Annotated in this window: 42 protein-coding genes and 1 riboswitch (1 of these 43 running past the window's edge); of the genes, 28 read left to right on the plus strand and 14 right to left on the minus strand. The window is 71.6% G+C overall.

The genetic code is table 11. From position 1 onward, the window contains the following. From ABD332_RS53310 to ABD332_RS53320, 3 genes are all read right to left on the minus strand, one after another. Positions 1 to 2,827: multifunctional oxoglutarate decarboxylase/oxoglutarate dehydrogenase thiamine pyrophosphate-binding subunit/dihydrolipoyllysine-residue succinyltransferase subunit (locus ABD332_RS53310; RefSeq protein WP_344513649.1), on the minus strand; the 2,827-nt coding region annotated here is incomplete at its 3' end. A 205-nt stretch (positions 2,828 to 3,032) separates the two neighbouring features. Beyond that, positions 3,033 to 3,959, minus strand: coding sequence for an ABC transporter permease subunit (locus ABD332_RS53315; protein ID WP_344513651.1), 927 nt, complete (start codon positions 3,957 to 3,959; stop codon positions 3,033 to 3,035). Further along, a complete protein-coding gene (locus ABD332_RS53320) occupies positions 3,956 to 4,867 on the minus strand; it encodes an ABC transporter ATP-binding protein (protein ID WP_344513653.1) in 912 nt (303 codons plus the stop codon). The genes ABD332_RS53315 and ABD332_RS53320 overlap by 4 nt, the downstream gene beginning before the upstream one ends. Positions 4,868 to 4,999: 132 nt before the next feature. Between ABD332_RS53320 and ABD332_RS53325 the strand changes: the two genes are divergently transcribed. Beyond that, on the plus strand, positions 5,000 to 9,040 hold the full coding sequence (locus tag ABD332_RS53325; protein ID WP_344513654.1) for a beta strand repeat-containing protein: 4,041 nt from the start codon (positions 5,000 to 5,002) through the stop codon (positions 9,038 to 9,040). Positions 9,041 to 9,052: 12 nt separating this feature from the next. Here ABD332_RS53325 and ABD332_RS53330 read toward each other — a convergent pair whose 3' ends face one another. Continuing rightward, a complete protein-coding gene (locus ABD332_RS53330; protein WP_344513655.1) occupies positions 9,053 to 9,457 on the minus strand; it encodes a DUF3052 domain-containing protein in 405 nt (134 codons plus the stop codon). A gap of 92 nt (positions 9,458 to 9,549) precedes the next feature. Between ABD332_RS53330 and ABD332_RS53335 the strand changes: the two genes are divergently transcribed. The 7 genes from ABD332_RS53335 (at position 9,550) to ABD332_RS53365 (ending at position 16,665) form a co-directional block, all read left to right on the plus strand. Beyond that, positions 9,550 to 10,299, plus strand: a complete 750-nt coding sequence (locus tag ABD332_RS53335) for a GNAT family N-acetyltransferase (RefSeq protein WP_344513657.1) — start codon at positions 9,550 to 9,552, stop codon at positions 10,297 to 10,299. Between the two features lie 5 nt (positions 10,300 to 10,304). After that, complete coding sequence (locus ABD332_RS53340) at positions 10,305 to 11,099, plus strand: lysophospholipid acyltransferase family protein (protein WP_344513659.1); 795 nt, start codon at positions 10,305 to 10,307, stop codon at positions 11,097 to 11,099. Between the two features lie 56 nt (positions 11,100 to 11,155). Beyond that, positions 11,156 to 11,968: a DUF4097 family beta strand repeat-containing protein gene (locus ABD332_RS53345; RefSeq protein ID WP_344513661.1), complete on the plus strand. Its 813-nt coding sequence runs from the start codon at positions 11,156 to 11,158 to the stop codon at positions 11,966 to 11,968. Beyond that, positions 11,968 to 12,618, plus strand: coding sequence for a PadR family transcriptional regulator (locus tag ABD332_RS53350; protein ID WP_344513663.1), 651 nt, complete (start codon positions 11,968 to 11,970; stop codon positions 12,616 to 12,618). Before ABD332_RS53345 ends, ABD332_RS53350 begins: the two co-directional genes overlap by 1 nt. 82 nt (positions 12,619 to 12,700) lie before the next feature. Next, the gene (locus ABD332_RS53355; RefSeq protein WP_344513665.1) at positions 12,701 to 13,441 is read left to right on the plus strand and encodes a response regulator transcription factor; all 741 of its coding nucleotides are present in this window, start codon (positions 12,701 to 12,703) and stop codon (positions 13,439 to 13,441) included. Between the two features lie 9 nt (positions 13,442 to 13,450). Next, complete coding sequence (locus ABD332_RS53360; RefSeq protein WP_344513667.1) at positions 13,451 to 14,914, plus strand: sensor histidine kinase; 1,464 nt, start codon at positions 13,451 to 13,453, stop codon at positions 14,912 to 14,914. Then, positions 14,911 to 16,665 (plus strand): S1C family serine protease, encoded by a 1,755-nt coding sequence (locus ABD332_RS53365; protein WP_344513669.1) that lies wholly within the window; start codon positions 14,911 to 14,913, stop codon positions 16,663 to 16,665. Before ABD332_RS53360 ends, ABD332_RS53365 begins: the two co-directional genes overlap by 4 nt. A gap of 76 nt (positions 16,666 to 16,741) precedes the next feature. On the opposite strand, the gene glpK is transcribed toward ABD332_RS53365, so the two are convergent. After that, positions 16,742 to 18,214: a glycerol kinase GlpK gene (gene glpK / locus ABD332_RS53370; RefSeq protein WP_344513671.1), complete on the minus strand. Its 1,473-nt coding sequence runs from the start codon at positions 18,212 to 18,214 to the stop codon at positions 16,742 to 16,744. Positions 18,215 to 18,322: 108 nt separating this feature from the next. On the opposite strand from glpK, the gene ABD332_RS53375 reads away from it, so the two are divergent. The 5 genes from ABD332_RS53375 to ABD332_RS53395 all read left to right on the plus strand — a co-directional run bounded on the left by ABD332_RS53375 (position 18,323) and on the right by ABD332_RS53395 (position 25,163). After that, positions 18,323 to 21,697, plus strand: a complete 3,375-nt coding sequence (locus ABD332_RS53375) for a cyclic nucleotide-binding protein (RefSeq protein WP_344513673.1) — start codon at positions 18,323 to 18,325, stop codon at positions 21,695 to 21,697. A 12-nt stretch (positions 21,698 to 21,709) separates the two neighbouring features. Further along, the gene (locus tag ABD332_RS53380; protein WP_033358663.1) at positions 21,710 to 21,925 is read left to right on the plus strand and encodes a hypothetical protein; all 216 of its coding nucleotides are present in this window, start codon (positions 21,710 to 21,712) and stop codon (positions 21,923 to 21,925) included. A 38-nt stretch (positions 21,926 to 21,963) separates the two neighbouring features. Then, the gene (locus tag ABD332_RS53385; RefSeq protein WP_344513676.1) at positions 21,964 to 23,352 is read left to right on the plus strand and encodes a hypothetical protein; all 1,389 of its coding nucleotides are present in this window, start codon (positions 21,964 to 21,966) and stop codon (positions 23,350 to 23,352) included. Between the two features lie 64 nt (positions 23,353 to 23,416). After that, complete coding sequence (locus ABD332_RS53390) at positions 23,417 to 24,703, plus strand: CehA/McbA family metallohydrolase (RefSeq protein WP_344513678.1); 1,287 nt, start codon at positions 23,417 to 23,419, stop codon at positions 24,701 to 24,703. 82 nt (positions 24,704 to 24,785) lie between these two features. Further along, positions 24,786 to 25,163 carry a hypothetical protein gene (locus tag ABD332_RS53395; RefSeq protein WP_344513679.1) on the plus strand — a complete coding sequence of 126 codons (378 nt, stop codon included), beginning with the start codon at positions 24,786 to 24,788 and terminating at the stop codon, positions 25,161 to 25,163. Here the strand turns inward: ABD332_RS53395 and ABD332_RS53400 are convergent. From ABD332_RS53400 to ABD332_RS53410, 3 genes are all read right to left on the minus strand, one after another. Beyond that, on the minus strand, positions 25,160 to 27,271 hold the full coding sequence (locus ABD332_RS53400; RefSeq protein ID WP_344513680.1) for a putative bifunctional diguanylate cyclase/phosphodiesterase: 2,112 nt from the start codon (positions 27,269 to 27,271) through the stop codon (positions 25,160 to 25,162). The genes ABD332_RS53395 and ABD332_RS53400 overlap by 4 nt on opposite strands. A gap of 14 nt (positions 27,272 to 27,285) precedes the next feature. Further along, complete coding sequence (locus tag ABD332_RS53405; RefSeq protein WP_344513681.1) at positions 27,286 to 28,080, minus strand: SAM-dependent methyltransferase; 795 nt, start codon at positions 28,078 to 28,080, stop codon at positions 27,286 to 27,288. A gap of 124 nt (positions 28,081 to 28,204) precedes the next feature. Continuing rightward, on the minus strand, positions 28,205 to 30,055 hold the full coding sequence (locus ABD332_RS53410; RefSeq protein WP_344513682.1) for a bifunctional metallophosphatase/5'-nucleotidase: 1,851 nt from the start codon (positions 30,053 to 30,055) through the stop codon (positions 28,205 to 28,207). 208 nt (positions 30,056 to 30,263) lie between these two features. On the opposite strand from ABD332_RS53410, the gene ABD332_RS53415 reads away from it, so the two are divergent. From ABD332_RS53415 to ABD332_RS53425, 3 genes are all read left to right on the plus strand, one after another. After that, the gene (locus ABD332_RS53415) at positions 30,264 to 31,172 is read left to right on the plus strand and encodes a glycoside hydrolase family 16 protein (RefSeq protein WP_344513683.1); all 909 of its coding nucleotides are present in this window, start codon (positions 30,264 to 30,266) and stop codon (positions 31,170 to 31,172) included. A 173-nt stretch (positions 31,173 to 31,345) separates the two neighbouring features. Continuing rightward, positions 31,346 to 32,329 carry an NAD-dependent epimerase/dehydratase family protein gene (locus tag ABD332_RS53420; RefSeq protein ID WP_344513685.1) on the plus strand — a complete coding sequence of 328 codons (984 nt, stop codon included), beginning with the start codon at positions 31,346 to 31,348 and terminating at the stop codon, positions 32,327 to 32,329. Positions 32,330 to 32,745: 416 nt separating this feature from the next. Beyond that, on the plus strand, positions 32,746 to 33,669 hold the full coding sequence (locus ABD332_RS53425; RefSeq protein WP_344513770.1) for a sigma-70 family RNA polymerase sigma factor: 924 nt from the start codon (positions 32,746 to 32,748) through the stop codon (positions 33,667 to 33,669). Positions 33,670 to 34,363: 694 nt separating this feature from the next. On the opposite strand, the gene ABD332_RS53430 is transcribed toward ABD332_RS53425, so the two are convergent. Together ABD332_RS53430 and ABD332_RS53435 are read right to left on the minus strand one after the other, a co-directional pair. Then, complete coding sequence (locus ABD332_RS53430) at positions 34,364 to 35,110, minus strand: methyltransferase domain-containing protein (RefSeq protein WP_344513687.1); 747 nt, start codon at positions 35,108 to 35,110, stop codon at positions 34,364 to 34,366. 45 nt (positions 35,111 to 35,155) lie between these two features. Beyond that, positions 35,156 to 36,139 carry a C40 family peptidase gene (locus ABD332_RS53435; protein ID WP_344513689.1) on the minus strand — a complete coding sequence of 328 codons (984 nt, stop codon included), beginning with the start codon at positions 36,137 to 36,139 and terminating at the stop codon, positions 35,156 to 35,158. Between the two features lie 7 nt (positions 36,140 to 36,146). Next, a riboswitch (cyclic di-AMP (ydaO/yuaA leader) is annotated at positions 36,147 to 36,292 on the minus strand. Between the two features lie 291 nt (positions 36,293 to 36,583). Between ABD332_RS53435 and ABD332_RS53440 the strand changes: the two genes are divergently transcribed. The 7 genes from ABD332_RS53440 (at position 36,584) to ABD332_RS53470 (ending at position 47,155) form a co-directional block, all read left to right on the plus strand. Next, entirely contained in the window at positions 36,584 to 37,357 is a 774-nt protein-coding gene (locus tag ABD332_RS53440; RefSeq protein ID WP_344513691.1) for an ABC transporter ATP-binding protein, read from the plus strand. A gap of 16 nt (positions 37,358 to 37,373) precedes the next feature. After that, positions 37,374 to 38,138: an ABC transporter ATP-binding protein gene (locus ABD332_RS53445; protein ID WP_344513693.1), complete on the plus strand. Its 765-nt coding sequence runs from the start codon at positions 37,374 to 37,376 to the stop codon at positions 38,136 to 38,138. Beyond that, positions 38,135 to 39,946, plus strand: a complete 1,812-nt coding sequence (locus ABD332_RS53450) for an AMP-dependent synthetase/ligase (RefSeq protein ID WP_344513695.1) — start codon at positions 38,135 to 38,137, stop codon at positions 39,944 to 39,946. Before ABD332_RS53445 ends, ABD332_RS53450 begins: the two co-directional genes overlap by 4 nt. After that, positions 39,943 to 40,830, plus strand: coding sequence for a branched-chain amino acid ABC transporter permease (locus tag ABD332_RS53455; protein ID WP_344513697.1), 888 nt, complete (start codon positions 39,943 to 39,945; stop codon positions 40,828 to 40,830). The genes ABD332_RS53450 and ABD332_RS53455 overlap by 4 nt, the downstream gene beginning before the upstream one ends. Further along, on the plus strand, positions 40,827 to 41,927 hold the full coding sequence (locus ABD332_RS53460; RefSeq protein ID WP_344513699.1) for a branched-chain amino acid ABC transporter permease: 1,101 nt from the start codon (positions 40,827 to 40,829) through the stop codon (positions 41,925 to 41,927). The genes ABD332_RS53455 and ABD332_RS53460 overlap by 4 nt, the downstream gene beginning before the upstream one ends. Before the next feature lie 22 nt (positions 41,928 to 41,949). Next, positions 41,950 to 43,257 (plus strand): ABC transporter substrate-binding protein, encoded by a 1,308-nt coding sequence (locus ABD332_RS53465; protein ID WP_344513701.1) that lies wholly within the window; start codon positions 41,950 to 41,952, stop codon positions 43,255 to 43,257. Between the two features lie 211 nt (positions 43,258 to 43,468). Then, on the plus strand, positions 43,469 to 47,155 hold the full coding sequence (locus ABD332_RS53470) for a PQQ-dependent sugar dehydrogenase (RefSeq protein WP_344513703.1): 3,687 nt from the start codon (positions 43,469 to 43,471) through the stop codon (positions 47,153 to 47,155). Here ABD332_RS53470 and ABD332_RS53475 read toward each other — a convergent pair whose 3' ends face one another. Both ABD332_RS53475 and ABD332_RS53480 read right to left on the minus strand, forming a co-directional pair. Further along, positions 47,156 to 47,992, minus strand: coding sequence for a DUF5753 domain-containing protein (locus ABD332_RS53475; protein WP_344513705.1), 837 nt, complete (start codon positions 47,990 to 47,992; stop codon positions 47,156 to 47,158). Between the two features lie 76 nt (positions 47,993 to 48,068). Beyond that, positions 48,069 to 48,392 (minus strand): hypothetical protein, encoded by a 324-nt coding sequence (locus tag ABD332_RS53480; protein ID WP_344513707.1) that lies wholly within the window; start codon positions 48,390 to 48,392, stop codon positions 48,069 to 48,071. Between the two features lie 693 nt (positions 48,393 to 49,085). On the opposite strand from ABD332_RS53480, the gene ABD332_RS53485 reads away from it, so the two are divergent. Further along, positions 49,086 to 51,749 carry a putative bifunctional diguanylate cyclase/phosphodiesterase gene (locus tag ABD332_RS53485; protein WP_344513708.1) on the plus strand — a complete coding sequence of 888 codons (2,664 nt, stop codon included), beginning with the start codon at positions 49,086 to 49,088 and terminating at the stop codon, positions 51,747 to 51,749. Positions 51,750 to 52,371: 622 nt separating this feature from the next. Beyond that, positions 52,372 to 52,503: a hypothetical protein gene (locus ABD332_RS53490; protein ID WP_344513710.1), complete on the plus strand. Its 132-nt coding sequence runs from the start codon at positions 52,372 to 52,374 to the stop codon at positions 52,501 to 52,503. Positions 52,504 to 52,740: 237 nt separating this feature from the next. Here the strand turns inward: ABD332_RS53490 and ABD332_RS53495 are convergent, their stop codons facing one another. Continuing rightward, positions 52,741 to 53,388 (minus strand): hypothetical protein, encoded by a 648-nt coding sequence (locus ABD332_RS53495; RefSeq protein ID WP_344513712.1) that lies wholly within the window; start codon positions 53,386 to 53,388, stop codon positions 52,741 to 52,743. A 149-nt stretch (positions 53,389 to 53,537) separates the two neighbouring features. On the opposite strand from ABD332_RS53495, the gene ABD332_RS53500 reads away from it, so the two are divergent. Further along, on the plus strand, positions 53,538 to 54,599 hold the full coding sequence (locus ABD332_RS53500; protein ID WP_344513714.1) for an LLM class flavin-dependent oxidoreductase: 1,062 nt from the start codon (positions 53,538 to 53,540) through the stop codon (positions 54,597 to 54,599). A gap of 906 nt (positions 54,600 to 55,505) precedes the next feature. Here ABD332_RS53500 and ABD332_RS53505 read toward each other — a convergent pair. After that, on the minus strand, positions 55,506 to 56,225 hold the full coding sequence (locus tag ABD332_RS53505; protein ID WP_344513716.1) for a M50 family metallopeptidase: 720 nt from the start codon (positions 56,223 to 56,225) through the stop codon (positions 55,506 to 55,508). A gap of 30 nt (positions 56,226 to 56,255) precedes the next feature. Here ABD332_RS53505 and ABD332_RS53510 point away from each other — a divergent pair, with 30 nt between their 5' ends. Then, positions 56,256 to 56,762: a GNAT family N-acetyltransferase gene (locus ABD332_RS53510; protein WP_344513718.1), complete on the plus strand. Its 507-nt coding sequence runs from the start codon at positions 56,256 to 56,258 to the stop codon at positions 56,760 to 56,762. A 90-nt stretch (positions 56,763 to 56,852) separates the two neighbouring features. After that, positions 56,853 to 57,671, plus strand: partial view of a serine/threonine-protein kinase gene (locus ABD332_RS53515; RefSeq protein ID WP_344513720.1) — the 5' portion only. It continues 771 nt past the right edge of the window; the window shows 819 of its 1,590 coding nt (coding positions 1–819); it begins with the start codon at positions 56,853 to 56,855; its stop codon lies off the right edge, out of view.

Here is a 57,671-nt window from a genome sequence, read left to right on the forward strand (position 1 = left end):
CGATGCCGGCGTGCCGCTGCACGAACGTGCCACGGCGGGAGTCCTGGCCGGAGAGCCGGACCGTGACGCCCTGGTTGACCAGCGCGCCGAACGCGATGACCTCGCCGAAGCCCCAGTCGATGTCGCCGGCGGCGGCCATCTTCGCGCGGCGGTCCAGCAGCTGCTGGACGCGCTTGTGCGGGGTGAATCCGTCGGGGAGCTTGACGTGCGCCTCGCCGATCGCGTGCAGGACCGAGGCGTCGATCGCGGTCTCGACCACCGGCTCCGGCTCGGGCTCGCGCAGGCGGGTGAGGCGCGACGCCGGGTTGGACGACGCGTCGCGGGTCGCCTTGAACACCGTCTCCAGCTGCTCGTGGTAGTCCTTGAGCAGGGCCTCGGCCTCGGTGATCGGGATGTCGCCGCGGCCGATGAGCTCCTCGGTGTAGATCTTCCGCACCGAGCGCTTCTGGTCGATGATCGCGTACATCAGCGGGTTGGTCATCGACGGGTCGTCGCCCTCGTTGTGCCCGCGGCGCCGGTAGCAGACCAGGTCGATGATGACGTCCTTGTTGAACGCCTGGCGGTACTCGAAGGCGAGCCGCGCGACGCGGACCACGGCCTCCGGGTCGTCGCCGTTCACGTGGAAGATCGGCGCCTGGATCATGCGGGCGACGTCGGTGGAGTACAGCGAGGAGCGCGAGTACTCCGGCGCGGTGGTGAAACCGACCTGGTTGTTGACGACGACGTGGACGGTGCCGCCGGTGCGGTAGCCGCGCAGCTGCGACAGGTTGAGCGTCTCGGCGACCACGCCCTGGCCGGCGAACGCGGCGTCGCCGTGGATCAGCAGCGGCAGGACCGTGTAGCCCTCGAGCTTGAGGTCGATCGAGTCCTGCTTGGCCCGCACGATGCCTTCGAGGACCGGGTTGACGGCCTCCAGGTGCGACGGGTTCGCCACCACGGAGACGGTCGTGGCGTGCTCGCCGTCGGGGTGGGTGAACTTGCCGGTCATGCCCAGGTGGTACTTGACGTCGCCGGAGCCGTGTGCGGACTTCAGGTCCAGGTGACCCTCGAACTCGGAGAAGATCTTCTCGTAGGGCTTGCCGACGATGTTGGCCAGCACGTTGAGGCGGCCGCGGTGCGCCATGCCGATGACGACCTCGTCGAGGCCGCCCTCGGCCGAGTTCTGCAGGATCTCGTCGAGCAGCGGGATCAGCGACTCGCCACCCTCGAGGGAGAAGCGGCGCTGGCCGACGTACTTCGTCTGCAGGAACGTCTCGAACGCCTCGGCGGCGTTGAGGCGGTTGAGGATGTGCTTCTGCTCGGCGGTGTCGGGCTTCTCGTACGGCTTCTCGACCCGCTCGGCGACCCAGCGGCGCTCCTCCGGGTCCATGATGTGCATGTACTCGACGCCGACGCGGCGGCAGTAGGAGTCGCGCAGGACGCCGAGGACGGCCCGCAGCTTCATCTTCTGCTTGCCGGCGAACCCGCCGACGGGGAAGACCCGGTCGAGGTCCCACAGCGTCAGCCCGTGCTCGAGGACGTCGAGGTCCGGGTGGCGGCGGATGCGGAACTCCAGCGGGTCGGTGTCGGCCATCAGGTGGCCGCGGACCCGGTAGGCGTGGATGAGCTCGACGACCCGGGCCGCCTTGTCGATCTGGCCCTCGCTGGTGCGGGCGACGTCACGCACCCAGCGGACCGGCTCGTACGGGATCCGCAGCGCCGTGAAGATCTGGTCGTAGAACCCGTGCTCGCCGAGCAGCAGCTCGTGCATGACCTTCAGGAACTCGCCGGACTGCGCGCCCTGGATGATCCTGTGGTCATAGGTGCTGGTCAGCGTCAGGATCTTGCTGATGCCGAGGTCGGCGAGGGTCTCGTCGGACATGCCGGCGTAGGGCGCCGGGTACTCCATCGCGCCGACACCGATGATGGTGCCCTGCCCGGTCATGAGCCGCGGCATGGAGTGCACGGTGCCGATGCCGCCGGGGTTGGTCAGCGAGACCGTGGTGCCGGCGTAGTCGTCCATGGTCAGCTCGTTGCGGCGGGCCCGGCGGACGATCTCCTCGTACGCCGACCAGAACTGGCGGAAGTCCATGGTGTCGGCGGCCTTGATACTCGGCACGACCAGGGACCGCGAGCCGTCGGGCTTGGCGAGGTCGATCGCGATGCCGAGGTTCACGTGCTCCGGCTGGACCAGGTTGGGCTTGCCGTCGATCTCGGCGAAGGAGTTGTTCATCTCCGGGTGCGCGGCGAGCGCCCGGACCATCGCGAACCCGATCAGGTGGGTGAAGCTGACCTTGCCACCCCGGCCGCGGGCCAGGTGGTTGTTGATCACGACGCGGTTGTCGGACAGCAGCTTCGCCGGCACGGCGCGCACGCTCGTGGCGGTCGGCACCTCCAGCGAGGCGTCCATGTTCTGCACGATGCGGGCGGCGACGCCGCGCAGCGGGACGTGCTTCGCGCCACGACTCGGCGGAGCGGCCTCGGCCTTCGCGGGTGCGGCCTTCGGAGCTGCAGGAGCGGCCTTCGGGGCGGCCTTCGGAGCCGCAGGTGCCGCGGGTGCCGCCTTCGCGGGCGCGGGTGCCGCCTTCGCAGGTGCGGGCGCGGCCGGAGCGGTGGGGGCCGGCGCGGTCGTGGTCACGGCCGCCGGCTCAGCCGCCTCGGCGGTCGCCGTCGAGGTGCCCTCGGCGCCGTCCCCGCTCGGCTTGTAGTCGGCGAAGAAGTCGTGCCACGCGGGGTCCACGCTGGCCGGGTCGGCGAGGTACCTCTGATACATGTCCTCGACGATCCACTCGTTCGGGCCGAAACCCGCCAAGGGGTTCTCCTGCGAGTTGGTCGCTTGGGTCGACACGGCTGCTGATCGCCTCTTCCAAACGGAGTAGCTGGGGTCACGGATCCGCGTCAAGGCTACGCGCTGCCTAACGCTCGTTCGTCGCCGACGCCGCCGGAGTGACCATGTCGACGACGGCATGGGTCCATCCCATACAACTGTGGCCGCCATTCGGCGGCCACAACTGTCGTAGATCTGCCTGACAGGACGGATCAGGGGATCGGCGTCACGCGATGTCGCGTTTCCGGGTGATCAGCGTGCCGATGGTGCCGAGGACGACCGCCCACACGATGAGCACGACCGCGCCGGCCCAGCGTGGCGGCAGGTCCACCTCGCCGAGCTGGGTGGCCAGTCCGCCGACGACGTGCGACGACGCCAGCGGCGGGATGTAGACCGCGCTCTCCAGGACCCAGTCCTTCTTGATCACCAGCTCGTGGATCAGGGTGAGGACGATGATCGCGGCCCAGGTGCCGACGGTGTAGAGGCAGGCGGCGGTGATCGTCGCGCCGATCTGGCTGCGGATCAGCACCCCGATGCCGATGCCGAAGACCGCCCACAGCACGTACACCAGCAGGTTCAGGAGTACTGCCTGCTGCGCCGTCCAGTTTCCGAGGCTGTTGGTGAGGCCCTCGGCGCCGAAGTAGAGCACCCCGCCGACGACCGAGATCGCGGTGGTGATGATCCAGAACAGCACGCCCGCCAGACCCGCCGTGATGAGCTTCGCGGTGATGACCTTGGTCCGCTTGGGGGTCGCGAGGAACGTCGCGGTCGCCGTCTGGTGGTAGAACTCGTTCGTGATGATCAGGATCGCCACGAGCATCACCAGCAGCAGGCCGAAGAACTGGCCCGAGGTGTAGATGTTCGCGGCGTACTTGGCGAGCTGGCCGGCCGCGTGCGCCTTGGCGACCCGGGCCGCCTCCTGCTCCTGGTACTGCCGCTGGTCCGCCTCGAACTGGGCACGCTGCTCCTCGGTGAGGTTCGACGGCGGGTCACCCTGCGGGTAGGCGGTGAAGTTGTCGGTCAGCTCCGACTTGGTCTGCTCGATGTTGATCCAGAGCGCCAGGCCGGTGAAGACCAGCGAGATCAGCAGGAAGATCCACCACATGTTCGTGGTGCGCACCTTCAGCAGCTCACTACGAATAAGCCGGATCATCGGATGGCCGCCTTTCCCTGGGTCAGTTCGAGGAACACGTGCTCCAGGTCGGGTCGCTCGTTGACCAGCTCGTGCAGCTCGATCCCCGCCTGCAGGGCCAGCCGGCCGACGGCCGGGGCGTCCAGGCCGGTGACCACGTGGCTGTCGTTGCCGTTGGGCTGGATCGAGGCGCCCGCGGCCCGCACCGCATTGACCAGCTCCGGCAGGTTGGGCGTCCGCACCCGGGTGCGCGGCGCGCTGGAGTTGCCGCCGACGATCTGCTCGACCGGGCCCTGGGTGACGAGGCGGCCGGCGGCGATGATGACGACGTCGTCGGCGAGGATCTCCATCTCCGACAGCAGGTGGCTGGAGACCAGCACGGTGCGGCCCTGCTGGGCCAGGCCCTTCAGCAGCCCGCGCATCCAGCGGATGCCCTCCGGGTCGAGGCCGTTGGCGGGCTCGTCGAGGATCAGCACCTGCGGGTCGCCGAGCATCGCCTGGGCGATGCCGAGCCGCTGCTTCATGCCCAGCGAGTAGCCGCGGAACTTGCGCTTCGCGGCGGGGGTGAGCCCGACCAGCTCCAGCATCTTGTCGACCTGGGTGTCCGGAAGGCCGGCGGCGGCCGCGACGATGCGCAGGTGGTTGCGGGCGGTGCGGCCCTTGTGCGCGGCCGAGGCCTCCAGGATCGCGCCGGCCAGCCGGAGCGGCTCGGCCACGTCGGAGTAGCGCTGGCCGCCGATGGTCGCGGTGCCCGACGTCGGGGTCACCAGGTTGAGGATCATGCGTAGCGTCGTGGTCTTGCCGGCGCCGTTGGGGCCGAGGAACCCGGTGACGCGGCCCGGCTCGACCACGAACGACAGGTGGTCGACGGCCGTGACGTTCTTGTACCGCTTCGTCAGGTCGGAGACCACGATCTGTCCGTTGGACAACGTGCCGCTCCCTCCAAGAGAGTGAAGTCGTCAATATGGCACGGCACGTCCACCCGCCGCCGCCCGCCCCGGCAGGGGATCAACACGAGGAAAACTCGCTCATTACGGACAGTGTCCACGTATACACGATAGGTGGCAATTCGGATCGCGATCGTGGCGCTGCTGCTCCTCCCGGCGATCGTCGCGGGGGCGGCGAAAGACGCCGCGGCCGACATCGTCGACGCGTTCCGCCCCGTGTACTCGGTCAACGACAGCGGGTCGATCGTGCTGCGCGGCAACGCCAACCTGACCTGCGTCGACAGCAACCCGGCCTGCGCGGCGGCGCGGAACGGCACCGGCACCGGCGGCCAGCTCAACAACAACGGCTACAAGATGCGCCACGTGGACGTCGACCAGGACGGGGACGGAGCGGCGACGTTCAACTCCAGCACCGCCGACCTCGCGATCCCGGGCGGCGCGACCGTGCTCTACGCCGGTCTCTTCTGGGGAGGGGACACGGCACCGGGCACGGGCACGCCGGCACCCGACGAGAGCCGTAGGAACACGGTCCGGTTCAGGGTGCCCGGCGGCGCGTACCGGACGATCACCGCGAACCGGCTCACCGACGTCACCACGTTCCCCGGGCACCGGCCGTACCAGGGCTACGCCGACGTGTCGTCGCTGGTCGCGGGCGCCGGCGGCGGCACCTACGCGGTCGCCGACATCCAGGCCGCCACCGGCGTCAACGACCGCTACGCCGCCTGGTCCCTCGCCGTCGTCCTGCACGACCCGGCGCAGCCGGTGCGCAACCTCGTCGTCTACGACGGCTTCGGCTCGGTGCGCGGCATCACCCCCGCCGACGCGACGGTCCGCATCCCGGTCACCGGCTTCCAGACCCCGCCGACCGGGGCCGTCACCACCAGCCTCGGCGCCGTCGCCTACGAGGGCGACGCCGGCAGCGGCGGCGACAGCATCCGCCTCGACGGCACGCCGCTGACCGATGCGCGCAACCCGGCGACGAACTTCTTCAACAGCACCGTCAGCGACCGCGGCGCGACCGTCACCGCCCGTAACCCCGCCGACACCAACCTCCTCGGCTTCGACATCGACCAGGTCGACGCGAGCGGCCTGCTGGCCAACGGCGCGACCAGCGCGACGATCACCCTCGAGACCACCGCGGTCACCGGCGAGACGTTCTACCCGGGCGTGATCACGTTCGCGACCGACCTCTACGCGCCGCGGCTCACCGCGGTCAAGACCGCCACCGACGTCGACGGCGGCGACCTGGAGCGCGGCGACGAGATCCGGTACACGATCGAGGTCGGCAACGACGGGCTCGCCCCCGCCGAGGACGCCCAGCTCGCCGACGCCCTGCCACCCGGGACCACGTTCGTGCCGGGCAGCCTGACGATCGACGGCGCGACCCAGAGCGACCCGGTCGACACCGACCGCGCCGAGTTCAGCGCCGACGTCGTCGTCTTCAGAGTCGGTACGGGCAGCGACGCCACCCACGGAGGCCGCCTGGCGGTCGGCGACAAGGCCGTGGTCGCCTATCGCGTCACGGCGGGCGCCCCCGGCGCCACCGGCGCGGCGAGCATCCGCAACGTCGCCCACGCGGCCGCCACCGGCACGGACACCGGGGTGAAGCTGCGCTCCCCGTCCAACCCGACCACGCAGGACCTGCCCGCGGCGGGCCCGGCCGCCGACCTGGCGGTCACCGCTGCCGGCCCCCAAGTCGCGCAGGGCACCGGCCAGGTCCGGATCCCGGTGACGCTCACCAACACCGGCCCCGCCACCGCCACCGGCGTCACCCTGACCGCGGTCCTGCCGGCGGGCGTGACCGGCGACCCCGCGGGCGCCGGCCCCTGCGCCTGGGCCGGGCAGCCGCCGGCCGGGCAGACGCTCACCTGCCCCGTGGGGACGCTCACCGCCGGTGCCACGTTCACCGTCGACGTCGTGGCGACCGTCACCGCGGCCGCGGGGCACCACACCGAGGTCACCGCGGCAGTCACGTCCTCGACCCCCGACCCGGTGGCCGCGAACGACACCGCGACCGCCGCCGTCGTGCGCAACTCGGCTCCCGCGGCCGTCCCGGACGCGGCGACCGTCGCCGCCGGCGGCACCGTGACGATCCCCGCCGCGGCCAACGACACCGACCCCGACGGTGACACCGTGCGCGCCGGCGGCATCGCCACACCGCCCACCGCCGGCCACGCCGTCGTCGACGCCACCGGCGCGATCCGCTACACGGCCGGCACCGGCGCGGGCACCGACACCTTCACCTACGTCGCCGCCGACGCCAACGGGGGCACCGCGACCGGGACGGTGACCGTGACCGTCACCGCGGGCAGCCCGCCAGGCCCCGGCACCGCCCCCGTCGCGGCGGACGACGCGGTGACCGTGCCGGCCGGCGCCACGTCCGCGACGTTCGACCCGCTCACCAACGACACCGACGCCGACGGCGACCCGCTCACCGTCATCGGGATCGGCACCGGCGGCGGTGCCGGTGGTGGCGGCTCCGGCACGCCCACCGGGGGGACCGTCACGCTCACCGCGGCGGGGCTGCTCGTCTACACGCCGAGGGACGGCTTCCGGGGCGCCGACAGCTTCACGTACACCGTGGGCGACGGCAAGGGAGGGCACTCCACGGCCACCGTGACGGTCGCCGTGGCCGACCGCGCCCCGGTCGCCGGCGCCGACGAGCGCAGCACCCCGGCCGGCACCCCGATCGACGTGGACGTGCTCGCCAACGACACCGACCCGAACGGCGACCCGCTGGCGGTCGGCGCCTGGGACGCCACCACCGCCCGCGGCGGCACCGTCACGCGGAGCGGCGGCCTGCTGCGGTACGCGCCGGCGGCGGGGTTCTCGGGCGACGACACCTTCACGTACACCGTGAGCGACGGGATCGTCACCTCGACCGGCACGGTCACCGTCCACGTCGGCACGGCCGGAGCGCCGGCGCCACGCGCTGACGCCGCGAGCACCCCGACCGGCACCCCGGTGACCGTCGACGTCCTGGCGAACGACGCGGATCCGGCCGCCACCGTCACGGCCGTCACGCCCGGCGCGCACGGCACGACCGCGATCGGCGCCGGCGGGTCCGTCACCTACACGCCGCGGGGCGGCTTCTCCGGCGTCGACACGTTCGGCTACGCGGTCAGCGACGGCCGCGGCGGGCTCGGCACCGCGACCGTCACCGTCACCGTCTTCAACCAGGCGCCGGTGGGCGTGGACGACACGCTGCGCGCGCCGGCCGGGACCGTGGTGGTCGTGCCGGTCCTCGCCAACGACACCGACGCCAATGCCGACACGCTGCGGGCCGTCGCGGCGACCGGGGCCGCGCACGGCACGCTGGCGATCGTCGGCGGCGCCGTGCGGTACACCCCGGCGGCGGGCTACCGGGGCGCCGACGGCTTCACGTACACCCTGAGCGACGGCAACGGGGGCACCAGCACCGCCACGGTGACCCTCGACGTCGCGGGTGGCGCACCGGTCGCCGGCGCCGACGCCGTGGCCGCCGCCGCCCCGGGCGTCGCCGTGACCGTGACCGTGATCGCCAACGACAGCGACCCCGACGGCGACCCGCTCACGGTGACCGCGGCCGGCCCGGCGGGGCACGGCGGCACGGTGCTCAACGGCGACGGGACCGTCACCTACACCGCCGCGGACGGGTTCGAGGGGGTCGACACCTTCACCTACACGCTGCGCGACGCCACCGGGCTGCAGAGCACCGGGACGGTGACGGTGACGGTCGGGCTGCAGAGCACCGGGCCGGTGGTGGTGACCACGCCGATGGTGACCACGCCGGCCGGGAGCGGCGCGCGGACGATCGCCCCGCTGGACAACGTCAAGGACCCCGACGGCGACCCGCTGAAGGTCGTCGGTGTGACCCAGCCGGCGAACGGCACCGCCGTGCTCAACGCTGACGGGACCGTCACGTACACGCCGGACAAGGGCTTCGCCGGCGCGGACGCCTTCACCTACACCGTCACCGACGGCACCGCCACGGTCGCCGGCACCGTCGAGGTGATGGTCGGCCCGGTCGACCTGCCGGTCACCGGCGGCGCGGTGGCGCCGCACGCGATCGCGGGCCTGCTCATGCTGCTCGCCGGCTGGCTCCTGCGGTTCCTGCCGGCGCTGTCCTTCAGCGGCCCGCGACGCGCGGCCCGCGCCCACCGGCGCGGTGCCTGACGGCGCTGTGCCTCAGGTCCGGTCGGCGACCCGGATCACGTGCTTGAGCCCCGACCAGGTGTCGTCGATTGCGCAGACCTTGACGTCCACCCGGCCGTGCGCCAGGGCGAAGTCGCGGACCCCGTTCTCGTCGAGGTCGGTCGCGATGCCGGAGGAGCGCTTCGGCCAGGCGACCCACAGCGCACCGCCAGGTGGCGTCTGCCGGTGCAGCACCGGCCAGCGCCGCCGCAACCTGGCCTGATCAGGGCAGAAGCAGACGATCACGTCGTAGAGGCCGGGCGCGCTGCGGCGGTGCAGCACCACGTCGGAGGGCAGGTCGCGCAGCTCGAACCCGGCCGGCGCCCCGTCGAGCAGCACGCGGTGCCCGGCGCTGACGCCGAGCTTCTTGGGCAGTGGAGTCCCTGAATATCCCGCCATGCCTGACCACGGTAGTCATCGTTCACCCGCCAGCCATGCGGGTAACCAGTCACCGTCAGCCAGCCGCAGGGGTCGACCCTTACACCGAAAGCATGACGATTCTCGCCGTCGCCGCCGACCCGGTCGGTGTCGACGAAACCGATCGCTACACCCTGCTGGTGGCCACGGACGGTGACCAGGTCCGGGCCGCACAACGGCTCCGCCACGACGTCTTCGCCGGCGAACTCGGCGCCAAGCTGCAGTCCGGCACGCCGGGCCTCGACGTGGACGCGTTCGACGAGCACTGCGACCACCTCATCATCCGTGACGAGCGCACCGGCGACGTCGTCGGCACGTACCGGATGCTGCCGCCGGACCGCGCGGTGGCCGCCGGCGGGCTCTACGCCGACACCGAGTTCGACCTCGCGGGCCTGCACCAGCTGCGTGGGGGACTGGTCGAGACCGGCCGCTCCTGCGTGCACCCCGACCACCGCAGCGGCGCCGTGATCAACCTCATGTGGGCCGGCATCGCGCGGTACATGCACCTGCACGGCCACCGCTGGCTCGCCGGGTGCGCGTCGGTGCCGGTCGCCGACGCCGCCGGGATCTGGGACCTCGCCCAGCGCAAGCACCTCGTGCCGCCCGCCTGGCGGGTCCGGCCGCGCAACCCCCTCGCGATGGACGGGCCGGTGCCGGCCAAGATCGAGGTGCCGCCGCTGCTCAAGGGGTACCTGCGGCTCGGCGCCTGGATCGGTGGCGAGCCCGCGTACGACCCCGACTTCGACTGCGCCGACTTCTACGTGCTGCTGTCGCTGGACCGGGTCAACCCGCGGTACATGCGGCACTTCCTCGGTCAGGAGTGAGCGCGATGACCGTCGTCGACTCGCTCTGGCTGCCGCGCTCGACCTGCGACGTGAGCTGCCTGCCGGCCCGCTCGGACGAGCACGTCCCGGTCGCGACGATGGTGAAGCGGATCGTCGTGACCGGGTCGGTCGTGCTGCTCGGGGTGCTCGCGGTGCCGCTCCTGGCCCTCCTGCCGCAGCGGCACCTGATCGCCGTGCAGCGCCGGCTCGCCCGCGCGGTGCTCGCCGGGCTCGGGATCTCGCACCGGGCCGTCGGCCGGGTCCCGCAGTCCGGCGCGCTGCTGGTCGCCAACCACGTCTCGTGGCTCGACGTGGTCGTGATCCTGGCGCACGCGCCGGCCAAGCTCCTCGCCAAGCGCGAGGTGCGCCAGTGGCCGCTGATCGGCCGGCTCGCCGCCACCCTCGGCACCGTCTTCGTCGACCGGTCCCGGCCCAAGTCCCTGCCGGCCACCGTCGGGCGGATCAGCACCGAGATCGCCGCCGGTGGCGTGGTCGCCGTCTTCCCGGAGGGCACCACCTGGTGCGGCCGGATGGGCGGCACCTTCCGCCCGGCGATGTTCCAGGCCGCGGTCGACGCGGCCGCCCCGGTCGTGCCGGTGCGGCTCACGTTCGCCCAGAACGGCACGCCGACGACGGTCGCCGCGTTCATCGGCGACGAGACCCTCGCCACCTCGCTGCGCCGGGTCGTCGCCGCCCGCGGGCTGTCGATCGAGCTGAAGGCGCACGCCAAGCTGTACCCGGAGCCGACCTCCTCCCGCCGCGTCCTCGCCCGCGCCGCGACCTCGGTGGTGGCCGCCTAGAACAGCCGAGACACGACAGTCGCGATGTATCGCGTTTGTCTGCTACCTTCGGTGGCATGACGACGTGGAACATCGCCGAGCCCACGCGGCTCGAGCTCAAGGGGGAGGTCAAGGACCTCCAGGTCACCCTGGTCGGCGGACGGGTCAACGTCGTCGGCGCCGACGGGCCCGCCCGGGTCGAGGTCACCGCGATCGGTGAGCGCCCGGTCACGGTCGCCCTCGACGACGACGGCGTGCTGCGCGTCTCCCACGGGCATCTCCCCAAGTGGCCCGGCTTCCTCTGGTGGCTCTTCCACAGCCGGTTCAAGGTCGACGTCTCCGTCATGGTCCCCGACCGGACCCCGGCCACGCTCCGCGTCGTCTCCGGCTCCGTCATCCTCTCCTCGCTGCGGGCCGGCGCCAAGGTGGACGCGACCAGCGCCCGGGTCACCCTGCTCGGCCTGGACGGCCCCGTCGCCGCCAACGTGATCTCCGGCTCCATCGAGGCGCTCACCCTCGACGGCGAGGTCGACCTGGAGACCGTCTCCGGCGAGATCGTCGTCGCCGACTCCACCGCGCGGAAGGTGCACGCCCGGGCGATCTCCGGCTCGATCACGTGCGACCTCGACAACCCGCCCGTCGACACGGACGTGCGCCTGGAGACCGTCTCCGGCGAGATCACCGCCCGGGTCCGCGAGGACAGTGACCTGCAGGTCCACCTCAGCGCGATCTCCGGACGGGTGGTCAGCGCGTTCCCCGGCCTCGACCAGGTCGGCCGCAGCGCCGTCGCCGGACGGCTCGGCGCCGGCACCGGCCGCCTGACCGCCAACGCGACGTCTGGCACGATCACCCTGTTGTGCCGGCCGGTCGATCTGGACGAGGATTCCTGATGAGTGCGGTGTTCAGTCACGGACGGTTGCGGCTGTACCTGCTGAAGCTGCTCAACGAGGGACCCCGCCACGGGTATGACCTCATCCGGCTCCTGGAGAACCGCTTCCACGGCCTGTATGCGCCCTCCGCCGGCACGATCTACCCGCGCCTGCAGCGGATGGAGGCCGACGGGCTGATCAGCCACACCGCGTCCGGCGGCCGGAAGGTGTACGACATCACCGACGCCGGACGGGCCGAGCTGGTGCAGCGCGCCGCCGAGCTGGAGCGCCTCGAGACCGACATCAACGCCTCCCTCGCCGACCTGTCGACCCTGGCCGACGAGGTCGAGCAGGGCGTCCACGGCTCGGTGCGCGACCTCAAGCGCGAGCTGAAGGAGGCCGGCAAGCAGGCCCGCACCGCGCCCGCGTGGGGCTGGGGCTACCCGCCGCGGCCCGGGGCGACCGGCGCCGCGAGGCCGGGCGGCGCCGGTGCCACCAGGCCGTCGCCCGCGCCCGGCGACGCCGCCGCCGAGCTGGAGGAGAAGGCCGCCCAGCTGCTCGCGGAGGTGCGCCGGCTGGCCCGCGCCAGCCGCGCCAGCCAGGAGACGATGCGTGCCACGCTGGTCGTCCTCGACGGCGCGATCGACCAGGTGCGCCGACTTCTGCGCTAGTTTTGGGTGACGGGGCGGGGTGTCCAGGAATTTCCCAGGCAACCATCAGCCCTGCTCCAGCGGGAGGCGGAAGACTATGCGCATGGGGGTACGAGGCGGCGTTGCACAATCCGGGGGTGCCCCGTCGCCAGGCGTTGCGCAGGCTGAGGCGAGACTGCTCGTGGTCGAGGACGATCCGAACATTCGCGAGCTCCTCTCGGCCAGCCTGCGTTTCGCCGGATTTGCGGTTGACGCGGTGACCACCGGTGCCGAGGCGGTCACCGCGGCCCGCGACGCGAAGCCCGACCTGGTCGTCCTCGACGTGATGCTGCCCGACCTCGACGGTTTCGAGGTCATCCGGCGGCTCCGCGAGGGTGGCGTCCGGCTTCCCGTCGTGTTCCTCACGGCCCGGGACGGCACCGAGGACAAGGTCCGCGGCCTGACGCTCGGCGGCGACGACTATGTCACCAAGCCGTTCAGCCTGGAGGAGCTCACCGCGCGGATCCGCGCCGTGCTGCGCCGCACCGCCGGTGACCCGGGGCCCAACCGGCTGGTCTTCCACGACCTGGAGCTCGACGAGGAGACCCATGAGGTGTCCCGCGCCGGGCAGACGATCGCCCTGTCGCCGACCGAGTTCAAGCTGCTGCGCTACCTGATGCTCAACGCGGGCCGCGTGCTGTCCAAGGCGCAGATCCTCGACTTCGTGTGGAACTACGACTTCCGCGGCGACGACAGCATCGTGGAGTCGTACATCTCCTACCTGCGACGCAAGGTGGACATCGCCGAGCCGCGGCTGATCCACACCCTGCGCGGCGTGGGCTACGTGCTCCGCCTTCCCGTCTGAGGCCTGCCGATGGTGCGGTTCATCGCCGACGTGCCGCTGCGGGTCAAGCTGATCGCCGCGGTCCTCACACTTGTCACCATGGCGCTGCTGGTCATCGGCGTCGCCAGCGCCCTGGTCATGAAGAGCAGCATGTTCGACAAGGTCGACCAGCAGCTGCGGACGATGGCCGAGACCGTCGACCTGAGCCGGCTGGCGCTGACCGACACCAGCCAGGACACGATCCTGCAGAGCAACTACTACATCGCCTGGGTCACGCAGCTGCGCACCGGCAAGCTCGAGACCGGCGTCGTCGGCACCCGCCAGGACGCCGACGCGCCACCCATCCCCGGCACGTGGGAGGACCTCGAGAAGCACCTGGGCGTGCCGTACACGGCGACCACCGCGAAGACGCATGAGCGCTGGCGCATCCTGATCATCCAGCGCCAGGACACGCTGCTGCTCGTCGCGGAGAGCCTCTCGATGGTCGACAGCGCCGTCGACGAGCTCGTCGCCGCGGAGCTGTTCGTCGGCGCCGGCGTCCTCGTCGTGCTCGCCGCCGTCGGCGTCGCCATGGTCCGCGCCAGCCTCCAGCCGCTGCGCGAGATCGAGCGCACCGCCGCCGCGATCGCCGCCGGCGACCTCACCCGCCGGGTGCCCGAAAGCCCGCCGGAGACGGAGATGGGGCACCTCGCCGCCGCGCTCAACGCCATGCTCGCCCAGATCGAGGGCGCCTTCAGGCTGCGCGAGGCGTCCGAGGAGCGCATGCGGCAGTTCATCGCCGACGCCTCCCACGAGCTGCGCACGCCGCTGACCACGATCCGGGGCTTCGCCGAGCTGTACCGGGTGGGCGCCGTCAGCGAGCCGGGGGACACGCTGCGGCGCATCGAGGACGAGGCCTCCCGCATGGGTCTGCTGGTCGAGGACCTGCTCATGCTGGCCCGCCTCGACCAGGAGCGCCCTCTGGCCCTGGCCGACATGGACCTGCGCGTCATCGCCAGCGACGCCGTGGCCGCCGCCCGGGCCGTCGCCCCCGACCGCACCGTCGACCTGGAGATCGAGCGGGACGAGCCGATCGAGGTCAACGGCGACGAGTCCCGCCTGCGCCAGGTCGTCGGCAACCTCATGACCAACGCCCTCACCCACACGCCCGCCGGCACGCCCGTCGCCCTGCGCCTGCGCCGCGACGGCACCGACGCCCTCATCGAGGTCGCCGACCACGGCCCGGGTCTCACCGAGGAGCACGCCGCCCGGGTGTTCGAGCGCTTCTACCGGGTAGACAAGGCGCGCACCCGCAGCAAGGCCAGCGGCTCGCACAGTGGCAGCGGCCTGGGTCTGGCGATCGTGGCCGCCCTCGTCTCCGTGCACCACGGCACCGTCTCGGTCTTCAACACCCCCGGCGGCGGCGCCACCTTCCAGGTCCGGCTCCCTCTCACAGGCGGTTCCCAGGCCGCGATCAGTGGTTTGCAAGCTGCCGTCGCCAAGCTCAAATCATGAGCGAACAGCAGGGATGGGCGCCGGACCCGGCCGACCAGCAGGGTCGGGCGTCGAGCCCGGCCGCACCGCCGGCCACCGAGCCGGCCAGCACCACCACCGGGCCTTCGAGCCCCACGCCGCCCGGCGGCTCGCCGGCTGACGGCACCCCGGCGGACGCCGCCTCGTTCGGCACCACGCAGGACCACCTGATGCGGTCCGAGACGCCCCCCACCTGGCCGACGAACCCGGCCGCCACGGCCGCCGGCGCCGCCGACGTCCAGGACCCGGCCCGGACCTGGCCCACCACCCCGCAGGCCCCGCGGGCCATGCCGGCCGCGCCGGTCACGCCGGCCGCGCCCACCTCCCAGACCGCCGCCCTCGGCCCGCTGCCCGCCGTCCCTGGCTCGCAGCCCGCCGGTCACGACGCCCAGACCGCCGTCCCCGGCTCGCAGCCCGCCGTCCCCGGCTCGCAGCCCGCCGTCCCTGGCTCGCTGCCCGCTGTCCCTGGCTCGCAGCCCGCCGCCCTCGGCTCGCAGCCCGCCGCGCCCGCCGTCCCCGGCCCGCTGCCCGCCGTCCCCGGCTCGCAGCCCGCGGTGCCCGCCGGTTACGGCTCGCAGCCCGCCGCGTATGGCGCGCCCGGCGCGCGGCCCGGCGCCGACGGACCCATCCAGACCTGGCCGGCGTCGCAGCCCGCGGCTCCGCAGGCCGGCAACCTCCGCTCCGTCGCGCAGAGCGGCCCCATCGCGGCCGGGCAGAACGGGCCGTACCCCTTCTCCGGACAGCAGCCCGCCGCCCAGCACCACGCCGCCCAGCAGCCCGCCGCCCAGCACCACGCCGCCCAGCACCACGCTGGGCAGTACCCCGGCGGACAGCACAACGGCGGGCAGCAGCAGCCGCACCTGCCGACGGCGCAGCTGCCCCCGCACGTGCCGCACATGCAGCGGCCGTTCCAGTGGCAGCAGCCGCAGCCCGGGTCGGTGTTCGTGCCGCCCCCCGTGCGCAGGCGCAGCCGGGTCGGGCTCGCCGTGGCGGGGATCGTCGCGGCGATCGGGCTGTCGGCGGTGTCGGCGTTCGGCGGCGGGCTCGCGGCCCTCGAGCTGCGGCCCGCGGCCTCACCCGCGGTCGTCGGCGCCACCAACTCGTCCGGCTCGGCCGGCTCCTCCACCACCCTGTCCGACGTCGCGGCGCAGGTGCTGCCCAGCGTGGTGTCGATCAGCACCGGCAACGCGGTCGGCTCCGGCGTGGTCATCACCGACGACGGGGCGATCCTCACCAACAACCACGTGGTCGCCACAGCCCGGGGCACGTCGGTGCAGGTGACGTTCTCCGGCGGGCGGACCGCCCAGGCGAAGATCATCGGCACCGAGCCCGCCACCGATCTGGCCGTGGTCAAGATCGTGGGGGGCGGCACGTACACGCCGCTCGTGTTCGGTGACAGCTCGACCGTCAAGGTCGGCGACACGGTGCTCGCCGTCGGCAGCCCGCTCGGCCTCGACGGGTCCGTCACCGCCGGCATCGTGAGCGCCGTCAACCGCACGATCGACGAGGGCAACGACGGCCAGTCCGCCGCCGCGAAGATCAGTGGGGCCATCCAGACCGACGCCGCGATCAACCCCGGCAACTCCGGCGGCGCGCTGGTCAACACCGCCGGTCAGCTCGTCGGCATCAACACCGCGATCGCGACCTCGGGCGACACCGCCGGCAACATCGGCGTCGGCTTCGCCATCAGCAGCAACACCGCCAAGGCCGTCGCTCAGCGTCTGCTGAGCTAGAAGCTGGTTTCCCTCCAGAAAAAGAGATCCGGTGGTGCGCCTGGCGGGGCGCCCACCGGATCTCTCTTTGCGGGCCTCAGGCCCAGCCGAACGAGCGCTCCACCGCCTTCAGCCAGGACGCGTGCCCCTTGTCCCGGGTCTCCGCGGACATGGACGGCGACCACTGCCGGTCCACCCGCCACTTCTCCCGCAGTGTCTCCGTGTCGGGCCAGAACCCGACGGCGAGACCCGCCGCGTACGCGGCACCCAGCGCCGTCGTCTCGGACACCGTCGGGCGGACCACCGGCACATCCAGTACATCGGCCTGAAACCCCATCAGGAGGTCGCTGGCGGTCATCCCTCCGTCGACCTTCAGGGTCTCCAGCGGCACCGCGGACTCGGCCATCATGGCGTCCACGACGTCCTTGACCTGCCAGGCGGTCGCCTCCAGGGCGGCCCGGGCGAGGTGCCCCTTGGTGACGTAACCGGTCAGGCCGGTGATGACGCCGCGCGCGTCGGGGCGCCAGTGCGGGGCGAACAGGCCGGAGAACGCGGGCACGATGTAGCAGCCGCCGTTGTCGGCGACGGTGGCGGCCAGGTCGTTGATCTCCGGCGCCGAGCTGATGAGGCCCAGGTTGTCGCGCAGCCACTGCACGAGGGAGCCGGTGATCGCGATGGAGCCTTCCAGGGCGTACACGGCCGGGGCGTCGCCGATGCGGTAACCGACGGTGCTCAGCAGGCCACGCGTGCTCGCCACCGGCTGGTGACCGGTGTTGAGCAGCAGGAACGAGCCGGTCCCGTAGGTGCACTTCGCCTCGCCGGGCGCGAAGCAGGCCTGGCCGAAGAGCGCCGCCTGCTGGTCGCCGAGGGCGCTGGCCACCGGCACGCCGTGCAGCAGCGTCTTCGCCTCGCCGTACACGTGCGAGGAGGGGCCGATCTCCGGCAGCATCACGCGCGGGATGCCGAACGCCGACAGCAGCTCGTCGTCCCAGTCGAGCGTGGTGAGGTTCATCAGCATCGTCCGGCTGGCGTTGGTGACGTCGGTGACGTGCCGGCCGGTGAGCTTCTCGATGAGCCAGGTGTCGACGGTACCGAAGTGGATCTCACCCGCCTCGGCGCGGGCGCGCAGGCCGGGCACGTTGTCCAGCAGCCAGACCGCCTTCGGCCCGGCGAAGTACGTCGCGAGCGGCAGCCCGCACCGCTCACGGAAGCGGTCGGGGCCGGCGTCGCCGGCGAGGGAGCGGATGAGGGCGTCGGTGCGGGTGTCCTGCCAGACGATCGCCGGGTGCACCGGCTCGCCGGTCTCGGCGTCCCACAGGATCGTGGTCTCGCGCTGGTTGGTGATGCCGATGGCGGCGACATCGGCGCGGGACAGGCCCGCCTGGTCGAGGGCGCGGGTCGACACGGCCTGGACCTGGTGCCAGATCTCGACCGGGTCGTGTTCGACCCAGCCCGGTCTCGGGAAGCTCTGGCGGTGTTCGCGCTGGTCAAGCGCCACGATGGCGCCGTCGGCGTCGAACACGATCGCACGGGAGGAGGTCGTGCCCTGGTCGATGGCGAGGATGTACACGCTGCCATCTTCGCCGAAGAGTTGTCACGTTCGGGACGGAACCTTCCCGTGGTCGCGTTCGCCGCCTACGCTCCCTGCCGGGAAACAGTGGCCCTATCAGGAGCGATCGTGGCCGTCATCGAGACGCGCATCAGTGTCTGGGAGGCCCTCGCCGGGCGCGCCCCAGGAGTTCCGCTGGGCCCTGCCGACCAGGGTCTATGGCAGGCGGTCACCGACCGGCTCAACCCTGCCCGGGCCCGGCCCGTCCTGCGCAAGGCGGTCGAGGCGGTCACGCTCACGTCCGCCCGCGGCGTCGACTACGTGATGGTGCGCTCGCCCGACCGCGGTGAGGCCTGCTACCTGCGGCTCACGCCGGACGAGTGGAGCCTGGCGCAGCTCATGGACGGCACCCGGACCGTTGCGCGGCTCGTCGCCGACTTCGCCCGCATCGCCGGCCGGCTCGCCCCCGACCAGGTCACCCGGGTCGTCGCCGACCTCGCCGGCAACCGCATGCTCGACGAGCTGCCGGTCGACGCGTTCCACCGGCTGCACCGCGTACACCGGCGGCCGTGGCCGATCCGGCTCGGCAAGGCGATCGTCGCGACCGCCCAGGGCCGCCGGGTGGTCATCGCCCGCGTCGACCCGATCGTCACGTTCCTGTACAAGGCCGGCGGCCGGCTGTTCTTCACCCGGGTCGTCGCGGTGCTCGCCGGGCTGGTCGCGCTCGCCGGCCTCGGCGTCTTCGTCTTCAACTGGTTCCGCGCCGACCAGTCGGTGTTCCTGACCGACGACTCCTACTTCACCGGCGCCCTGGTGCTGCTGGGCCTCAACGTCGTCGCGCTCGCCTGCCACGAGCTGGGGCACGCGCTGGGGGCGAAGCACGCCGGCAGGAAGGTCCCGGTCGCCGGTTTCCTGGTGTACTTCGGGATCCCGTCCGTCTTCGTGGACACCACCGACGTCTGGATGGCTGGCCGGCGCGCGCGGCTCGTCACCACGATCGCGGGCCCGGCGACCGGCCTGGTGCTCGCCGGCGCCTGCCAGCTCGTCGGGCTGTTCTACCCGGAGCTGGAGCCGTGGACGTTCAAGCTGGCGTTCGCGTGGTACCTCAACGCGCTGTTCAACCTCAACCCGTTCATGGCGCTCGACGGTTACTACCTGCTCATGGACTGGCTGGAGGTGCCCAACCTGCGGGCCCGCGGCCTGGCCTGGGTCATCGCCCGCCTGCGCCGGCGCCCGCCCCGCTTCGGTGAGCTCGACCGGGAGGGCCGCCTCGTCGCCCTGTACGGCATGCTCGCCGTCGTCTGGCTCGCCATCGCCGTCAACCTGATGTACCGGATCTACACCGACCGGGTCGCGGGCGTCGTCACCGGCCTGTGGAACGCCGGCTGGGCCGCCCGCGCGCTGCTCGCCGTCATCGTCGCCGGGCTGCTCGCCCCGCTGGTCTACCTGCTGTTCTCCTGGCTGCGCCGGCGGGCCCGGCGGGTGCGGGACCGGATGGGGGAGCGCAAGCTGTCCCGCGACGAGCCGCGCCGGCTCGCCGCCCTGCGCGCGTCCAAGCTCGCCGACCTGCCGCCGGCCGCGCTCGCGAAGCTCGCCGAGCAGGCCCGCTGGGTGCACCCGCGGACCGGTGAGCAGCTGGTCTTCGCCGGCGCCGCGCAGCAGTCGGTCTACGTCGTCGTCGACGGCGCCCTGGAGGCCCGCCGCCCCGGCGACCCGACCGGCACCGTCCGGGAGCGGGTCGGCCGCGGCGGCGTCGTCGGCCTCGCCAACGCGATCACCGGCGCGCCCGCCGCGCTCGGCTGGCTGACCGCCGGCACGACCCTGCTCGCGATCCCGCCGTCCACGGTCGCCGCGGCCGTCGGCCCGCTGTCCGGCCCGCCGCCGGTGGAGTGGGCCGAGCTGGAGGCGCTGCTGGCGGAGGCGCCGGCGCTCGCCGACCTCGGCGCGGAGGACCGCCTCGGGCTCATGAGCCGCGCGCACCCGGCGCAGCTGATGCCCGGGCAGCCGGTGCACCTGGAGACCGGCACCGACGCGATCGTCGTCGCGTCCGGGTCGCTGCTGCGGCCCGATGGCGTGCAGGTCGGCCGTGGCGCGATGATCGGCCCGTACGGTGAAGGCCCGCCCGGCCAGGTCGCCACCGCCCGCTCCGCCGCCCGCGTCTGGGTGCTGCCCGCCGTCGCCGGCCTGCCGCTGCTCATCGGCGCATCCACGGCCGGCTCTGTGGCTGGCTCTGTGGCCGGCTCTGCCGCCGGCGGTCGCGCGCCGTTGTCGGGCGCCCACCCGCCGTCGGCGTACCCGCCGCTCGCGGCGCCGCCCGGTGTCCACGGCCCGTCCGACGACTCGGTCGACAAGCGCTTCGAGCGCAAGCTGTGGTGGCTGCTGGTGCTGCTGTTGATCTTCGCGCTGTTCCTGACCGGCAGCAATCTCTTCTCCGCGCCCGTGTGGGCCGAGATGCCGACCGACCGGGCCCTCATCACGGCCACGCGGGGGCAGACGACGGTCACGATCCACGGCGAGGAGCACACCCTGCGCCGCGACGGCAAGATGTACGTCGAGCTCGGCGACGCCGTCTCCGTCGCGGACCGCTCAACGGCCACGATGACGTTCCGCGGCGGCAGCGTCACGGTCCTGTGCGCCGGCGCCCGGGTCGACGTCGGCGAGCTGGTCAGCTCGGTCGACCGCCGCCCGATCCAGCCGACCGGCGCGTACACGCTGCGCTCCGGCCGCACCCTGGTCGACACGACGAGCACCACGACGGCCTTCGAGCCGCTGAAGCTCACCGTCACCGGCGCCGGCGACCCGGTCGCCAACGACGGGCGGGCCAGGTTCGCCCTGACCGCCGGCAGCGCGTCACCGGAGGTCGGCTCGGGCGTCGTCACCCAGGGCGGCTCGGCCGTCGCGGTGGACCCGTCGGCCGACCTGACCTGCGGCGACGGCATCGCCCTGCCGAAGCCGGGCGGCACGCCGACCGTGTCACCGGGACCTTCCCCGTCGGACACGCCGTCGGAGTCCCCGTCACCGTCCGCGTCCCCGTCCGCCTCGGAGAGCGCGTCGGCCACTCCGACGCCCGGCACCACCCCGACGAAGACGAAGGCCCCGACCCCGACGCGCGGCACCACGACGACCGCCGGCCCCCCGCCGACCACGTCGCCGCCGCCACCGCCGGACACCACGGCACCGACCGTGCGGCTGACCTTCGCGACCCAGCAGAACTACGTCTACCCACCTGGTTGCCGCTATGGTGGCCCGTCGACCGTGCCGCTCACCGTCACCGCTGTGGACAAGGTCGACGCCACGTCGACGTTGAAGGTGACGATCAGCGCCAGGGTCGGCAGCGGCTCGGCGAAGTACTCCAGTGGGAACCAGTTCGCCGCCACGTTCGGCGGGGTGACGCTGACCGCCGACGCCAAGATCGTCGTGACGGCGCGTGCGGTGGACCCCGCGGGCAATGCCGGCTCCGCAACGATCACCGTCACCTACTACTCGCAATGCATCGTCGGCTGAGGGAGTTCGAACGTGCTCTGTTGGTTCTGCGCCAAGGCGGCGCGGGGGTCGTGCCGGTTCTGCGCGCGCGGGCTGTGCGAGGACCATGCGAAGTTCGGCCCGTATCTGCTGGAGGTGCACCGGTCGCAGAGTCGCGGCCGGGCTGAGGGGCTCGTCGTGGAGGACGCGGTGCAGTGCGGCACCTGCCGTCCCCGCCCGCAGCCCGTGCCCATGCCTGAACTCGACTGATTTTCACGACCTGTGCCATAACTGGGGGGACTGTTCCGATGAGCGACTTCGACGACGTACTCGAGCGGCTGCTGACCGATTCGGGCTTCCAGGCTCGCCTGGCGGCCGACCCGGCCGGCGCGCTCGCGGGGTACCAGCTGAGCGCCGACGAGTTGGAGCTGCTCCAGGCGCAGGTCGGCGGCGCCGACGCGGGGCAGTCGCGGGTCGAGCAGCGCACGAGCAAGGCCAGCATGTTCGGCCTGTTCTCCTCGATCGGCTCGGGTATCGGTGACGTCGTCCACGGCCACGGCGGCGGTCCCTCGTTCGATCATGGCGCCGGGCACAACCTGGGCGACGGCGGTCAGGGCTCCGGCGCGGCGCACAGCGCGGCCCGCGGGCTGGGCGCGCTGGAGCAGTCCGGCGGCCGGCACGCCGCTCCCGAGCCGGAGCAGCACGGCGGGCTGGCCGCGCACCTGCGGGACGCCATCGACCACGGCGCGCACGCGTCGGCCGGCGGTGCCGAGGCGCACGCGGGCCCCGGTGGCGCGTACGCGTCCGCGGGCGGCGTCGAGGCGCAGGCCGGCTACGGCGGCGCCGGGCTCGCGGAGGCGCCGGACCCCCAGGGCGGCGGCTACGACGGTCTCGCCGAGGCGTCCGACGACCCGCGCTCGTACGCGTCGGCGGGCTATGGCGGCGGTCAGGACAGTGGTTACGGCGGCCTGTCCGAGGCGTCCGACGACCCCCGCTCCTACGCGTCGGCGGGCTACGGCGGCGGTCAGGACAGCGGCTACGGCGGCCTGTCCGAGGCGCCCGACCCGCAGGGCAGCGAGGGGCTCGCCGAAGCGTCCCCGCACGGCGTCAGCGAGGTCCACTCCAGCGGCCAGGGCACCGTGTACCGCAGCGCGAGCGCCGGCATCGGCGAGGCCGTCGGCCAGGGCGCGCACGCCGGCACCGGCCACGCGGAAGCCGGCTTCGGAGGGGCCCACGCGGAGGCCGGCCTCGGAGGGGCCCACGCGGAGGCCGGATTCGGAGAGGCGCAGGCCGACGGCGGCGGGCGGCACGGGATCGCCGGCGGGCTCGACGGCATCGTCGGCGGGCAGCAGCCGGGCCACGGGAGCGGGACGGGTGTCGCGGGTGGCATCGCCGGCGCGCTCCGGGACGGCGTGCCCGGCGGGGTGGGTCAGGCGCCCACCGACGGCTACCACACCCGGGTCGACTGGGACGGCGACGGCCGGTGGGACCAGCACACCTACGTGAACCGGGCCGACGGCGGCGTCGACATCGTCGTGGACACCGACGGTGACGGGCGGGCCGAGTTCGTCGGCCACGACACCGACCGCGACGGCCTCATCAACTCCTCCGAGATCGACACCAACCGCGACGGCGTCATGGATCAGCGGTACGAGGACCTCAACGGCGACGGCTGGCTGGACCGCCGCACCCGCTGAGTGTAAATCTGCCAGACATCAACAGGTATCGAACTGTTGGGTCGGGTGGCGTGTGCTGTGGGGCATGACTGGAGACCACTCCCATCACCGTCACGAAGGCCGTCATGAAGGCCGTCATGAAGGCCGTCATGAAGGCATTGACCGCCGGGGGCTGCTCGCCGCGGGCGCCGGCGGGCTGCTCGTCCTCGCCACCCCGGGTGTCGCGTCCGCCGATGCAGGCCGGACCGCCCGCGCCGAGACCGGCACGGCCGCGACCGTCGGCGCCGGCCCGGCCGCGCTGACCGGGGCCGCCCGGGCGTCCGCCATCACCGCCGGCACCGGCCTGGTCCACGCCGACCTGCACAACCACACCGTGATGTCCGACGGCGACGGCGACCCCGCCCTCGCCTTCGCCTCGATGCGCTCGGCCGGCCTGGACGTCGCCGCGCTCACCGACCACACCACCCTCTTCGGCATCAGCGGCCTGTCGAAGTCGGAGTGGGACCGCACCGGCGCCCTAGCCAACGCCGCCGACGACCCCGGCAACTACACCGCCATCCGCGGCTTCGAGTGGTCGCACCCGCTGCTCGGCCACGTCAACGTCTGGTTCACCAACGGGTTCACCGATCTTGGCGGATCGAGCAACATGGGCGGCCTGTACAACTGGATCACCGGTAACGGGGGCATCGCCAGCTTCAACCATCCGGGCCGCGAGGTCGGCCGCTTCGGCAACTTCTCCTACTCGGCGGCCGCCCGCGACGCCATGGTCAGCCTGGAGATGTTCAACCGCGGCGACGACTACCTCTTCGACGGCTGGTCAGAAGGCCGCACCTGCGCCCTCAACGCCTGCCTCAACGCCGGGTGGCGGACCGGGCTCAGCGGGGTCTCGGACGAGCACGGCACCGACTGGGGCTTCCCCGAGGGCAAGGGCCGCACCGGGCTGTGGGTGACGCAGAACACCCGCGCCGGGGTCCTGGAGGCGATGCGGGCCCGCCGCTTCTTCGCCACGCGGGTCTCCGGCCTGCGCGTCGACGCCACCGCCAACGACGTCCGGATGGGCGGGGTGCTGCCGCTCGCCCGCGGCGACGTGCGCTTCGCGCTGGACCTCGACCGCGGCCCGGACTGGCAGGGCAAGCCGGTCCGGATCCAGGTCCTGCGGCCCGGTGTCGCCGCCCCGACGGTCGCGGACGTGATCGACACGGTCGCCAATCAGGTGGTGCGCTTCACCGTGCCGCTGGACGTGGCGATGGGCAACTGGGTTGTGCTGCGTGTCTCGGACCCCACCCGACCCAACCCGAGCCCTGGCCCCAACGGTCACCCCTGCAACGACTTCGGCCTCGCCTATACCAGCCCCTGGTGGTTGCAGCCCTGAGTGAGTGGCACGTTTCGGGGATCAGCTGATCGGAGGATCCGCCTACCGTTTTCCAGGTAACCAGACGAGCCGGGAGCGGGCCATGAGCGACTACGACATCGACTGGGAGATGGAGGACGGCCTCCACGTCGACCCCGACGGTGGCGCTGACCTGCTCTCCTCCGACCAGCAGTTCGACGAGCACCACGACGACTTCGGCGTCGACACCGAGGGTCACGACGGCGCGCACGTCGTCGACGGGGACGCGTTGGGCGACTACCACGACGAGCAGCCGAGCTTCGGCGACGTGAGCGACGAGGCGCAGTACATCGACGAGACCGACCTGCCCGAGTTCCACTTCGATCCGGGCTTCACCGACGGGTCCTACGACCTGGTCGGCGCCGACCGGCACGAGGCGGACCTGTGGTCGCAGCTGATGGTCGACATGAACGAGGACGTCAACCCGTACGCGCTCGGTTAGAGCCTGATCGCGGACGGAGGTCCGGCGCTCGCGTAGTACCAACCCTGTGCGGTGTCACAACCGAGGGCCAGCAGCCGGTCGGCCTGCTCCGCCGTCTCGACGCCCTCGGCTGTGACGCTCAGGTTCAGGGCGTGGGCGAGGCCGATCACCGCCGCGATGATCTTCTGGTCGACCGGGTCGGCGCCCTCCGGCGGGCGCAGCCCGGCGACGAACGAGCCGGCCAGCTTCAGGCTGTGCACGGGCAGGTGCCGCAGGTAGGCGAAGTTGCTGTACCCGGTGCCGAAGTCGTCGATCGCGATGCGCGGGCCGAGCGCGGCGAGGGCGTTGAGCGCCTCGGTCGGCTCGCCGCCGCTGCCCATGACGGCGCTCTCCGTCAGCTCCAGCTGGAGCCGGTCGGGGGCGAGGCCGGTCTGCTCCAGGATCGCCTTCACGTCCCTGACGATCGTGCGGTCGCGCATCTGCCGGACCGCCAGGTTGACGCTCATCACCGGCGCCCGGTCGCCGTGCTCGCGGTGCCAGCGGGCGGCCTGCTTGCACGCCTCGTGCAGCACCCACCGGCCGAGCGGCACGATCAGCCCGGTCTCCTCGGCCATCCCGATGAACGCGTCCGGCCCCAGCACCCCGAATCGCGGATGCCGCCACCGTACGAGCGCCTCGACGCCGATCGTCACGCCGTCGCCGAGGCGGACCAGCGGCTGGTACTCGACGAAGAACTCGCGCCGCTCCAGCGCGGCCGGCATGCTCGCCGACAGCTCGTAGCGGGTCACCTCGCGGGCGTGCCGCTCGGCGTCGAAGAGCGCGAGCCGGTTGCGGCCGTCGGCCTTCGCCCAGTACAGCGTCGTGTCGGCGGCCTTCATCAGCTCGCCGGTGCTGGTGCCGCGCAGCGGCTGCTCGACCACGCCGATGCTGGCCGAGATGCTGATCTCGTGCCCGCCCACGTGCACCGGCGCGCGGACGGTGTCCAGCGCCCGCTCGGCGACCGCGACGACCTCGTCGGTGCCGCCGGCCCGCTCGATGAGCACCACGAACTCGTCGCCGCCCATTCGGGCGACCAGCTGGCCGTCGCCGGAGATCGAGCGGGCCAGGCGTCGGGCGACGGTCTGCAGCAGCTGGTCGCCGACGTCGTGCCCGAGCGTGTCGTTGATGACCTTGAACCCGTCGACGTCGAGGTAGCACACGCCGACCCGCGACTCGGGCTCCTCCTCGGCGCCGGCGAGCAGCTCGGCGAGCCGGTCGAAGAACATCGTCCGGTTGGGCAGCTGCGTCAGCGGGTCGTGCAGGGCCTGGTGCCGCAGGCGCAGCTGGAGCAGGTAGCGCTCGGTGATGTCCTCGACCATCGCGACCAGCCACTTCGGCTCGCCGTCCTCGTCGCGGATGATCGACGCGACGAGGTCGGTCCACACCTGGTGGCCGTCCTTGTGGATGTACGGCTTCTCGATCCGGAACTGGTCCCGCCCGCCGGACAGCAGCTCCTCGAACATCCCGGCCGCGACCGGCGGGTCCTGCGGGTGCACGAAGTCCTCGAAGGTCATCGCCCGCAGCTCGTCCTCGGTGTAGCCGAGCATGTCGCACAGCGCCTGGTTGACCTCGATGACCACGCCGTCGACGGTGCTCACGCTCATCCCGATCGCGGCGCCGGCGAAGACCGCGCGGAAGCGGGCCTCGCTGACCCGCCGGCTCTCCTCGGCGCGGGCCCGGGCCCACAGCGCCGCGGTGCGGATCTCCTCCTGCTCGTCGAGGATCCGGTCGCGCAGCGCCTGCGCGTAGCCGGCGGCGAGCGCGCCCTGGATCTCCGCGACCCGCCTGGTCGGCGCCTTCGCGAACTGCTCGCTGAGCACCGCGACCGTGCGCTCCAGGGTCGTCGGCTCGGTGAAGTGCGCGGCGACGAGCGTGGTGCCGACCTCGCGTACGTCGCCGAGGTCGAGGGTCTCGGCCGTGAGCGCGTGGATGAGCCGGGTCGACAGGGCGGTGAGGAAGTCCTGCACCTCCAGGCCGCTCATCGACACGTAGCTGGTGCCGGCGATGGCCAGCGACCAGCTGCGGGCGAGCCGCTCGGCGGCTCGGTGCGGGCGGTCCCACGACGTCGGCGTGGGGCTGAGGGCGGTCATGATCGGTGGGTGCACTAGTCCTTGCGGGCGACGGCGGCGCAGCCGATCGCGTTGCCGTCGGGTGGGGTCTCGTCGTCCGGGTCCGGCCGCCAGTCGTAGGTCGCGACCACGCCCGGATCCACGATCGTGAGATCGCCCAGCAGCTTCCTGACCTCGTCGCTGCCGCGCAGGATCAGCGGCGTCGGCGACTTGCGGTAGACCTCCCACGCCGCGTCCTCGGCGGGGGTGAGCGGCCGGTCGAGTCCGGCGTGGGACAGCACCACGTGGCTGCCCGGGATGCCCGCGGCGGCGTACCCGCTGACGATGTCGGCGGGGCGCTCCTCGTCGGGCACGAAGTGCAGCACCGCGGCCAGCACGAACGCGACCGGCTGGGTGAAGTCGATCAGCCGCTGGACCTCGGGGGTGGTCAGCACGTCCGCGGGGGCGCGCAGGTCGGCGGCGACGACGGCGGTGTCCGGCACCTCGGCGAGGATGGCCCGGCTGTGCGCGACCGCCACCGGGTCGTTGTCGACGTAGACGACCTTGCCGCCCGGGACGAGCTCGTGGATGTTGCCCACGGTCGGGATGCCCGAGCCGAGGTCGATGAACTGCCGGACACCCTGCGCGCTCAGCATGGACACGGCGCGGCGCAGGAAGGCCCGGTTGCTGCGGGTCAGCGCGGCCACGGCCGGCATGAACTTGAGGACCTGCTCGGCGAACGCCCGGTCGGCGGCGAAGTTGTGCGAGCCGCCCAGGTAGTAGTCATAGACGCGGGCCACGCTCGGCTGATCGAGGTCGATGTCCGCGGGTGCCCAGCTCGGTCGCTCCACCGATCAACGCCTTTCGACCTCGGTCGTGCAGTCCGCACGTGCGTGCTGCGGTTCTTCGGGCGCCTGCGAGCATACGTGCGGGCGGGCGGGAGCAAAACCCACCGCCCGCCCACACGGACATCGATCAGGCGATCTTCGTGATTCGGGTACCCGGGCCCGGAGCGATCGGACCGGTCGCGAGGTGCGCGGTGAGGGCGTCGACGTCGAAGCCCGGCGCGTACACGCGGGTGGCGCTCGGCTGGTTCAGGTTGCTGAAGCCGTCGCCGCCGTTGGCCAGGAAGTCGTTCGTGGTCAGCTGGTACGTCGCCGCGGGGTCGATCGGCGTGCCGTTCAGCGCGAGGTCGCTGACCTTCGAGCCGAGCGGGGCCGACGCGCTGTAGGTGTAGGTGAACCCGGCGGACACCTGCAGGATCTTCTGCGTGGTCTGCCCCTCGAAGCCGGTGAACTGCTGCTCGAGGACCTTCTTCAGCTGGGCGCCGGTGATGGGCTGGGTGACGACCAGGTTGTTGAACGGCTGGACCGTGAAGGCCTCGCCGTACGTGACCTGGCCGGGCGCCTCGCCGCCGGGCGAGTTCGCGTAGATCAGCGACGCCCGGATGCCGCCCGGGTTCATCAGCGCGATCTGCGAGCCCGCGGCGGCGGTGTACTTGAGCTGCGCGTCGGCGATAACGTCACCGAGCGTCGACTCGCCGCTGGCCAGCGCGATGTTGGTGATGTCGGCGGTGATGCCGCCGATGACCTTGTTCGCCAGCGGGGCGACGGCCGTGCGGTACTTGTCGGCGATGACCTTGACCTTCGGGTCGACCAGCGCCGCGTTGCGCACGAAGTTGCCCGCCGCGTCCTTCTGCCACGTGCCGTCGGCGTTCTTCACGCCGTTCTCGACGATGACGTTGGTCGCGGACGCGTCGACGAACTTGCGCGACTTCTTGTCCAGCGTCACGCGGATGTCGGTGACCAGGGTGCCGGCCGTGCCCGCGCTCGTCACCAGCGAGCTGGCGCCCGAGGAGTTCGGCAGCTGGCAGGTGTAGAAGCGGTGCGTGTGGCCTGACACGACGACGCCGTAGGCCGGGTTGAGGCCCTTGACGATGTCGGTGATCGGGCCGGCGAAGTTGGCGCAGCCGGACGGGTCCAGCGGCGCGGGCGGGCTGCTCTGCAGACCACCCTCGTGGATCAGGAGGACCATCGACTTGATGCCGAGCCAGCCCAGCAGCGTCGCGTACTGGTTGGCCGTCTCCACCTCGTCGCGGAAGTCGACGCTCTTGATGCCGGCCGGGTTGACGATGCCGGGCGTGCCCTCGAGCGTCATGCCGACGTACGCGACCGGGACGCCCTCGTAGAGCCTGATCGTGAACGGCAGCAGGATCGGCAGCTTGTTGGACTTGTTGGTGACGTTCGCCGCGAGGTAGGGGAACTTCGCGCCGGCGAAGCCGTCGCCGTCCTGGCAGCCGTCGACGGGGTGGCAGCCGCCGAACTGGATGCGCTTGAGCTCGTCGATGCCCTCGTCGAACTCGTGGTTGCCGACGGAGGAGATGTCGACGCCCATCGCGTTGAGGGCCTCGATCGCCGGCTCGTCGTGGAACGCGGCGCTGACCAGCGGCGTGGCGCCGATGCTGTCACCGGCCACGACCGTGTCGCTGTTGCGCACGCCGTCGGCCTTCGCCGCGGCGCGCAGCTTCGTCAGCCAGGTGCTCAGGTACTCCGCACCGCCGGCGGGAGTGCCGTTGATGAGCCCGCCGCTGCCGGTCGGCGGGTCGATGTTGCCGTGGAAGTCGTTGAACCCGAGCAGCTGCGCGGAGGCCGTTGGACCCGTCTTCTGGGCGAACGACACGTTGGCCGGCGTGAGCGGCGTCCACTGGTCGGACTGCTCGGGCGCGCCGGACTTGGCTAAGGGCAGCAAGGCGACAACCGCGACGGCGAGCGCCGGCACCGCGAGGTGCTGGGCGATCCGCCGCGCGCGGGCGCGGGGCTGGGCCATGATCTCTCCTTTGGAAGACATGCGTCGACGGACATCCTTCCGCAGGCGTCGATCCGGCACGAGCGTCGGCGGGATACGGCTGGATTGCATGCGGGTGAATGCGAGGGTCCGTATCCGATCGGGCCGCCAAGTACACACGATCGTCGACGCTCCGCAGTGCTGTGCGGACGCAAGGTATCCGGTAGGTTTTTCGAAAGGAGGCAGACACATGTTGAGGCGAGCCGCGACCGTCATGGTCGTCGTCACGTCCGCGATCTGGGTGGCTCCCGCGCCGGTCCTCGCCGTCGACCAGGCCGACTGGCAGCCGGTCTTCTCCGACTCCTTCGACGACCCGGGCACGCTGCCGTCCGGCTGCGCCGCCTATGACGGCTCGTCGGAGGGCGCCCAGCCGACCTACTTCCGCCCCGAGGCGGTCACCGTCTCCGGCGGTCGCCTGCACCTCGCCCTGCACCGGCGCACCTACGGGGGCAAGCCGTTCGTCACCGGCGAGCTGCGCTGCCTCGGCGCAGCCCAGCAGTACGGGCGCTACGAGTTCCGGGCGCGCGTGCCCGTCGGCGCGGGCATCTCCTCGATCGCGATGCTGCGCCCCGTCGACCAGCAGGCGCCCCAGGACGAGTCGCAGCTGGAGATCACCGCCCGGCCCGGCGCCGAGACCGCCCTGGTGCGCAACGGGTCGGGCACCGGCACCTCGGTGCGCACGCTGCCCGGGCCCTTCAGCGACTGGCACTCCTACGCGATCGAGTGGTCCCCGGCCGGCTTCAAGGTCTTCGTCGACGGCAAGGAGCGCTCCACCGACCCCGGTGCGTCGCCGGCGCAGCGCTGGTTCGGCTTCGCGGTGACGACCAGTGAATCGGGCGCCCCGGGCACATCGACGACGCTGCCAGCGGAGTTCCAGGTCGATTATCTGCGGGTGTACGCGTTCGCTCCGGTCTCCTCGCTGCCGGCGGTGGCGGCGCAGCCGTCGACCGCGCAGAACGGGATGTCGGGCTCGCCGGGCGGCCACCGGTGGTCGCTGTGGCTGGCGGTCGCGGCCACGGTGATGGCGGCGGTGGCTCTCTTCGCTCTGGTGGTGCACAAGACCCGCCCGCATCGGCCGCCCCCGTCGCACCGCGCGTAGCGCGCCGCGACGGCTCCCGTTCGCGTCCGGCTTCTGCCCAGCACCCGCGCTGCGCCCGCGCCCGGGGCCCGCGCTGCGCCCGCGCCCGGGGCCCGCGCTGCGCCCCGTGCCCACGCTCACGCTCGTGGCGAACAGGGCTGCCGGATCGGCCCGCGGCGGCGAAGGATCGCCGGATGAGAATCCTCGTACTCGGCGGCACCGTGTTCCTCGGCCGGGCGGTCGCCCGGCAGGCCCTCGCCGCGGGCCACGACGTCACCTGCGCCGCCCGCGGCACGTCCGGCGATCCGGTCGACGGCGCGACGTTCGTCACCGTCGACCGGGAGGAGGCCGGTGGCCTGGGCGCGGTCGAGGGCACGTTCGACGCGGTGGTGGACGTCGCCCGCAAGCCCAGCCACGTCCGGCACATGGTCGCCGAGCTGGCCGGCCGGGCCGGTCACGTGACGTTCGTGTCCAGTTGCTCCGCGTACGCCGATGCGGTGACGCCCGACCAGACGTCCGAGACCGCGCCGCTGCTGCCGCCCGCCGACCCCGCGAACGAGGACCCCGCCGCCGGCGCCGAGGAGTACGGCCGGTGCAAGGTCACCTGCGAGGAGCTGGTCCGCGAGGGCTTCGGCGAGGTCCTCGTCAACCGGGCCGGGCTGATCGTCGGGCCCGAGGACCCCACCGGCCGGTTCGACTACTGGGTGGCCCGGCACGCCCGCGGCGGCGAGATCCTCGCCCCGGGCGACCCCGACGAGCGGGTGCAGTACGTGGACGTCCGCGACCTGGCCGACTGGATCCTGCGCTGCGCCGAGGAGGGCCGCACCGGCACCTACGACGGGATGGGCGCCCCGATGACCCGCCGCGAGTTCCACGCCGGGCTGCAGGCCGGGACCGGGGGCACCGGGACCCTCACCTGGGTGCCGCAGGACTTCCTGACCGGCCACGCGGTCGTGCCCTGGTCGGGCGCGCGGTCCCTGCCCCTGTGGCTGCCGCTGCCCGAATACGGCGGGTTCCTCACCCGGGACGTCACCCGGTCGCTCGCCGCCGGCCTGCAACCCCGCCCCCTTCCCGAAACGGCGGCCGCCACACTCGCGGCATTCAGTGACACTCGCCACATTACTGGTCTCACCGAAGAGGAAGAAGTCGAGCTGTTGCGGGAATGGCACGCACGGTAGGGGGTGGTGTGACGAGCCAGTCAGCATTTCGACAGACCGCTGCCCGCGTCGATTCCTGCGGATACATGTGCATTTGCCTGTCATGCGGGCGACTCTTGCCGATGAACAGCGGTGACCCCGGTCCCATCGAACGTCGTTCCCAGGGAACTCACAGCGAGTTTAGGCGTCTGACGGGCAGGAATACCACGTATCACTTGTTGCAACCGAAGCGAACCGGAGCTGCTCCCGAGTCGTCTAGGTAAGTGGTGCAACTCTCACGGGTCGTCACCGGAATCGCCCGCGAGGGTGGAATTCCGCAGGCCACGTGACCGTTGTGTAGGGGGCATACCCGGGGGGCACCCGTTTTAGCAGGGTGAAACGGGGAAGGCGAAGGATGGACGGGGAGGGGCCCGAAGGTGGAGAACGTGAAAGTGGAGATGCGACCCGATACAGGTGCAGAAGAGCGTGACCTGGTTGGTGTGTACCTGCATGAGATCTCCCGCACGCCGCTGCTCGACGCCGCTTCTGAGGTCGAGCTTTCCAAGGCGGTCGAGGCTGGTCTCTATGCGGAGCACCTGCTGGACGAGGGCCGGCTGCCCGACGGTGTGAGCGCCGCCGAGCTGCAGCGCCTCGTCGACGAGGGCGAGCGGGCCAAGGACCGGTTCATCCGGGCCAACCTGCGGCTCGTCGTGTCGATCGCGCGGCGCTATGTGCGGTCCGGCATGCCGATGCTCGACCTCATTCAGGAGGGCAACACCGGCCTGGTCCGCGCCGTCGAGAAGTTCGACTACGTGCGCGGCTACAAGTTCTCGACATACGCGACATGGTGGATCCGCCAGGCGATCAGCCGGGCGATCGCGCAGCAGGAGCGCACGGTCCGGCTGCCCGTCCACCTCGTCGAAGACGTCAACCGGATGCGCAACGTCGCGCGTCAGCTGACCCGCGAGCTCGGCAATGACCCCGAGCCCGAGCAGCTCGCCACCGCCCTCGGCGTCCCCGTCGAGCGCGTCCACGAGCTGAAGCGCTGGTCCCAGGACACCGTCTCGCTCGACACGCCGGTCGGTGATGACGGTGACACCAGCCTCGGCGACCTGGTCTCCGACTCCGACGCGCCGTCGCCGGAGGACGTGGTCCTCGCCGCCCTGGAGCGCCAGCGCATCGAGGGTCTGCTCAATCACCTCGACGACCGGTCCGCGGGCATCATGCGCGCCCGCTACGGTCTGGAGGACGGCCGCGAGCACTCGCTGACCGAGGTCGCGAGCCGGTTCTCCCTCTCCCGTGAGCGCATCCGCCAGCTGGAGATCCAGGCCCTCGGCCGTCTCCGCGAGCTGGCCCGTGCCGAAGGCCTCCAGGCCGCCTAGCCCGCAGACGACCCGCAGCCCCTGACCGTCCCGGTCGGGGGCTGCTTCCACATGCTGGGACGCTTAGGTCTCGTTTAGGTCACCGACCATCGATCGACGCCCACGTCCCGTAGCGGTGCCGGCTCACCCTCAACATTGCGGCACGACGCCCCGGGACCGGCCGCCGGCGCCCCGGCCCGTAACGCAGCGTCAGGAGCGGCGCGGGGCGGGTGCCCGGCTGGCGGCGCGGTGCCGGGAATCGCCCGCCGGGTCCCTTCGATGACGCGTCGCCCGGCTCGCCCGCCGACGTGCCCGCCGGCGGCCCGTCCTCCGGCCCGACCGGCGACGCCCCGGCCCGGGTGACAGAGGCGTCCCCTCCGTGCCGAGTCCTGGCCGTGCCGCGGTCCGGGTGGGTGGGGCGTTCCGGCTGGTCGGCGGCGTCCGGGCCGGCTGGGCGGCGCTCCTGCCCTGCCCTGGCCGTGCCCTGCCCTGTCCGTGCCCTGTCCGTGCCCGTGCCGTGCCGTGCCCGTGCCGTGCCGTGTCCTGGCCGTGCCGTGTCCTGGCCGTGCCGTGTCCTGGCCGTGCCGTGCCGTGCCGTGTCCTGGCCGTGCCGTGCCGTGCCGTGTCCTGGCGGTGCCTGCCGCGGTCCGGGTGGCGGCCCGGCTGGTCGCGGTGCCAGGGCCCGGGGTGGTGGGCCGGCGGTCGGTGGGCGGGGTCAGGGGCGCCGGGCCACGACGAAGAGGCGCGGGAATGGCAGGATCGTGCCGAACGGCTCGCGGGGGTAGCGCTCGCGCAGCGCGGCGGCCACCCTGGCCCGGAAGTCGTCGAGCTCCGCACCGGACAGGGCGTCGAAGTAGGGGCGCAGGCCGGTCCCGCTGAACCACTCCAGCACCGGGTCCTCGCCGGGCAGGACGTGGAAGTACGTCGTCTCCCAGGCGTCCACGGCCAGGCCGAGCCCGGCGAGGGTGCGCACGTACCAGGCCGCCTCCCGCACCGGCGTCGCGCCGCGCGGCCCCAGGACGGTCGGGTCCAGGATGTCCGCGTCGAGGATCGGCCCGCCCGTCGGGACCTGGAACGCGAGCGTTCCGCCGTCGTCGAGCGCCGCGGCGAGCGTCGGCATCAGCGCGGCGTGGTCGTCGACCCACTGCAGGGAGGCGTTGGCGACGATGACGTCCACGGAGCCGCGCTGCGGCCGCCACCCGGCGATGTCGCCGAGCTGGAACGACAGCTGCGGGGTGCCGAGCGCTGCCGCCTTCGCGAGCATCTCGGGGGAGGAGTCGATGCCGAGCACCGCCGCGTCCGGGTAGCGCGTCGCGAGGGTCGCGGTCAGCGTGCCCGGCCCGCACCCGAGGTCCACGACCGCGACCGGCGCGGTGGTCTGGATGCGCGCCACCAGCTCGTGGAAGGGCCGCGCCCGCTCCTCGGCGAAGCGGCTGTACTGCTCAGGATCCCAAGAGGCCATGCCCCGATCTTGCCGGGCATGGCCTCTTGGACGTGCTGTCAGGGCTTACTTGTGCGGTCTGCCGTAGCCGTACGTGTCGCTGCGGCCGTCGATCGACTGGACCTCGACGTTTCGGCCCGTCGTCGGGGCGTGGATCATCTTGCCGTTGCCGATGTAGATGCCCACGTGCCCCAGGCCACGGAAGAACGCCAGGTCGCCGGGGGAGAGCGCGGACCGTGAGATGTGCGTGGTCTTGCTCCACTGCTGCGCCGCGTTGTGCGGCAGGATGACGCCGGCCGCCTTCCAGGCGCCCATGGTCAGGCCGGAGCAGTCCCAGCTGCTGGGTCCGGCGGCGCCCCACTTGTAGGGCTCGCCGAGCTGGGCGCAGGCGAAGGCCACCGCCGCGTTCGCCGGTGACGTGCACTCGGCACCGAGCGCGACCTTGACACCCGTGGAGCCGGTGCCGCCGGTGGTGGAGCGGCGGCGGAGCGCCTCGAGCTTCTTGACGTCGCCCTCGATCTTCTTCTTCTTGGTCTCGAGCTCGGTCTTCTGCGCGGTCTCCGCGGCGAGCGTCTCGTCGATCTTCTTCTTCTCTTCGTCCAGCTTCGACTTGGCCGACGTGAAGTCGGCGATCTCGTGCTGCTGGTGCTTGCCGATCTGCTGCAGCGTGGTCAGCTGGTCCATGAGTGTGTCGGACGACCGCGCGTTGAGCACGATGCTGAGGTTCTGCAGGCTGCCCGCGCCCTTGAACGCCGCGACGGCGATGACGTCCACGTTGGCGTTGGCGTTGGCCATGTTGTCGACGTAGGGCTGGAGCTTCTTCTGCAGCTCGGCGGCGGCCGCCTGGGTGGTGGCCAGATCGCCATTGATCTTGTTGTAGGCCTCGACCAGGTCTTCGAGCTCGTCGCCCGCCTTCTGGATCTGGGCGTCGATCTCGGCCGCTGTCGGATCGGCCTTGGCGACACTCGCGGGCGCCACGATCGCCAGCGACACGACCCCGATGAAGAGCGTGCGCAGCAGGGACCGTTTGGTGCGGTGTCCAGCGGACAAGGGATGACCCTTCTTCACCGACCGCCTACCGGGTTAGCTGACGGGTTCGGGCGGGAAGAGTGCGCCCTACCGCGCTGTGCGGATTCACCCCAAGGACCCTGGGTCCCCGGCTCGACAGCGCCAGAGCGGCGCTCGACTCGGCGGCGCTTGCCCGGCGCCGCCCGGGGTGGGCGACGGACTGCCGTGCAGGCCAGGACATAACTTAACGTGATCACCAACGAAGCGAAACCCGCGAGCGTTGTTGAATATCGATTACCCCAAAAGTCCGAATCACGGCGGGTTGTCGCTCCACATCGGACAGTGACGCACCACAGAAGATGGTGTTGACGGACACACAATTGGGGCTTGATTCTGCTCTGAGACCCGGTTAAATACACGTAACTTTATTCACCGTCGATGCACATAGTTCGCCCACTCCGAACACCCCCGGAGGAGCGTCACCGGATGTTGCGTGTCCAGAACCTCGAGGTCGTCTACGACGACGTGATGCTGGTGCTGCGAGGCGTCAGCCTGCAGGTCCCACCAGGACGCATCGTCGCGCTGCTCGGCGCGAACGGTGCCGGCAAGACCACGCTGCTGCGGGCCCTGTCGGGCCTGCTCGGCGTCCACGACGGCGCCATCACCAAGGGCGCCATCACGCTCGACGAGAAGCCCATCCACCGGCTCAAACCGGCCGCCGTGGTCCGCCGCGGCGTCTCGCAGGTGATGGAGGGGCGCAGGACCTTCGCCGAACTGACCGTCGAGGAGAACCTGCGGCTCGGCGCCCACACCCGCCCGAAGGGCCGGGCGGAGGCGATGGACCGCATGTACACCCTGTTCCCCGTGCTCGCGCAGCGCCGCGGCAGCATCGCCGGCTACCTCTCCGGCGGCGAGCAGCAGATGCTGGCGATGGGGCGGGCGCTCATGTCGGACCCGGCGTACCTGCTGCTCGACGAGCCCAGCCTCGGGCTCGCGCCGCGCCTGGTCGAGCAGGTCCGCGACCTGATCGTGCAGATCAACCAGGCCGGCACCGGCGTGCTGCTGGTCGAGCAGAACGCGACCATGGCGCTGTCGATCGCCGAGCACGGATACGTGCTGGAGACGGGCAAGGTCGTGCTCGACAAGCCCGCCGCCGAACTGCTCGCCGACGACGACATCCGCGAGTTCTACCTGGGACGGGCCGAGCGGTCCTTCCGCGACGTGAAGCACTACAAGCGTCGCAAGCGCTGGCTGTCATAGAAAATCAGGAGTCGCCGTGCTGCGTTTCGAAGACGTCCGGCTCAGCTTCGCCGGCGTCAAAGCCATCGACGGGGTTTCGTTCACCGTCGCCAAGGACGAGCTCTTCGCCGTCATCGGGCCCAACGGGGCCGGAAAGACGTCGATCTTCAATGTGATCTCCGGGGTGTACCGGCCGCAGCAGGGCAAGGTGTCCCTCGACGGCGCCGACCTCACCGGACTGCGCCCGGACAAGGTCGCCAAGCTGGGCGTGGCGCGCACCTTCCAGAACGTCGAGCTGTTCCAGCACCTGACCGTGCTGGAGAACCTCATGCTCGGCCGGCACCACCACATCCGCTACGGCACGCTCGCCGCGATCGCGTGGCTCGGCCGGGCCCGGCGCGAGGAGATCGCCAACCGGGCCGTGGTCGAGGACATCGTCGACTTCCTCGAACTGGCGCAGTGGCGCCGGCTGCCGGTGGGGTTGCTGCCGTACGGCGTGCAGAAGCGCGTCGAGCTCGGCCGGGCCCTCGCGATGGAGCCGAAGCTGCTGCTGCTGGACGAGCCGGTCGCCGGGATGAACCTGGAGGAGACCGAGGACATGGCCCGCTTCATCCTCGACGTCCGCGAGGAGCTCGGTGTCCCGATGATCCTCGTCGAGCACGACATGGGGCTCGTCATGGACCTCGCCGACCGGGTGATGGTCGTCGACTTCGGCGTCCCCGTCGCCACCGGCACGCCCGCCGAGGTGCAGAGCAACCCCGACGTCCTGCGCGCCTACCTGGGGGAGGTGGAGCGAGCATGACGATCGCCGAACTGGTCAGGCGGCACGCGGAGCGCACGCCCGCCGCCGTCGCCATACGGGAGAAGCACCGCGGCATCTGGCGCGAGATCACCTGGCGTGACTACTGGAAGACCGCGGAGACCGTCGCCCGGGCGCTCAGGTCGCTCGGCGTCCAGCCCGGCGACCGGGTCGCGATCCAGTCGGAGAACCGCTCCGAGTGGCTCTTCGTCGACGTGGCGACCGTCGCGGTGCGGGCGGCGACCGTCGGGCTGTACCCGACGAACCCGCCGGACGAGGTGCGCCACATGCTCGCCGACTCCGGCGCCCGGATCCTCTTCGCCGAGGACCAGGAGCAGGTGGACAAGGCCCTGGCGGTCCTGGACGACTGCCCCGGGCTGGAGTGGATCGTCTACCTGGAGCCCAGGGGCATCCGCGGCCGGTACAAGCACCCGAAGCTCATCGCGTGGAGCGACCTCCTGGCGTCGCACGCGGACGCGGAGCCGATCGAGCTGGCCTCGGACCCCGGCGACGTGGCCACGCTGATCTACACGTCCGGCACGACCGGGCGGCCCAAGGGCGCGATGCTCACCGTCGCCAACGTGGACTTCGCGATCCGGGTCCTGGTCGAGGGCGGCGGGTTCACCGACCCGCCACCGGGGCCGCACGACCTGACCCTGTCCTACCTGCCGCTGTGCCACGTCGCGGAGCGGGTCTTCACGGTCTGGTTCAACGCCGCCGCCGGCGTCACCGTCCACTTCGGCGAGTCGATCGCGACCGTGCAGGCCGACCTGCGCGAGGTGCAGCCGACGATCCTGTTCGGGGTGCCCCGCATCTGGGAGAAGATGATGGCCGGCATCACCGTCCGGCTCGGCGGGGCGTCGCCGCTCAAGCGGGCCAACGCGCGGCTGTGGCTGCGGGTCGCGGACCGCATCGGCGCCACCCTGGAGGCCAACGGCGGACGGCACACCACCGGCAGCCGGCTGCGGTACGCGATCGGCTGGCTGCTGTGCTACCGGGCGCTGAAGGACCGCATCGGCGTCCGCCGGGTCCGCTACGCCGCCAGCGGCGCCGCCCCGATCGCCCCCGACGTGCTGCGGTTCTTCATGGGCATCGGGGTGCCGATGCACGAGGTGTACGGCATGACCGAGAACACCGCGATCGGCACCGCCAACCGCCCGGGCCGGATCAGGCTCGGCACGGTCGGCGAGGCGCACAGCGGCGTCGAGATCCGCATCGCCGACGACGGGGAGATCCAGACCCGGCACCCGGGCACGTTCGCCGGCTACTTCCGCAACCAGGCGGCGACCGACGAGGCGATGACGGCGGACGGCTGGCTGCGCACCGGCGACGTCGGCGAGCTGCTCGACGGTACACACCTGAAGATCACCGACCGGTCGAAGGACATCATCATCACGGCCGGTGGCAAGAACGTGGCGCCGAGCGAGATCGAGAACGCGCTGAAGGCGTCGCCCTTCGTCAAGGAGGCGGTCGTCATCGGCGACCGGCGGGCGTTCCTCACCGCCCTCATCGGCATCGAGCTCGACACCGTGGGGGAGTGGGCGCAGCGCCGCGGCATCGGCTACACCACCTACCGCGACCTGGCCGGCAAGCCCGAGGTCATCGCGCTGATCCAGGGCGTGGTCGACGCGGTCAACGCCGGCCACAACCCGGTCGAGCAGGTCAAGACGTTCCGGATGCTGCCCAAGGAGCTCGACCACGAGGACGGCGAGCTCACCGCGACGCAGAAGGTCCGCCGCGGCGCCGTCGCCACGACCTTCGCCGCGCTGGTCGACGACATGTACGGGAGCCTGAACAGGAGCACAGTGTGAAGGACTTCCTCGAGAGCGTCCTGCGCGGCATCGGCACGGGCAGCGTCTACGCGCTGCTCGGCCTCGGGTTCGTGATCATCTACAAGGCGACCCGGGTCATCTCCTTCGCCCAGCCCGCGTTCATGCTGGCCGGCGCGGTCCTGGTGACCTACCTCGCCGGTCCGCTCGGCTTCTTCCTCGCCCTGGCCGCGTCCGCCGTGCTCACCGGCGGCATCGCGCTCGGCGTGGAGCGGCTCGCGGTCCGCCCGATGATCGGCCGGCCGGTGTTCACCGTCGCGATCATCACGCTCGGCATCGACATCGCCGTCCGGGTCGTCGTCAACGGCGCCATCGGCCTGGACGTGCGGCAGGTCGGCGACCCGTGGGGCCTGAAGGTGTGGAAGCTGCCCGGCGGTGTCCAGGTCGAGCAGCGGCACGTCGCGATGGTCCTCACCACCGCCGTGCTCATCGCCCTGCTGTTCGTGTTCTTCCGGTACACCCGGACCGGCCTGGCGATGCGGGCCGCCTCCTACGACCAGGAGGCGGCGCTCGCCCAGGGCGTCAGTGTCGGGTCGGTGTTCGCGCTGTCGTGGGCGCTCGCCGGCGCGCTCGCCGCGGTCGCCGGCACGTACGCCGCCGTCGGCGGAAGCGTCAGCGAGTCGCTGTGGCTGATCGCGCTGACGGCCCTGCCGGTGATCATCCTCGGCGGCCTCGACTCGCTGCCCGGCGCCGTCATCGGCGGCCTCGTCGTCGGCACCGTGCAGGAGCTCACCGCCACCTATCAGGGCTCGGTGCCGTGGCTCGGCGGCAACATCTCGGTCGTCACGCCCTACGTGGTGATGTTCCTGGTCCTGCTCGTGCGCCCCTACGGCCTGTTCGGCACCCGGGAGGTCGAAAGGGTATGAGAAACCGTCCGCTGCTGCGCACCTCGTACAACCAGGAGCTGGCGCTGCTGGACACCACCTCGAAGAAGGTGGCGGTCGGCATCCTCCTCGCGGTCGGGGCGGCGCTGCCCTGGCTGGTCGAGGACCAGCTGCTCCAGCTGATCGGGCTCGCCTGCGTGACCGCGATCGGCGCGATCGGGCTCAACATCGTCACCGGCTACGCCGGGCAGGTGTCGCTCGGGCACGCGTTCTTCCTCGCCATCGGCGCCTACACCGCGGCCGCCATCGCCGGTGACCCGGACGCGCGGACCATCGGGTTCGGGGTCCAGGAGATCCTGATCTGGCTGCCCGCCGCCGGTCTCGTCGCCGCGGTCGCCGGTGTACTGGTGGCGCCGCTCGCCACCCGCCTCCGCGGCCTGTACCTGGCGATCGTGACGCTCGGTCTGGTCTTCATCGGCGGCCACGTCATCAACGAGTGGTCGGAGCTGACCGGCGGGCCCGGCATCGGCCGGCAGCCCCCGGCGCCGAAGCTGCTCGGCTACGACCTGAACGCCTCCGACGCGTTCCTCACGAGAGATCAGAAGCTGTACCTGCTGATGCTCGTGCTGCTCGTCCTCGCGGCTCTCGCGGCGCGCAACCTGGCGCGCTCGCGGGTGGGCCGGGCGTTCACGGCCATCCGGGACCGCGACATCGCGGCCGGCGTGATGGGCGTGAACCTGGCCAGGTACAAGACGATCGCCTTCGGGGTGTCGTCGTTCTACGCCGGCTGTGCCGGTGCGCTGCTCTACGTGGGGGTCGGCTACTTCGACCCGACGACCTTCAACCTGCTGCTGTCGGTGCAGTACATCGCCATGGTCCTCATCGGCGGTGCCGGCACGGTCAGCGGCGCGATCCTGGGTGCCTTCCTCATCACGCTGCTGCCGCGGCTGATCCGTGAGGTGCCGTCATTCCTGCCGTTCATCAGCAACTCGCCCGCGGAGTCCCCCAACGCCTACCAGCTCGAAACCGTCCTCTACGGCGTGTTGATCATCGTGTTCCTGATCTTCGAGCCGCGCGGGCTGTTCGGCATCTGGATCCGGCTCCGCACGTACTGGAAAGCCTGGCCGTTCTCGTACTGACCTCGTCGTAAGGAGCTCCTCAATGAAGAGGTTGGGCATGATTGCCCTCGCCGCGGTGCTGACCGTCGGCTCACTCGCCGGATGTCGCGGCAGTGATAACAGCGACAACACGGACAACAAAGGTTCGTCGGGCCCGAAGTCGGACGTCGGGATCACCAAGGAGCCCTGTCCCAAGTCGGAGCACAAGGACCGGGGCTGCATCTACCTCGGCATCATCTCCGACCTGACGGTCGGGCCGTTCCACGTCCTCGCCGTGCCGATCACCGACGCGCAGAAGGCGTTCTGGAAGCGGGTCAACGCGCAGGGCGGCATCGGCGGCTACGACATCGACGCCGAGACCTACGTGCGGGACAACAAGTACAACCCGCAGACGCACAACGAGGCGTACCAGGAGATGAAGGGCAAGGTCCTCGCCCTCGCGCAGAGCCTCGGCTCGCCGACCACCGCGGCGATCCTGCCCGACATGAAGCAGAACAACGTCATCGCCGCCCCCGCGGCGTGGACGTCGGCGTACGCGTTCGAGGACAACATCCTCGAGTCCGGCGCCAACTACTGCATCGAGTCGATGAACGCCGTCGACTACGCCAACGAGACGTTCAAGCCCAAGACGGTCATGGCGGTGCACCTCGCCGGCGACTACGGCGACGACGCCGCGGCCGGGGCGAAGATCGCCGCGGAGAAGCTCGGCATGACGTTCATCAACGTGAAGACCGACTCCGGCACCGACAAGCAGGCCGGCGCGGTCACCGCGATCGTCACGCAGAAGCCCGACCTGGTCATCCTCACCACCGGGCCGGCGGACGCGGCCGCGATCGTCGGCGGCGCCGCCCAGCGCGGCTTCAAGGGTCGGTTCATCGGCACCAGCCCGTCGTGGAACCAGGGCCTGCTGGCGACCGCCGCGGCGCCCGCGCTGAAGGCGCTCTACGTGCAGTCCTCGCCGTGGAAGTCCTGGGCCTCCGACACCCCGGGGCACAAGGCGATGCGCGAGGCGCTGCCGGGCGTCACGCCGAACGACGGCTACACGTCGGGCTGGGTCTGGTCGTACCCGCTGCTCGCCGCGCTCAAGAAGGCCCAGGCCGACGGTGACCTGACGCGGGCCGGCCTGCTCAAGGCCGCCAAGTCGCTCACCAAGGTCGACTACGAGGGCATGCTGCCCGACGGTGCCGGCAACTACGCCGCCGGCGCGGACGGCATCTTCCGCCAGTCGCTCATCTACAACCCGACCGTCGGTGCGGGCGGTCCCAACGACATCAAGCTGGAGAAGGACTACTTCACCGGCTCGGTCGCGAAGGACTACAAGCTCGACAAGCCCTGCTACGAGAAGCTGTAGACACCCCTGCGATGACGACGACCCGTTCGGCCGGCTGGCCGAACGGGTCGTTTTTTCCGCCGCCGGTGTCCGGAGTGGTCGGATTCGAGGCGAAGTCGCACGTCGCGGGTCGGCAACGCGACATTTCCTCGCCATCTGGCGATCGGTAGGCTGGCGCAATTTCCGGACTCCCGTCTCTCTGTAACCCCCATCGAGAGGACGGTTCATGTCGATGCGTCGACGTACCGTGCGCGCCTTGCTCGCCGCCCTGCTCACCGCCGGCACGCTCGTGCCGATCGCCGGCTCGCCGCCGGCCGCCGCGTCGACGCTCCCGACCGGCTTCCAGGAGCAGGTCGTCTTCAGCGGCCTGACCAACCCGACCAACATCGAGTTCTCGCCTGACGGGCGCGTGTTCGTCGCGGAGAAGCGGGGTCTGATCAAGGTCTACGACAGCCTGTCGGACCCGACCCCCGACGTCTTCGCCGACCTGCGCACCAACGTCCACGACCAGTGGGACCGCGGCATGGTGGGCCTCGCGCTCGCGCCCGGCTTCCCGACGAACCCGTGGGTCTACGTCCTGTACTCCTACGACGCGCTGCCCGGCGGCACCGCGCCGAAGTGGAACGACGTCTGCCCCGACCCCAACAACGGCAACTGCGTCATCACCGGCCGGCTGTCGAGGCTGCAGGCCAGCGGCAACCAGATGGTCGGCACCGAGCAGGTGCTGATCACCGACTGGTGCCAGCAGTTCCCCAGCCACTCCGTCGGCGACCTGCGCTTCGGCGCCGACGGCGCGCTCTACGCCTCCTCAGGTGACGGCGCCAGCTTCAGCGCCACCGACTACGGCCAGTTCGGCAGCCCCGCCAACCCGTGCGCCGACCCGCCGTCGCCGGCCGGCACGGCGCTGAGCACGCCCACCGCCGAGGGCGGCGCGCTGCGCTCCCAGGACGTCCGCACCCTCGCCGACGCGACCCAGCTCAACGGCACGATCATCCGGATCGACCCGGTCACCGGCGCGGCGCTGCCGACGAACCCCAACGCCGCCCTGGGTGACGCCAACGCCCGGCGGATCGTCGCCTACGGCATGCGCAACCCCTTCCGGTTCACGTTCAAGCCCGGCACCAACGAGCTGTGGAGCGGCGAGGTCGGCTGGAACACGTACGAGGAGATCAACCGGATCGCCAACCCGGTCGCCAGCACGATCGGCAACTACGGCTGGCCGTGCATCGAGGGGCCGAGCCCGCAGAGCGGCTACGACGGCGCGAACCTCAACATGTGCGAGTCGATGTACGGCGCGAACCCGGCCGTGCCGAACGTCCAGCCGTACTACTCCTGGAACCACAACGCGAAGGTCGTCGCCGGCGAGAGCTGCCCGAGCGGCGGCTCGTCGTCCTCCGGCGTGGCGTTCTACCCGGACAGCGGCCCCTACCCGGCCGCCTACCGTGGCGCGCTGTTCTTCTCCGACTACAGCCGCGACTGCATCTGGGCCATGATGCCCGGGACCGCCGGTGGCCTGCCGTCGACGTCGAACATCATCACGTTCGCCGCCGGCGCCGCCAACCCGGTCGACCTCGCCGTCGGCCCCGGCAACGAGCTGTACTACGTGGACCTCGGCGGCACCGTGCGCCGGATCCGTTACTACAACGGCAACCAGCCGCCGGTCGCGTCGATCACCGCCAACCGCACCTCCGGCGGCACGCCGCTGGCCGTGACCTTCGACGGCTCGACGTCCTCCGACGCCGACCCCGCCGACCAGGGCCTGCTCACCTACCAGTGGGACTTCACCAACGACGGGACCGTCGACGCCACCGGGGTGACCGCGAACTTCACGTACACCACCCCGGGCACCTACACGGCCAGGCTGCGCGTCACCGACACCCTCGGCGCCACCAACGACAAGACGATCACCATCACGGCCGGTAACGACGCGCCGACCGCGGTCATCGACACGCCGGCCTCCTCGTACACCTGGGCCGTCGGCGACGCGATCAGCTTCACCGGTCACGCGAGCGACCCGCAGCAGGGCACGCTGCCCGCGTCCGCGCTCAGCTGGACGACCGTGCTGCACCACTGCTCGTCGCCGGGGGTGTGCCACGAGCACCCGCTGCAGACGCTCAACGGCGTCGCCAGCGGGACGCTCACCGCGCCCGACCACGAGTACCCGTCATACCTGGAGCTCAGGATGACGGCGACCGACGCGGGCGGGCTGACCAGCACCACCACCGTCAACGTGCAGCCCAAGACGGTCGACCTGACGTTCGTCAGCAACCCGGCCGGGCTCAACCTGACGGTCGGCGCGACGAGCCAGACCGCACCCTTCACCCGCACCGTCATCCAGGGGTCGACCAACACGGTCAGCGCGCCGACGCCGCAGCTGTACAACAACGTGCCGCAGGCCTTCGGCAGCTGGTCCGACGGCGGGGCGCAGACCCACGTGATCACCGCCCCGGCGACCGCGCGCACGTACACCGCGACCTACGCATCCTCGTGCAAGGACACCTTCGGCTACGTCTGCTCGGCGTCGCCGCGGGCGTTCGTGCCGGCCGACGGCACCGTGCTGCCGCTGACCGGTGACGACAACATGAGCCAGGTGACGCTGCCGTTCGGCTTCAAGTTCTACGGCACGACCTACACCTCGGCCTGGATCGACACCAACGGCCGGCTGAGCTTCGCCAACCAGGGCTCCTCCACCACCGAGCACGGCGCGATCCCGTCCACGGCGACGCCGAACTCGTCGGTGTACGCCTACTGGACCGACCTCGTCGTCGACGGCTCGGCCAGCGTCCGCACCGCGGTGACCGGCTCGGCGCCCAACCGGCAGTTCATCGTCGAGTGGCGCAACGCCTACCAGTACGGGTTCACGTCCCGGCGGATCAACGCCGAGGCGATCCTGTACGAGAACGGCGACGTCGTCACCAACTACTCCGGCATCGACAACACCGCCGAGGCCGGCGCGTCGTCGACGGTCGGCATCGAGAACGCCACCGGCACCGTCGGCATCCAGTACTCCAACAACACCTCGGCGCTGCAGAACGGCATGGGCGTGCTGTTCAAGGCGCCGGGCGGCGGGGAGGACCCACCGCCCGTCACCGGCACCGTGACCGGCACGGTGACCAACCAGGGCAGCGGCACGCCGGTCGCCGGCGCGACGGTGACGCTCACCCCCGGCGGGTCGACGAAGACCACCGCCGCCAACGGCACCTACACGTTCACCGGCGTGCCGGCCGGGTCCTACACGGTGACCGCCTCCGTCGGGTCCGGCGGGCAGTGCGGCGGGGGCGGCGCCTCGGCCCCGGTGACCGTCGCGGCCGGCACCTCGACCGTCAACCTGGCCCTGACGCAGGGCGCCGACGCGTTCGGCTACACCTGCGCCGACGGGCCGCGCGCGTTCATCGACGCCGACACGCCGCTCACCCTCACCGGTGACGACGCGATCGTCCAGCTGACCACGCCGTTCCCGGTCAAGCTGTACGGCACGTCGTACACCTCCGTCTGGGTCGACACGAACGGCAAGGCGAGCTTCGTGAACCCCGGCGCGGCGAACGCCGACCACACGACCCTGCCGACCACGGCGGCGCCGAACGCGACGGTCTACCCGTTCTGGTCGGACCTCGTCGTGGACGGCCAGTCCAGCGTCCGCACCGGGACAACGGGTGCGGCGCCGAACCGGGCGTACGTCATCGAGTGGCGCAACGTGTACCTCTACGGCAACACGTCGCGGCGCCTCACCTTCGAGGCGGTCTTCTACGAGAACGGCGACATCGCGTTCGCGTACAAGGAGCTCGACAACGCGTTCGAGCAGGGCAGCACGGCGACGGTCGGGATCGAGAACGCGGCCGGGACCGTCGCCTACCAGTACGCCAACAACCAGCCGGTGCTGGTCAGCGGCAACGGGGTGCTCTTCCACCCGCCGGCCTGATCATCCCCTCTTGAGTTCCGCGGCGACCTGCCGCATGAGGTCGATCGAGGCCTCGTGCGGCAGGGCCTTCGCCGCCAGCCGGCGCAGCCCCTCGGCGTGCTGGGCGATCTGCTCCGGCTCCTCGATCAGCTGCCCGCCCTTGTGCAGCATGCCGTCGTCGGCGCCGAACTCGAGCACGGTGAACGCGCCGTCCCACCCGACGTGGTAGCCGGCGTTGAACGGCACGATCCGCACGTCGGTGTACTCCCGATGCGCGAACTCCACCGCGTGCTCGATCTGGTCGACGAGGACGGCCTCGTCGTCGTGCAGCGGCAGCCGGCGCAGCACCGACTCGTCGATCAGCGCCTGGAACTTGGACGGCTGGTCACGCTCGAACAGCTCGCTCTGCCGCCGCAGCCGGAACTCGACGCGCTGCTCGTGATCGCCGGCCCTCTGCTCGGCGGTCGTCGCGGTCGCGTAGCGCCGGGTCTGCATCAGCTCGGGGAACTGCATCGGCTCGAACGTGCCGACGAACACCGCCTCCGCCTCGAACCCCACATAGGTGAGCAGGGGACCGGGCAGGGTCGAGCGGTACTCGTCCCACCACATCCGCCGTTTCGCCGCCCGAGCCAGCTCCAGCAGGTCGTCCACCAGCTGGGTGTCGTGCAGCCGGTAGTACGCCAGCAGGCTGCGCAGGTCGCTGACCGAGATGGCGACGGTGCCGTTCTCGATCCGGATCAGCTTCGACAGTGACCACTCCATTTCGGCGGCCACCAGGTCCTGGGTCAGTTCACGTTCTCTCCGGAGCCGGCGCAACTCGGCTCGAAGGCGACGCTTGCCCACGATCGGTCCACTCATGGACTGTTCCCCCAAATCGCGTCCAGATGGCAACGCGGCGTCTCTACCCGATTCGCGGCGAATGCACCTGGTGATTTCAGCCCACGTCTGCTTGTGAGGGGGCGTGCGCCGCCAGGAAGATCTCGGCCATCGCGCTGGCGGGAGCACCGGCGGCGCCGCTGGGTGAGCCGCGGCGGGCGAGGTTCAGGCCGACCAGGACGCCGGCGGCGACCGCGAGCGCGACGACCACCACGCCGACCGCGATCCACCATGCCGTGGTGCTGCTCATCCGGCCTGGTGGCGGCGCGACCTGAGTTGCCTGGGCGGTCTGGGCTGCCTGGGCGGTCTGGGTGGTCTGTGGAGTGGGCGCTTGTTCGAGCGGCTGCTGGAGCGGCTTCTGCTCCTTGGCCGGGCGCTGCATCGGTACAGCTGCCGCCGTTGCTTTTGTGGCTTTTTGTGCTTTTTCCTGATTCTTCCTGTTTGGTCGCACCGGCGGAGGTGGGGGCATGACCCCCGCCGGTGCGTACGTGTCCTCGTCCAGGAGCTCGTCGCCCTCGGTCGTCGCCCAGGGGGAGGGGCGGACGGTCCAGTTGGACGCCCGGGCGTAGTAGACCGGTGCCTCCGGCGGGTGCGTGTCGCCGGCTCGCCGCCTGGGTGGTGGCTGGCGGGCGGGCGGTGGCGTCCCGGGTGGAGGGGCCGGCGGGATCTCCGGCGCCTGGCGGTCCGGTGTGGTCGGTGCCCAGGGGGAGGGGGCGACCGGCCGGACCTGTGGCGCCGTCCGGGAGCGAGGCACCTCACGCGGCGGCGGGAAGTAGATCCCGTCCTCCGCATGGTCGTCGTCGCGACGTCTGTGGTGCCGGCCCTCGGTCATCGAGTTCCTTTCTCGTCGGCGAGGCCGCTACGCAGCGCAAGGGTGAGGAAGCACGCTGCGGTCAACCTAGCACTGGGAACCGTCGATGTGTGACCGCTCGGCTACTCCTTGATCAAAGGTCCTTAGCGGTATCTGAGGATCGCACAATTGGGACATTTTTCTGGAACCTCTCAGATCTGGCACTGTGCGGCCGAATGTCCTGCACGTTCGGGCGGGCGTTCGGTATTGGTGGTGGCTCTGTCGATGTCGGTCGATGTGCGGTCGGTGTGGTCGCATCGCGCGCTGCGCGCCGCCGTGATCCTCGCCGTGCTCAGCACCGGCTGGCTCGCCGCGCAGTGGCCGCACGCGCTCATCCACCCGGCGATCGGCTGGATCCCCGTGCCGCTCAGCGCGGGCCTCGGCGCCGCCGTGTGCTTCCGCACCGCCCGCCTCGCCGGAGAGGCCGGACGCTTCTGGCGCCACCTCGGCATCATCATGCTCATCCTGCTCGCCGGCGTCATCAGCAGCGCCGTGGACAGCCTGGCCGGCCCGGACGCCCCGACCCAGCGCTCCGGCGGCTTCACGATGGTGCTGTACCTCGGCGCCGTCCTGGTCCTCGTCTGGGCCCTGCTGCGCCTCCCCGTCCGGCGTCGCATGATCACCTTCAGCCTCGACCTCGCCGTGGTGGTCTGCGCCACGACGCTCGTCGCGTGGTTCTTCGCCGTGCAGCAGTCGCTGGAGGTCGCCCGGGTCACCGGCACCGTCTGGACCATCTTCGGCATCCTGCTCATGCTGTTCGCCGGCCTGCTCGCGGTCGCGAAGGTCGCCCTCGCCGGCACCGGCGGCCTCGACCGTGCCGCCCTGTGGGTCCTCGGCGGCACCGTCCTCATGGGCGCCGGCCTCGGCGCGATCGCGCCGCTGCTGGAGTCCCGGCCGTATCTCAACGACTGCCAGCTGTCGATCCCGGTCTGCGCCGCCGGCATCGTCCTCGCGGCCCTCGTCCAGCGGCACGCGACCCCGGCCTCCCTCGCCGCCCCGCGCAAGCCGTCGCGGCCGTTCAGCCTGCTGCCGTACCTGGCGGTCATCGTCGCCGACGGCTTCGTCCTGGCCGGCGTCGGACCCGACCAGACCCAGACCCGGATCCTCGTCGGCGGGTCAGTCCTGCTCACCCTGCTCGTCGTCGCCCGCCAGCTGGTCGCCTTCTACGAGAACAGCAGCCTGCTCGCCCGCGTCGACGCCAGCATGCTGGAGCTGCGGCGGCACGAGCGCCGGTTCCGCTCCCTCGTGCAGAACTCCAGCGACATCTTCGCCATCACGGACGCGGCCGGCCGCGTCACGTACGCCAGCCCGAGCCTCATCCGCTTCCACGGCATCCCCGCCGACCGCTTCCTCGGCAGCATCGCCAGCGAGCGGGTCCACCCCGACGACCTGGCGCCCCTGCGCCGGCAACCGGCCGTGCCCGGCACCGCCCGCACCGCGCAGATGCGCCTGCGGCACGCCGACGGCACCTGGCGCTGGTTCGAGGTCGTCACCACCAACCTCCTGCACGACCCCAGCGTCCGCGGCATCGTCAGCAACGCCCGCGACATCACCGAGAGCCGGCGGTATCAGGACCAGCTCGCGTACCAGGCGTCCCACGACGCCCTCACCGGCCTCGCCAACCGCGCCCTCTTCAACGCCGGTACCGTCCAGGCCGTCCGCGACGCCCAGTCCTCCTCCAGCGGGCTCGCCCTCGCCCTCGTCGACCTCGACGACTTCAAGGCCATCAACGACCGCCTCGGCCACGCCGTCGGCGACGCCCTCCTCGTCGAGGTCAGCGAGCGCCTCCGCACCAGCGTCCGCCCCGGCGACACGGTCGCCCGCCTCGGCGGCGACGAGTTCGCGGTCCTGCTGCCCGACGCCACCGCCGCCGAGAGCGCCCGCATCGCGGAGGCCTTCATCGACGCGCTCGCCGTCCCCGTCCGCGCCGCCGGCTACGAGCTGCTCATCCAGGCCAGCATCGGCGTCGCCCGCCACACCGCCGACTGCGACGCCTCCGACCTCCTGCGCCGCGCCGACATGGCCATGTACGCCGCGAAGGAGCTCGGCAAGAGCCGCTGGGTCGAGTATGGCCCCGAGCTCGACGCCCACGCCGTCGAACACGCCCAGGTCGCCGCCGAGCTGAGCCAGGCCCTCGACCGCGACGAGCTCTTCGTCCTCTACCAGCCCATCGTCGGCCTCCCCGACGGCGAGGTCCGCGGCGTCGAGGCCCTCGTCCGCTGGCGCCACCCCACCCGCGGCCTGGTCTCACCGGTCACGTTCATCCCCGTCGCCGAACGCACCGGCCTCATCGTCCCCATCGGCGCCTGGATCCTGCGCTCGGCATGCGCCCAGGGCGCCCGCTGGGCTCGCGAACTGGGCCCCCTGGCCCCGTGGAAGATCAGCGTCAACGCCTCCGCCCGCCAGCTGCTCGAACCCTCCTTCGTCGCCACCGTCGCCTCCACCCTCGCCGACACCGGCCTGGACCCCACCCGCCTCACCATCGAGATCACGGAGACAGCGGTCTTCGGCGGCGGCCGCGCCCTGGACACCGTCCGCGCCCTGCACGCCCTCGGCGTGAAGATCGCCCTCGACGACTTCGGCACCGGCCACTCCTCCCTCGGCCTGCTGCGCACCTGCCCCGTGGACGTCCTCAAGGTCGACAAGTCCTTCGTCGACGGCGTCACCGGCACCGTCGAACAGGAGGCCATCGCCACCTCCATCAGCGAGATCGCCCAGGCCCTCCGCCTGGAAGCCGTAGCCGAGGGCGTCGAGACCGCCGCCCAGGCCGACCGCCTGCTGGAGCTCGGCTACCACCTGGCCCAGGGCTTCCACTTCGCCCGCCCCCTCCCAGCCGACGAGATCGCCCCCCTCTGCACCCACCCCGCCGTCCCAAACCTGACCCACTGACCCCACAACCACCTTTCGGGATCACGAGTCTCCGCGGCGCGGAGACCGTCGTGCGCGGATTCGCAGCAGTGGGTGAGCTGATCGGGCCGGGGTTCGCATGGCGGCCTCGGGCCTGACTCGGACACCATGACGCCCGGGACGCCATGACGGGCGGACGCGGTTCGGGGTCGCCGGGATTTCGCTCCGGTCGTCGCCGGGGTCCCACGCGGCGGTTTCGGGCTCGACCCGGCGCCCGCGACGTGCATGTCATGGCGGGTTGATTTCGCGTCGCGGTCGGTCACAGCAGGTGTTCGACCGACTGAGGTCGGGGACGCGGAACAGTCTCGGGCGCAACGGCACGCCACGACACGGAATCACGTGCCAGCGGCAGCCAGTACCCATGATCCGGAAGACTTTGTGCAGCCAGGGACCTGCGAGCGAACCCCGCCAACGCCAAGACGCCGCGCCACGGGACTTCACGCCCCGGGGAGTTCATTTGCGCGGGCACGCAGGGAGGGCGCGGGGGCGGCGCGGGGGTGGGGCGGCGCAGGCGCGGCGCGGTGCAGGCACGGCGCGGGGCGGGACGGTGCAGAGACGGGACGGCGGAGGCGCGGTGTGGGGGTGGGACGGCGCAGGGACGGGGATGTCATTGCACGGGCGTGCAGGGACGGTCGTCGACGCGCTTGCCACCGTCACCGCGCGGGCCGCGGCGACGCTGACCGCAGCCGCCGACGGCACTCCCGCGTCTCTGGCCGTGCGCCCCGCGACGCCGTGACGGCGTCACGGCGGCAGGTGCTGACGGGGACGGCGCGGCGACGGGACAGCGCAGTCGTGGCGTGGGGAGTGGGACGGCGCACGGACGCGGATGTCATTGCGCGGGCATCCAGAGACGGCGCGGCGAAGGAACGGCGCGGGGGCGGTGCGGCGCGCGGGACGACGAAAGCGCGGCAGCGGACCAGGGCGCGCCTGAGGGGAGGCGCGCTCCGGTCCGCTGCCGCTGGTGAGGGAAGCGTCAGGCGGTCGTGCCCCACATCGAGGCGAACGCGGCAGCCTCGCCGGCGAGCCACCGCTCCACCTCGGCCGGCTTGACCGCCGGGTCGGGGCGCAGGACGTCACCGCGGCGCAGGTCGACGAGGACGGCCGTGGCGTTGGGCAGGACCAGGTCCATGTGGCGGGTCATGAGGTGCAGGGTGGCGACCGCGGCCTCGTCCTGCGGCGGGTCCTCGTCGAAGTGCAGGCGGACCGCCTCGCCGTGACCGTCCGCATACCGCAGGCCGAAGTGCGGGTTGATCTTCACGGGGAGGCTGCCCAGCATGCCGAGGGTGTCGCGCGTCGGGGTGACCTCCACCTGCGACAGGTCGCCGATCGACTCGATGTAGCGCAGCGCGCCGGGGACGACCGACTCGTACAGTGGCCGCCACCGCGAATTGACCTGCTCGACGACCGCGTTGAGGTAGGTGCCGCCGGTGCGGAACCGGATGTCGGCCTTCAGCGCCTTGACCAACTGGCCGTGTGGGTTGAAGCCGGAGCCCGACTCTCGCTGACGGCGCAGCCCGCCCACGAAGCTCGCCTTGCGAGGGCCGGTGCGGCCGACATAGCGCGTGAAACTCAACAGCGTCGCATACGGAACGGACCCCGGGGTGACGGTGGACACGGTCACTTGCGCTCTCCTCCCAGCCAACGAAACCGGCTCAAGAACCCCAGCTCAAGAGCGACTTTCGTACACACATTCTAATCGATCGGCGCCACATTTCCCAGTCTCGGGAGACTGTCGGTGAAACACACCGGTTAAGTAGGTAAGGTGACTGCATGACGACGTTCCACTGGTTCCTGCCGACGACCGGCGACGGTGATCAGGTCGGCGCCGCGACCGTCTCCGCCGGAGCCGCCGCACACGTCCGGACACCCACCGTCGCGTATCTGTCGGAGGTCGCCCGCGCCGCCGAGGAGGCCGGGTTCGCGTCGGTGTTGACACCCGTCGGCGCCGGCTGCCTCGACCCTCTCGTCATGTGTACCGCGATCGCCCAGCACACGACCACGCTGCGGATGCTCGTTGCGTTCCGGGCCGGCTTCACCCTGCCGACCCTCCTCGCCCAGCAGGCCGAGGCATTCCAGTGGATCTCCGGCGGCCGCCTCGCCCTCAACGTCGTCACGGGCGGTGACCAGCAGGAGCAGCGAGCGTACGGCGACTTCGTCGAACACGACGCCCGCTATGCCCGCACCGCCGAGTACCTCCAGGTGCTGCGCAACACGTGGAAGGGCGAGCGGTTCGACTTCCACGGCGACTACTACCACGTCGAGTGCGGCGGCCTCGGTACGCCACTCGCCGACGTCCCACCCATCTACTTCGGCGGTGCGTCGCCTGCCGCCGAGGACGTGGCCGCACGCCACGCGGACGTCTACCTCATGTGGGGCGAGCCGCCGGCCGCGATCGCCGAGCGCGTCGAGCGCATGCGGGCCAAGGCCGCGGCGTACGGCCGGACCCTGCGCTTCGGCCTGCGGATCCACGTCATCGTCCGCGACGACGCCGACCAGGCGTGGGCCGAGGCCGACCGGCTGCTGCGCGGCATGGACCCAGCGAGGATCGCGGCGGCGCAGGCCCGGTTCGCCAGGATGGACTCCGTCGGCCAGGCCAGGATGACCGCGCTCAACGCCGGCACCACCGACGGCCTGGTCATCGCCCCCAACCTGTGGGCCGGCATCGGCCTCGTCCGCGAGGGCGCCGGCACCGCCCTGGTCGGCAGCCCCGAGGAGATCCGTCTGCGCCTCGCCGAGTACGAAGGCGTCGACGAGTTCATCCTCTCCGGCTGGCCCCACCTCGAGGAGGCTCACCGGGTCGCCGCAGCGCTGCTGACCCCGGTCCCGGCCTGACCCACACCTCCGACGACGAAGACTGGCGCTGCGTGTGCGGCGTCTCCCCATGTACGGCGATCGACGGCTCCCGCTCCGGAGACCGCGTCGGCGCGGAGGCACGGAACGCAATCCGCGCGACCGCCGCCCAGGGCCCGCCGTATCGACCAGCCGGCGGCATCCGGACGCGGCAATACCGGCTGGCCGGGTCAAGGCGGACCCGAGATCCCGAGCCTCACCCACCACGCAGCGGACACGACCGGGGCGATCGATGCAGCGGGCGGGCGGTGTCCCGTTCCGCACGGCTCACCACGCTGCTTCTGGCGTCTGCGGTGAGCGCCGCGCTGCTTCTGGGCGTCTGCGGTGAGCGCCGCGCTGCCCGAGGGGTCCGCGGTGGGCGCCGCGCTCGCCGGGCGTGACGCTGCCCATCGGCCGTCGCCGTCCGCGATCGACCGGTGTGATGCCTCACCTCAGCGCCGTGGAGCATCGCGTCGATCGCCGGCGGTGCCCGGCTGCGACGGCGCCCTTCCGCCGTCTGATGCCATGGTGCTCGCCGCGAACCGACCGCCATCGCGGTGGGTCGTCGAAGCTAGGTCGATCCGGCCGGCTGCATTCGTGGTGGGGTCGTGGGGGTTGGGTTGAGCAGGTCGGCTGCTGTCGCGGCGCTGGGCCTGGTCCAGGGGCACTCAGCCCCAGACGCGGATCTGGCGCAGCGCCGTTGTCGGAGCGGGTGGGTTCAGTTGGTCAGCTGCTGTCGCGGTGCGCTGGGCCTGGTCCAGGGGCACTCAACCCCAGACGCCGATCTGGCGCAGCGCCGTCGCCGGAGCGGGTGGGTCGACTGGTCGGTTGCTGTCGTGACGGGGTCGTCGGGATGGGTGGGTCGAGCCGGGTCGGCCTGGAGCAGGTCGGTGACGGGTGGTGGAGGTGTCAGCCCGAGATGAGGTCCGCCACGGGGCCGAGCATGAGCCGGGTGCCGAACGCGAGCGACGCCAGCGACACGATCACGAAGAACGCGACGTAGACGATCGCGGGCACGCGGGTCAGCCGGCCGATCTGGTCGGCGTCGGAGTTGGGTGCCTGGCGGCGGAAGCGTGACTGCTGCAGCTCGAACACGGCCCGCACGCCGCCGAGCAGCATGAACCAGGAGAAGGCGTACGCGAACGCGCCCTGCACCTCCGGCGAGCCGAACCACGAGACCGCGAAGATGATCGCACCGGCGACCACGACGGAGACCATGCCGTAGACGTTGCGGATCATGATGAGCATGGCGACGAGCAGGAGCAGCAGGAGCCAGAGCAGCACTGTGATCCGGCCCACGCCGAGGATCGCGGCCGCGCCGAGGCCCAGCAGCGACGGCGTGATGTACCCGGCGAGCCCGGTGACCACCATGCCGAGCCCGTTGGGCCGGCCCCTCGACAGCGTCAGGCCCGACGTGTCGGAGTGCAGCCGGATCCCGGAGAGCCGCCGGCCGCTCAGCACCGCCGCCAGGGCGTGGCCGCCCTCGTGCGCGATGGTGATGAAGTTGCGCATGACCCGCCAGGCGGGCCGCAACAGGACCGCCAGCAGCGCCACGACGGCGGTGGCGATGACGACCTCTCGCGGGGGCGCGGGCAACCGGCTGAATGCGTCGCTCAACACATCGAACACGAATGCAGAGCCTGCCACCTGACGTGTTGAATGAACAGCGTGGAGATCAGGCGCTTTGTCGACGACGACTGGCAGGGCCAGCACTCGGGCCTCTGGGACGTGTGGCGCGAGGTCGTGTCCGCCGGCGAGAGTTACGACAACGACCCGAACTCCACCGAGCAGGACGCCAGGTCGCACTGGCTGCTGCCGCCCCCGTTCGAGGTCTGGGTGGCGGTCGAGGACGGCGACGTGCTCGGCACCTACAAGGTAGGCCCCAACAAGGGCCGCCTCGGTGACCACGTGGCGAACGCCAGCTTCATGGTGTCGACCCGCGCCCGGGGGCGAGGCCTGGGCCGCACCCTCGGCGAGCACTGCCTCGACCGGGCCCGCGAGCTCGGCTTCACGGCGATGCAGTTCAACGCGGTCGTGTCCACCAACACCGTCGCCGTGCGGCTTTGGCGCTCGCTCGGCTTCATCATCGTCGGCACGATTCCGGACGGCTTCCGCAGCACGAAGTACGGGTTGGTCGACTTCCATATCATGTATCGGAGTCTGTGACGGTCTACGCCGCCCAAGGAGTCCCCCACATGGGGAGTATTGCCTGGTAACGGTTGTGACCTTCATCTTGCATTCTGTACGAATACCCCGATGCGTACTCCCCCCGAAGCGCGCGACGACACCGACGACGGTCTCCGGTCGCTCAGCGAGGACCTCACCGGTTATCGCATCGGTGACGCCTACCAGCTGATCGAGCCGATCGGCGGCGGTGGCACCGGGACCGTGTGGCGTGCCCGCGCGCTCCAGGGTGACGAAGAGGTCGCCGTCAAGCTGCTGCGCGAAGACCTCATGGCGGAGCCGAAGGCGGTCAACCGCTTCGTCCAGGAACGCGCGATCCTCCTCATGCTCCGCCACCCGCACATCGTGCGGGTCCGTGACCTGGTCACCGTCGGCACGTCGCTCGGCCTCGTCATGGACCTCGTCGACGGCGGCACTCTCCGCGACCACCTGCACGATCGCGGCACGCTGCCGCCGGCCGAGGCCGCGACACTGCTCGCTCAGGTCGCCGACGCGCTCTCGGCGGCGCACCGGCGCGGCATCGTCCATCGCGACCTGAAGCCCGACAACATCCTGCTCGACCGCGACGGCGGCCAGCCGCACACCCGCCTCACCGACTTCGGCATCGCGCGGGTGCTCGACACGCCGAGCATGACGACGCCGGGCGCGCTCGTCGGCACCGCCAACTACATCGCGCCGGAGACCGTCTACGGCGGCCGCCCCGCGCCGTCGGCGGACGTCTACGCCCTCGGCGTGGTGCTCTTCGAGCTCGTCACTGGACGGCCGCCCTATGCCGGGGGCCCGGCCTGGGCGATCCTGCGTCGGCACGTGGACGAGTCGCCGCAGCGTGTGGAGGGGATGCCGGAGACCGTCTGGCGGGTCGTGGGGGCTTGCATGGACAAGCGTCCAGGC

The organism is Dactylosporangium maewongense (assembly GCF_039531485.1).
GTDB lineage: Bacteria > Actinomycetota > Actinomycetes > Mycobacteriales > Micromonosporaceae > Dactylosporangium > Dactylosporangium maewongense.

Bases quoted from the DNA above. Each gene is read 5' to 3' on its own strand.
- ABD332_RS53485 (WP_344513708.1), top strand. From the start codon at position 49,086: ATGTCGGTCGATGTGCGGTCGGTGTGGTCGCATCGCGCGCTGCGCGCC.
- ABD332_RS53355 (WP_344513665.1), top strand. From the start codon at position 12,701: ATGGGGGTACGAGGCGGCGTTGCACAATCCGGGGGTGCCCCGTCGCCA.
- ABD332_RS53390 (WP_344513678.1), top strand. From the start codon at position 23,417: ATGACTGGAGACCACTCCCATCACCGTCACGAAGGCCGTCATGAAGGC.
- ABD332_RS53450 (WP_344513695.1), top strand. From the start codon at position 38,135: ATGACGATCGCCGAACTGGTCAGGCGGCACGCGGAGCGCACGCCCGCC.
- ABD332_RS53365 (WP_344513669.1), top strand. From the start codon at position 14,911: ATGAGCGAACAGCAGGGATGGGCGCCGGACCCGGCCGACCAGCAGGGT.
- ABD332_RS53490 (WP_344513710.1), top strand. From the start codon at position 52,372: ATGTCATTGCACGGGCGTGCAGGGACGGTCGTCGACGCGCTTGCCACC.
- ABD332_RS53465 (WP_344513701.1), top strand. From the start codon at position 41,950: ATGAAGAGGTTGGGCATGATTGCCCTCGCCGCGGTGCTGACCGTCGGC.
- ABD332_RS53315 (WP_344513651.1), bottom strand. From the start codon at position 3,959: ATGATCCGGCTTATTCGTAGTGAGCTGCTGAAGGTGCGCACCACGAAC.
- ABD332_RS53345 (WP_344513661.1), top strand. From the start codon at position 11,156: ATGACGACGTGGAACATCGCCGAGCCCACGCGGCTCGAGCTCAAGGGG.
- ABD332_RS53360 (WP_344513667.1), top strand. From the start codon at position 13,451: ATGGTGCGGTTCATCGCCGACGTGCCGCTGCGGGTCAAGCTGATCGCC.
- ABD332_RS53500 (WP_344513714.1), top strand. From the start codon at position 53,538: ATGACGACGTTCCACTGGTTCCTGCCGACGACCGGCGACGGTGATCAG.
- ABD332_RS53385 (WP_344513676.1), top strand. From the start codon at position 21,964: ATGAGCGACTTCGACGACGTACTCGAGCGGCTGCTGACCGATTCGGGC.
- ABD332_RS53475 (WP_344513705.1), bottom strand. From the start codon at position 47,992: ATGAGTGGACCGATCGTGGGCAAGCGTCGCCTTCGAGCCGAGTTGCGC.
- ABD332_RS53425 (WP_344513770.1), top strand. From the start codon at position 32,746: ATGCGACCCGATACAGGTGCAGAAGAGCGTGACCTGGTTGGTGTGTAC.
- ABD332_RS53480 (WP_344513707.1), bottom strand. From the start codon at position 48,392: ATGCAGCGCCCGGCCAAGGAGCAGAAGCCGCTCCAGCAGCCGCTCGAA.
- ABD332_RS53330 (WP_344513655.1), bottom strand. From the start codon at position 9,457: ATGGCGGGATATTCAGGGACTCCACTGCCCAAGAAGCTCGGCGTCAGC.
- ABD332_RS53510 (WP_344513718.1), top strand. From the start codon at position 56,256: ATGAACAGCGTGGAGATCAGGCGCTTTGTCGACGACGACTGGCAGGGC.
- ABD332_RS53340 (WP_344513659.1), top strand. From the start codon at position 10,305: ATGACCGTCGTCGACTCGCTCTGGCTGCCGCGCTCGACCTGCGACGTG.
- ABD332_RS53350 (WP_344513663.1), top strand. From the start codon at position 11,968: ATGAGTGCGGTGTTCAGTCACGGACGGTTGCGGCTGTACCTGCTGAAG.
- ABD332_RS53335 (WP_344513657.1), top strand. From the start codon at position 9,550: ATGACGATTCTCGCCGTCGCCGCCGACCCGGTCGGTGTCGACGAAACC.
- ABD332_RS53470 (WP_344513703.1), top strand. From the start codon at position 43,469: ATGCGTCGACGTACCGTGCGCGCCTTGCTCGCCGCCCTGCTCACCGCC.
- ABD332_RS53410 (WP_344513682.1), bottom strand. From the start codon at position 30,055: ATGGCCCAGCCCCGCGCCCGCGCGCGGCGGATCGCCCAGCACCTCGCG.
- ABD332_RS53440 (WP_344513691.1), top strand. From the start codon at position 36,584: ATGTTGCGTGTCCAGAACCTCGAGGTCGTCTACGACGACGTGATGCTG.
- ABD332_RS53430 (WP_344513687.1), bottom strand. From the start codon at position 35,110: ATGGCCTCTTGGGATCCTGAGCAGTACAGCCGCTTCGCCGAGGAGCGG.
- ABD332_RS53400 (WP_344513680.1), bottom strand. From the start codon at position 27,271: ATGACCGCCCTCAGCCCCACGCCGACGTCGTGGGACCGCCCGCACCGA.
- ABD332_RS53460 (WP_344513699.1), top strand. From the start codon at position 40,827: ATGAGAAACCGTCCGCTGCTGCGCACCTCGTACAACCAGGAGCTGGCG.
- ABD332_RS53415 (WP_344513683.1), top strand. From the start codon at position 30,264: ATGTTGAGGCGAGCCGCGACCGTCATGGTCGTCGTCACGTCCGCGATC.
- ABD332_RS53420 (WP_344513685.1), top strand. From the start codon at position 31,346: ATGAGAATCCTCGTACTCGGCGGCACCGTGTTCCTCGGCCGGGCGGTC.
- ABD332_RS53395 (WP_344513679.1), top strand. From the start codon at position 24,786: ATGAGCGACTACGACATCGACTGGGAGATGGAGGACGGCCTCCACGTC.